Below are 55622 nucleotides of genomic sequence, written 5' to 3'. Positions count from 1 at the left end.
ATGGAGATCTCCTGTCTTGTCCTGATCCGGGCGGTGGCGGGGCAGCCGCCCCTTGATGGTCGGCAAGTATTCCCTGTGCGACGATTCGTGTCCAATACGATTGAGCCATTCACCGATAGGCAAAGAATATGGTCACCTCTCAGGCCTCGGCCGCCCTCTCCCGCGTGGAGCTGCGCCACCTGCGCTACTTCCTCGCCCTGGCCGAGGAGCTGCATTTCGGGCGCGCGGCCCAGCGCCTGGCGATGTCGCAGCCGCCGCTCTCGGTCGCACTGCAGCAGCTGGAATCGGCGGTGGGGGCGCGCCTGCTGGACCGCGACAGCAAGGGCGTACGCCTCACCCCGGCGGGCGAGAGCTTCCGCGCCAGCGCGCAGGCCCTGCTCGGCCGCTTCGAGGACGCCTGTGCCCAGGCCCGCGAGGTGCAGGCGGGCGAGGTCGGCCGGCTGCGCCTGGGCTTCGTGGGATCCACCGTCTTTCACGGGCTGCCGGGCTGGCTGACGGCGTTCCAGACCTCGCACCCGCGCGTGGAGGTCGTGGTGATCGAGCTGAACTCGCAGGACCAGATCCAGGCCTTGCTGCAGGAGGAACTGGACCTCGCCCTGCTCCACACCGACCGCCTGCCGCCGGCCCTCGCCTGCGAGCCGCTCTACGACGAGCCCTTCCTCGCCTGCCTGCCGGCCTCGCACCCCGCGGCCCGCAAGCGGCGCATCGCGCTGTCCAGCCTGAGCGACCAGCCGTTCATCCTCTTCTCCCGGCGGGGCTCGCCGGACTATCACGCGCGCATCGTCGAGATGTGTCGCCAGCAGGGCTTCTACCCGCGCCTGCAGCACGAGGGGCGGCACTGGCTCTCGGTGGTGTCGCTGGTGGCGCGGGGCTTCGGGGTGTCGATCGTGCCGGCGGCCTTCCAGGATGCCGGCATTCAGGGCGCGGTGTTCAGGCCGCTGGCGGAAACGATGGAGCGCAGCCGGGTGTTCGCGGCATGGCGGCAGGACTCGGCGGCCGCCCTGCGGCAAGCCTTCCTGAGCGAATGCCTGGTGACGCCCGAGCGGCGGTGATCCGCTCCGCCCCGGCGACCCGCCCGGCGCTCAGTTGCCGCCGACGGAGAAGTTGCTGCCCTGATAGCTGCCCTGGAACTGCTGGATGGACCGCGTCGTCCATCGCGCCACCTGACGCTGCAGGGCCTGGTAGGCAGCCCCTTCGCCCTGATAGGCGTACTCCGTGCCGATCTTCAGGACGCGCGCCGTGCCGGCCCCGACCACCGTGGAGTCCTCGTAGCCGCTGTGCAGCACTGCCTCCACCCGCGCGCCGGGTTCCAGCCGCAGACGCCACTGGACGCTACGGTAGGAACTGAGCACCAGCACCAGCGGCCGGGACGAGCGGCGCACGATGACATCCACCGGGCCGCTGCCGTCCATCTTGCCCGGCGTCGAGGAGAACACGCGCGGCTCGTACACGCCCACAGCCTCGATCCGCGCCGACCTCATCTGCTGGAACAAGGGCGAATCGGCCGGGATGGATGCGCTCTGCATGAGGGCGAGCATCTGCTGGTCCGCCTCGTTCAGCTTGCGGTTCTCGGATTCCTTCTGCAGGGCGACCATCGCGCTGTCCAGGGTCCGGGGCGCCTCGGCCGCGAGTGCGCCCAGCACCTGCAGGCTGTCGGGGCCCATCGCCACATAGCGGCCCGCGGCGGGGAAGTAGCGCAGCTCCTGCTCTCGCTCGACGCCCTGCACGCGCGCCAGCGTGCGGGCCGCCGCGTCCAGCAGGTAGTAGCCATTGGCCGTGCTGCTGGATCCCAGCTCCAGCTTGACCAGGTAGCGGCCCGGCTCTGCGGAGGGCGAGGCATCGCGCACAAAGGCCGGCGGCATGCTGATCCGCTGCAGGTCCAGGCTGACGGGATCGATCAGCAGGAGGTCCGAGTCCAGGCGCGTCAGCCACCGCTTGCCGCCATCCGCCTCCTGCACGTCGCCAGTGCCGAACCGCTGTCCCACCGTGCCGGGCTTCTCGGCCACCAGGGATGCCGTGGTGCGGCCCGATTCGGAACGGACCTCGAACTGCTCCAGGCTCGTGCTGGACAGCACATTCACGCGGCGCTCGTTGCCCGGCACCGGCAGGAAGCGGTAGCCGCTGGCCTGGAGCCGGGCTGGCACCAGCACCTCCTCCGCCGTTTCCAGATCGAGCAGGTAGCCGTACTTGTCGGCGCTGGGCTCGGTGACCGCGAGGTAGCGGCTGCCCAGCCAGCTGATGGCCTGGGCATGCGGCAGCTCCACCAGGACCTCGCCGCCTTCCGTGGCATGGATGCGCCGGACCCGGTCCGCCACCCGCTCGACGAACAGGCGGCCGTTGGGCGACACACTCTCGACGGACGCCTGGCTGGACTGATGCGTGTGCAGCGTCCGGCCATCCCCTAGGGCCACCAGGGCGACCTGGTCAGTGCTGCGCATCAGCAGCACCGACGATCGACCCTGCCCATCCAGTCCCGCAAAGCCGCGCTCGCCGCGGGGCAGGGTCAGCGGGCTGGCCGCATCCTTGGCCGCCCCCGCGATGGACGGCATCGTCAGCAGCTGGCGCACACGCCGCAGGCCCGCCCAGGCACTGAGCTTGCGATCGAAGACCGCGAAGCAGGTCTCCGACGCGATCCGCGTGCGCACCTGCGCATTGGAGTGGTGCCAGGCCGGCTTGAAGCCCTGACCGCAATCCCGGGCACGCAGCTGCAGGCGCTCTGCCCAGACCTGTTCCGCAGCCGCCCGTTCCGGGCTCTTCTCCGGGAGGCGGGCCATCAGCCGATCATGGGCCTGCAGGGCTTGCGCGCTGAGCGGCATCACGGCGTTGATGCGGTCCTCCCCGCTGCGCAGACGGTCCCCGAGATCGCAGCCACCGAGCAGCAGCGAAAGGGGCAGGAGCGGGATGAGAACAAGGCGGCGCATGGGCGGTTTCCGGGGCGGTGAGGCAGAACGGGCCGATGCGGCCGGTCGGGCGATGGTAGCGGGCGGGCCCCTGCCGTCGCCCACCGGGGCGGCCTCGGCGGGGGCCCGATTTTCACTGCTGCGCGGGCCCTGCCCGCCCCCCCGAAATGGGGTCTGCCAGCGCCCGCCCCGGACACCGCGCCGGGTGGAGCAAGACCTGACCCTCCCTGCCCGGCCGCCCGCGCTGCCATCGCCGGCGGCCCGCCGGTTCAGGCCAGCTGCCAGGGACGCAGCCACTGCAGCAGCTGCGCGTACACCGCGGCATCCTCCAGCAGCGCCAGGTGCCCGACCCCCTGGGCGATCCACTGCCGTTCCGGCGGGAAGGCCAGGGTGCGCTGCGGGTCCCGGTGCCGTCCCAGGGCGCTGTCCAGCGGCACCAGGCCATCGCCCAGCAGGCGGTTCTTGAGTTCGTCGGGTTCCGACCCCAGGCTGCCGGCCACGGCATAGCAGCGCAGCGAGGCCGGCAGTGGCAGGTGCTGCGGGACGGCCGGCGTCGAAGCGAACCGATCGCGGCCTTGCCAGTCCTGCGCCACCAGGCTGCCGTGCCGCAGGTCGGTGATGCCCTCGCTGCGCAAGCGCCCCAGCCGCGCAAAGGGCGCCGCGTACGGCGTCTGGCCCAGCAGGCGCTCGAACCAGTGCCCCAGGCGCTCCAGGGGGGCACCATGATGGGGCGTGCCCAGAAAGAGCAGGTCGCCCACCTGGCCAGGCCATCGGTGGCCGGCTGCGACCCCATGATGCAGGGCGCTGCGCGCCACCAGGCCGCCCATGCTGTGGCCCAGCAGGGTCAACGGCTGCGGCGGCCCGGGCCAGTGCGTCACGAGCGCCTCCAGCAGCGTCGCCAGCGCCTCGCCGTTGCGGGCGATGTGCAGGCCGGTGTTGTAGCGCAGATAGAGCGGCGTGAAGCCGAGGTCCCGCGCGAGCGCCGCGCCGTGGTCGTGCCCGGTGGCGGCGCTGCGCCATTGCCGGTCATTCATGCACAGGCCATGGATTAGCACCAGCGGTGCGCCGCCCGCGGCCGGCAGCGCGGCGGCCAGATCGGGGGCCAGGTCGGCAGCCCGCTCGGCGTTGTACCGCACCAGCTCACGCCCGCCCGCGCGCAAGCTCATGGGCAGAGCCAGCGGATTGTGCGTGCGCTCGAGGTGATCGCCCAGCACCCCGTTGAGCGCCGAGACCAGCGCGTCGCCTTGCGGGAAGGTGCCGCCAGCCTGGAGCGCGGGCTCCAGAAGACCCAGCAGCTCGTCCGCGCCGGCCCCCGCGAGTCGCGTCACACCCCGGATGCTGCGATAGACCAGCCCCGTCAGCCCCCCGGTGCGGTTGTTGGCGTCGGCCCCAGCGGCCAGCGGCCCCTGAAGCACGCGGGCGTGCACCGCCTCGACGAGGTCGGCCAGGCCCAGCGTCGCCTGGGCCGTGAGCTTCACGAGGCCTCGCACCGGCTGCGTCTTGCGTGAGGTCGCGTCCTCGTCCATGCCCGTTCTCCTCGTGACGCGCCGAAGGGCCGTCCCGTCGTGAGGATACGCCCCGGCGGCGCTGCCCCTGCCGGGCCCGGGCGCTCAGCCCACGACCGCCGTCACCTCGATCTCCACTTTCGCCCGGTCCTCCATGAGTGCCGCCACCTGCACGGCGCTCATGGCCACGCCGTACTCGCGGCCCAGCACCTCCCGGTAGACCTGCCCCACCTCGCGGCCACGCGCCAGGTACTCACGCTTGTCGAGCACATACCAGGTCATGCGGCAGATGTGCTCGGGTCCGGCGCCCCCGGCGGCGAGCACGGCCTTGATGTTCTGCAGGGCCTGGCGGACCTGATCGACAAAGTCGTCGCTCTCGAACTGGCACTGCGCGTTCCAGCCGATCTGGCCGGCGACGAAGATCTGGCGGCCGCTGGCGGCCACGCCATTGGCATAGCCCTTGGGCGCGGCCCAGTCGGCGGGCTGGAGAACGGTCTTGTGCGTGGAGGTCATGGGGTGCTTTCCGGCAGGCCGCTCAAGGCGAGCAAGGCGCTGCGAACGTCATCGGGCAGAGGCTGGGCACGGTGGGTCTCCAGGGACGTGCAGACCAGCGACTGGCGGAACCAGGCCCGTCGTCCGTCGGGGCCCTCGTAGTGATGGAAAAGGCGCAGGGAGCTGCGGCCGAGATGCTCGATGGCCACGCGCTGCACGAGCACATCGCCCATGCGGCTGATGCGCTCGAAGCCGCTGTCGAGCTGCACGGTGGGCAGCCCCACGCGGCGCGGACCCAGCAGCTGATCGAAGGGGATGCCCAGGCCCAAGGTGAAGAAGTCCTCGACCACGGCATTGAGCATCTCGTAGTAGCGCGGGTAGAAGACGATGCCGGCCGGATCGCAGTGGCCGAAGCGCACGCGCTCCTCGCGGGCGAAGACGAATCGGGGGGTGGCAGCGTCCATGATGCGGTCCTCACACGCCGAGGTGGCGCTCCCACAGGGCCGGATCGGCCTCGAGCGCGGGGGAGTCGCCCTGCCAGACCATCCGGCCGCGCTCCATGATGTGATGGGCGTCGCCCAGGCGCACGAGCCGCTGGACGTACTTGTCGACCACCAGGATCGTCTGCCCGCGGCTGCGGAGCTGGTCCAGCACGCGCCAGATCTCCTCGCGCACCAGGGGCGCCAGGCCTTCGGTGGCCTCGTCCAGGATCAGGAGCTGCGGGTTGGTCATCAATGCGCGGGCGATGGCCAGCAGCTGCTGCTCGCCGCCGGAGAGCTGCGCGCCGCCGTGGTGCCGCCGCTCGGCCAGCCGCGGGAAGGCCTCGTAGACACGGCCCAGCGTCCAGGGCGCGGTCAGGCCGCGGCGGTTGGCCGCGAAGGCGACGAGGTTCTCCTCGACGCTCAGGTTCGGAAAGATCTGCCGGCCCTCCGGCACCAGCGCCAGCCCCTGGCGGGCAATGCGCTCGGGCGCCCAGCCGGTGACGTCCTCACCGCACAGGCGGATGCGCCCGGCGCTGGGCTTCAGCCAGCCGACGAGGCACTTGATCAGGCTGCTCTTGCCCATGCCATTGCGGCCCAGCAGCGAGCGCACCTCGCCCTGGCGCACCTCCAGGTCCACGCCGAACAGCACCGGGCTGCGCCCGTAGGCCGCCTCGAGGCCGCGCACTTCCAGCACCGGTTCGCTCATGTGGCCGCCTCCTGCGTGACGTGGGGAGGCCCCTCGTCCCCCAGATAGGCCTCGCGCACGCCGGCGTGGCTGCGGATCTGCTCGGGCGTGCCGGTGGCGATCACCCGCCCGCCCACCAGCACCGAGATGCGCGTGGCGAGGCGGAAGACGGCGTCCATGTCGTGCTCCACCAGCAGCAGCGTCATGTTCAGGCGCAGCAGCTGCAGCAGCTCCAGCATGCGCTCGGACTCGTCCGGCCCCATGCCGGCCATGGGTTCGTCCAGCAGCAGCAGGCGCGGCTTGGCGGCCAGCGCCAGGCCGATCTCCAGCTGGCGCTGCTCGGCATGGGACAGGCTGCCGGCGGCGCGGTCCAGCTGTGCGCTCAGGCCGACCTTCTGCGCCAGCGCCTCGGCCTCGGCGATCACCACGATCTGATGCCGGCGGGCCTGCCACCATTGATGGGCCCCGCCCCGGCGGGTCTGGACGGCAAGCACGAGGTTGTCCAGCACGCTGCAGCGCGCAAAGATGCTGGTGATCTGGTGGCTGCGCACCAGCCCGGCCTGCACGCGCGCCGCCATGCCGAAGGGGGCCAGGTCTTGCCCGCGGAAGTGGATGCGGCCGCCGTCCGGTCGCAGGCCGCCCGCGATCTGGTGGATCAGCGTGGTCTTGCCGGCCCCGTTCGGGCCGATGAGCGCGTGCACCTCGCCTTCCATCACTTCGAAGCTGGCCTCGTCCGTGGCGCGCAGGGCGCCGAAGGTCTTGACGAGGGATTCGACCCGCAGCAGCTCAGCCATGGGCACCCTCCCCGCCATCCGATCCCGCACCGCCACGCCCCTGCCGTGCGCGCCAGCGGTCGCGCAGGCTGCCCGCCAGGCCTGCCAGGCCCTGCGGCGCCAGCATCACCACCGCCAGCAGCAGCGCGCCGAGCGCCAGCTGCCAGTGCAGCGTGTAGGCCGACAGCAGCTCCTCCAGCAGCAGGAAGACGGCCGCCCCCAGCGGGCCGCCCCACAGCGCGCCGGCGCCGCCCAGGATCACCATCACCATCAGCTGGCCGGATTGCGACCAATGCAGCATCTGCGGGCTCACCAGCCCGTTGAGATTGGCCAGCAGCGCCCCGGCCAACCCGGCCTGCGCGCCGGCCAGGATGAAGGCGCTGGCCTGCAGGCCGAAGATCGGCGCCCCCAGTGCGCGCATGCGGCCTTCGTTCTCGCGCACGCCCTGCAGCAGCAGGCCGAAGGGTGAATTGAGCAGGCGCTGCAGGCCGCCCATGCACAGCGCCAAGCAGGCGAGCACGCACAGGTAGAAGCTGGTGTCGTCCTTGAGGTCGACGCCCGGCAGCAGCGAGCGCTGCGGCATCGGGAGGCCATCGTCCCCGCCATAGGCCCGCAGCGAGACCATCAGGTAATAGAACATCTGCGCGAAGGCCAGCGTGATCATGATGAAGTACACGCCCCGCGTGCGCAGCGCCACGAAGGCCACCAGGGCGGCCGCGCTGGCACTCACCGCCATCGCCAGGGGCCAGGCCACCAGCGCCTGCTGGCCGAGGCCGCCGCCGTTCGTCAGCGCGCCCACGGCATAGCCGCCCAGGCCCATGAAGGCCGCGTGGCCAAAGCTCACGAGCCCGCCGAAGCCCAGGATGAGGTTGAGGCTGCTGGCCGCGATGGCGAAGATCAGCACCCGCGTCGCGACCACGGTGTAGAACTCCAGGCCAAGCCGCTGGAGCAGCCAGGGCAGACCCGCCAGCAGGGCCAGAAGCAAGACCTGACCCCATGGGCCGAGCCCGGGGTGGTCGAGCCGGATCGGCTTGGCGGCGGAAAGAGTGGAAGCGCTCATGCGGTACGTCGTTCAGGGACTCATCGGGCCTGGGTGCTGGGTCAGCGCCGCGCAGGGAACAGCCCCTGCGGACGCCAGAACAGCACCCCGGCCATCAACACGTAGATCAGGATGGACGCCAGCGCGGGCCCGAGGCTGGAGGCCAGCTCCGGCGAGGCCAGCGCCCGCAGCGCCGCCGGCAGCAGCGTGCGGCTGGCCGTGTCCACGAGCCCCACCAGCAGCGAGCCGACCAGCGCCCCGCGGATGGAGCCGATGCCGCCGATCACGATGACCACGAAGGCCAGGATGAGGATGCTCTCGCCCATGCCGACCTGAACGGCCAGCAGCGGCCCCAGCAGCCCGCCCGCCAGCGCGCACAGCGCCGCGCCGAGGCCGAAGACCAGCGTGAAGAGCCGTCGGATGTCCACGCCCAGGGCCTGCGCCATGGCCCGGTTCGAGGCGCCCGCGCGCACCCACATGCCGACCCGCGTCCGCGTGACGCCCCACCACAGCGCCAGCGCCACGACGAGGCCCACCGCGATGATGAGCAGACGGTAGGCCGGGTACAGCAGGCCCGGCAGCAGCTCGACGGGCCCGGACAGCGCCGCCGGCGTGTTGAGCATCAAGGGCTGCTCGCCCCAGATCATGCGCACGCCCTCGTTGATCATCAGGATCAGCGCGAAGGTGGCCAGCACCTGCGAGAGGTGGTCCCGCTGATAGAGCCGCCGCAGCAGGCTCAGCTCCAGCAGCATGCCCAGCACCGCCGTGCCGGTGACGGCCGCCAGCAGCCCGAGCCCGAAGCTGCCCGTGGCGCCGCCCACCGCCGCCGCCAGATAGGCCCCGACCATGTACAGCGAGCCATGGGCCAGGTTGATCATGTCCATGATCCCGAACACCAGCGTCAGCCCGGCCGCCAGCAGGAAGAGCATCAGCCCGAACTGCAGGCCGTTCAGCAACTGTTCAGCAACAAGAACAAGATCCATGACCGGTCTTAGTACTCACATCGAATGTTCAAGCGGAAAACGCGGCCACCGTTCTCACCGCGCCACCAGGGAGCCCCCACCGCCAGGTGCGGGGTGCCCCTTCCAACGGGGAGCGCGGATCCGGCGCCGCCGGGCCGTCACTCACGCCCCCTGGGGGGCTGAGGTCGGACACAAACGCCTGGGCGTTTGTGCCTGCCGAAGGGCCGGGCCTCTGGCCTGGCGCGGTCTGCAAGGCCGGCGCAGCCGGTCGCGGGGGGTCATTTCATCTTGCACAGCGGCGCATAGGCATCCGCGTGCTGGCTGAAGATCTTGCCCAGCGTCTTGTTGGTCACGCGGCCCTGGGCGTCCTTGCCGATGATGCGCAGGTAGTAGTCCTGGATGGGGTACTGGTTGCTGTTGAACCTGAAGGGCCCGCGCACCGAGGTGAAATGGGCGGCCTTCAGCGCCTTCAGCAGCGCCGGCTTGTCCTCGATCCGGCCCTTCACGTCCGCCACGGCGCCATCGATCAGCAGGGCGGCGTCGTAGCCCTGGCTGGCGTACAGCGAGGGCAGCCGGCCGTACTCCTTCTGGAAGTCGGCCACGAACTGCCGGTTCGCCGCGTTGTCCATGTCGTGCGCCCAGTGCGAGCTGTTGAACATGCCCAGCATCGGCTCGCCCACGGCCTTGATCACATCCTCGTCCGCCGAGAAGCCGGGGCCGAAGAGCGTGATGTCCCGCGAGAGCCCCGCGCCCACGAACTGCTTGATGAAGTTGATGCCCATGCCGCCCGGCAGGAAGATGTACATCGCGTCCGGCTTGGCGGCGCGGGCCTGCGCCAGCTCGGCAGCGTAGTCCAGCTGGCCCAGCTTGGTGTAGATCTCATCGGCCACGGCGCCCTTGTAGAAGCGCTTGAAGCCGCTGACGGCATCCTTGCCGGCCGGGTAGTTCGGCGCGATCACCACGACCTTCTTGAAGCCCTTGTCCGTGACCACCTTGCCAACGGCCTCGTGCAGGTTGTCGTTCTGCCAGGCGACATTGAAGAAGTAGGGGTTGCACTGCTCGCCGGCGTACTGCGAGGGGCCGGCGTTGGCAGAGACGTAGGGGGTCTTGCTGTCGAAGATGCCGGGACCGACGGCCAGCATGATGTTGGAGAACACGACGCCGGTCATCACGTCGACCTTGTCGCGCTTGAGCAGGCGGTCGGTGGCCTGCTTGGCGACGTCGGGGTTCTGCTGGTCATCGGCGACCACCACCTCGGCGGGCAGGCCGCCGAGCTTGCCGCCCTTGTGCTTGAGCGCGAGGTTGAAGCCGTCGCGGATGTCCACGCCCAGGCCGGCACCAGCGCCGGACAGGGTGCTCAGCATCCCGACCTTGATCTTGTCGGCCGCCATCGCCGGGCTCGCGGCCAGGGCCAGCGCGCAGGCGGCGGCGAACAGCGGGGTCAGGTCTTGCTTCTTGAGGGGGTCAGGCAGGCTCATGCGGGTCTCCATCCGGTCCATGGGGGCGTTGTCGTCAGGAAAGGCTGCGTTCGCTCAGGGCTGGCGCAGGCGGAAGCGCTGGAGCTTGCCGGTTTCGGTGCGCGGCAGGCTGGGCAGGAACTCTATCGCACGGGGGTACTTGTAGGGCGCAATCGTGGCTTTGACGTAGTCCTGCAACTGCCGGACCAGATCGGGTCCCGCCTCGTGACCCGGGCGCAGCACGACGAAGGCCTTCACGACCTGCCCGCGCTCCTCGTCCGGCTGGCCGATCACGCCGCATTCCGCCACGGCCGGGTGGGCCAGCAGCGCGGACTCCACCTCGGGGCCGGCGATGTTGTAGCCGCCGGAGATGATCATGTCGTCCGTGCGCGCCTGGTAGACGAAGTAGCCGTCGGCGTCCTGCAGATAGGCGTCGCCGGTCAGGTTCCAGCCCTTGAGGACGTACTGGCGCTGCCGCTCGTCGTCCAGATAGCGGCAGCCGGTGGGGCCCTTCACGGCCAGGCGTCCGATTCTGCCGGCTGGCAAGACCTGGCCCTCGTCGTCCAGCACGCAGGCCTGGTAGCCGGGCACCACGCGGCCCGTCGCCCCGGGGCGGGCGCCGGCCTCGTCGTGGGAGATGAAGATGTGCAGCATCTCGGTCGCGCCGATGCCGTCGATCAGCTCGATGCCGGTCGCTTCCTTCCACAGCGCCCGCGTGGCCGCCGGCAGCGCCTCGCCGGCGCTGACGCACTTGCGCAGCGAGCGGAGGTCGTGCTGCGCGACCTGCGCGGCCATCGCGCGGTAGCTGGTGGGCGCCGTGAAGCACACCGTGGCGCGATGCTGCGCGATGGCGCCGAGCAGCACGTCCGGCGTCGCCTTCTCCAGCAGCACGCTGGAAGCGCCCACGCTCATCGGGAACAGCACCAGGCCGCCCAGACCGAAGGTGAAGGCCAGCGGCGGCGACCCGATGAAGACATCGTCCGCCGTGGCCCGCAGGCAGTGCGGGGGCCAGCAGCGGCAGATGGCCATCACGTCCCGGTGGAAGTGCATCGTGCCCTTGGGCTGGCCGGTGGTGCCGGAGGTGAAGGCGATGAGGCAGACGTCGTCCGAGGCAGTGTCCACATTGCTGAACTGCGCCGGCTTGCCGGCGGCCAGCGCTTCCAGGCCATCGGCGCCCTCCCCGTGGTAATGGACGACGCGCTGCAGCACCGGATGGTCCGTCTGCGCCTGGGCCAGCTCGGCGCCCAGCGCCGCGTCGCACAGGGCGTGGGTCACCTGCGCCTTGGCGATGATCTGCCCCAGCTCCTTGGCACGCAGCAGCGGCATGGTCGCCACCGCGATGGCCCCGGCCTTCTGGATGGCGAACCAGCAGGCCGCCAGCATGGGCGAATTGCCCCCGCGCAGCAGCACGCGGTTGCCGGGCACCACGCCCATGTCCTGCACCAGCACGTGGGCGATGCGGTTCGCCTCGGCCTGCAGCTGCGCATAGGTCCAGTGGTGGCGACTGCCGGTCAGGCAAGTCCTGTCCCCCTGCCCCTGCGCCACCCAGGCGTCCAGCAGCTCGCTCGCGCAGTTCAGGCGCTCGGGGAACTGCAGCGAGGGCAGCTCGAACAGCAGCTCGGGCCACTGCTCGGGCGGCGGCAGCCGGTCACGGGCAAAGGTGTCGACATGGGCACTGCGATGCATGGACGGTCTCCTCGTGTGTTCTGTGTGGTCGTCCGTCAGTCGGGATGGGGCTGGGCTTCAGCCGTTCTTGAGCAGGTCGCGGCCGATGATCAGCTGCTGCACCTCGCTGGCGCCCTCGTAGATGCGCAGGGCGCGGACCTCCCGGTAGAGGGACTCCACGATCTCCCCGCTGCGCACGCCGCGGCCGCCATGCAGCTGCAGCGCGGCGTCGATCACCTGCTGCGCCGTTTCGGTGGCCATGAGCTTGGCCATGGCGGCCTCGCGGGTGATGGGCTGGCCCTGGTCCCGCTGCCAGGCCGCGCGATAGACCAGCAGGGCCGAGCTGTCGACGCCGCAGGCCATGTCCGCGAGCTTGGCCTGTGCCAGCGGCAGGTCCGCCAGATGGCCGCCGAACATGGGCCGCGACTGCGCCTGGCTCAAGCCCTCCTGCAAGGCGCGGCGGGCGAAGCCCAGCGCTGCGGCGGCCACCGATGTGCGGAACACATCCAGCGTGCGCATCGCGATCTTGAAGCCTTCGCCGGGCATGCCGATCAACTGGCTGCGCGGCACGCGGCAATCCGTGAATCGCAGCCGCGCGAGCGGATGCGGGGCGATCACCTCGATGCGCTCGGCGATCTCGAAGCCCGGCAGCCCCGCATCGACGATGAAGGCGGAAATGCCGCGCGCGCCGGGCGCTTCGCCGGTGCGGGCGAAGAGCACGTAGAAGTCGGCAATGCCGCCGTTGGAGATCCAGGTCTTCTCGCCGTTGAGCACATAGTCGTCACCGTCGGGGACGGCGCTGCACTGCATCGCCGCGACGTCGGAGCCGGCCTCGGGCTCGGACAGCGCGAACGCAGCCAGCGCCTCGCCCGCGGCCACCCGCGGCAGGTAGCGCGCCCGCTGCGCGTCCGTCCCCGCCAGCGAGATCGCCCCGCTGCCCAGGCCTTGCATCGCGAACGCGAAGTCGGCAAGCCCGTGGTGCCGCGCCAGCGTCTCGCGCAGCAGGCAGATGGACCGCGTATCGATCACCTCCGCCGCCCCGCCCAGCGCCTGGCCTGCGACCGCATGCCGCAGCCAGCCGCCCTGCCCCAGCGCCTTCACCAGCGCCCGGCATTCGGCGTCCACATCCGCCCCGTGCCCCGCGTGCAGATGCTCGGTGCACCAGGCTTCCAGCCCATGGGCGAGTTCCCGATGGCGCTCCTCGAAAAAGGGCCAGGCCAGATGCCTCAACGCCGCGTGATCCTCATTCATCACTCATCCTTTGCAGTCCACTAATTACCGCGTGGAGACCGAGGATCCGGCTCCGCCGGTCCTCTGGTCTCGCCCCCTTGAGGGGGCCGGCGAAGCCGGTAGGGGGTGGTCCTAATCCCCTTCAAAGACGGGGCGCTGCTTGGCCACGAAGGCGTGATAGGCGCGATGGAAGTCCTGCGTCATCATGCAGATCGCCTGCGCCTGGGCCTCCGACTCAATGGCCTCGTCCACGCCCATGCTCCATTCCTGGTGCAGCATGCGCTTGGTCATCGCGTGGCCGAAGCTCGGGCCGGTGGCGATCTCGGCGGCCCATGCCATCGTCGTCTCGAGCAGCTCGTCCGGCGCGGCGAGGCGGTTGTGGAAGCCCCATTGCAGGCCTTCCTCGCCGCCGAGCGAACGGCCGCTGTACAGCAGATCGGACGCCCGCCCCTGGCCCACGATGCGCGGCAGGATCGCGCAGGCGCCCATGTCGCAGCCGGCCAGGCCGACGCGCGTGAACAGGAAGGCGGTCTTGGAACGGGCCGTGGCCACCCGCAGATCGGAGGCCATCGCCATGATCGCGCCGGCACCGGCACACACGCCGTCGATCGCCGCGAACACCGGCTGCGGGCAGGCGCGCATGGCCTTGACGAGGTCGCCTGTCATGCGCGTGAAGGCCAGCAGGTCCGGCATGCTCATCTGCGTGAGCGGGCCGATGATCTCGTGCACGTCGCCGCCGGAGCAGAAGTTCTCCCCCGCGCCCTGCACCACGATGGCCTTGATCTCCTCGACATAGCTCAGGTTGCGGAACAGGTCCCGCAGCTCGGCATAGGAGTCGAAGGTCAGCGGGTTCTTGCGATCGGGCCGGTTCAGCGTGACCAGGCCGACCGCCCCGCGCTGCTCCCAGCGGAAGTGCTGAGGCGCGAAGCCGGCCAGGCTGATCCTGTTGCCGTTGGCGAGATGGGGGCTGATGGGTTTGCTCATGGACTTCCTTTGCGACGCGGTGTCGCGGGTGACTTGCCAGCCTTGCCCGGCTTCGAGGACCGGGGCGGCGTGCGGCCGGATTCAAGGCCCGCCAGATGCAGCTTGAGATGCGCCAGCAGGCCGTAGACCTCGCTCTTCTGTGCCGCCGTCCAGCCGCCCAGCAGCTCCACCACCCAGGCCTCGTGCGTGGCGGCCATGCGGCGGAAGAGGCGCCGGCCGGCGGGCGTCAGGGTCACGGTGAAGGAGCGTCGGTCGCTGGCGTGGGGCTGGCGTTGTACCAGGGATTCGGCCTCCAGCTGGTCGACCACGCCCGTCACGTTGCCGCCCGTCACCATCAGCCGCTGCGACAGCTCGCGCATGCTCAGGCCCTCGGGATGGCGCTCGAGCTGGGCCAGCAGGTCAAAGCGCGGCAGGGTGGTGTCGAACTGCTGGCGCAGGCGGTTGCGGATCTGGTCCTCGACGCGCGTCGTGCAGGCGAGCAGGCGCAGCCACAGCTTGAGCGCCTGATGATCGTCGTCCACCACGCGGGACTCCAGGTCGGGCCCCAGCGGCAGCGCTTCGTCGGCTTCGGGCGCCAGCGGCTCGGTCGTGGGCAGGGGCTGGCGGCTCATGTCACACACTCGCCGCCGTCGATGGCCAGGGCCTGCCCGTTGATGCCGGCCGCCAGCGGGCTGGCGAGCATCAGCACCTGGAGGGCGACCTCCTCCGGCTGGATCAGACGCCCCTGCGGATTGGCCGCGGCCAGCTCCGCACGGGCCTCGTCGGCGCTGCGGCCGGTCTTGGCGGTGATGGTCTCGATGGCCCGCTGGACGATCTCCGTCTCGGTGTAGCCCGGGCAGACGGCGTTGACCGTGACACCCTTGCGCGCCACCTCTGCCGCCATCGCCCGCGTGAGACCCAGCACGCCGTGCTTGGCCGCGCAGTAGGCCGCCACATAGGCATAGCCCTTCAGCGCCGCGGTGCTGGCCACGTTGATGATGCGTCCCTGGCGCGCGGCCAGCATGCCCGGCAACACCTCGCGGCTGCACAGAAAGGTGCCCGTGAGGTTGACCTGCAGCATCTGCTGGAACTGCGCGAGACTCGTGCGCGTGAGCGGCGCGGTCTCCACCTGGCCGGCGTTGTTGACGAGAATGTCCACCGCCCCCAGCCCCTCGACCGCACGGGCAAAGGCGGCCTGGACGCTGGCCTCGTCTCCCACATCGCACGCCTGGCATTGCAGGCGCTCCAGCCCGTGCGGGGTCAGGTCTTGCGCGGCACGGGCGAGGCGATCGCCATCCCGGCCCATGAGCGTGACGCGGGCGCCTGCGGCCAGGAGCTGCCGCGCCACGGCAAGGCCGATGCCGCTGCCGCCGCCCGTGACGACGGCATGGCGGTCCCGCAGGTCAGCAGACACGGACGGAGCGTGGGCCATCATCAGACCCCCATCGCCCGGTTCGCCTGCTCCAGCGCCGACAAGCCGGCACCCTGCGCGGCCTGGGCACGCTGGCGCTCGTACTCCTTCTCGAGCTGCCCCTTGCCCGAGAGATAGGGCTGGGGCCACTCCAGCCCCGGGCCGGCCACGTAGCCGATCTTCGCGGCCTCGTGCAGGGTCCAGGCCGGGTTGGCGAGATGCGGTCGAGCCACGGCGCAGAGGTCGGCGCGGCCGGCGGCGATGATGCTGTTGACGTGGTCCGCCTCGCTGATGGCGCCCACCGCGATGGTGGCAATGCCCACGCGGTTGCGGATGCTTTCCGAGAAGGGCGTCTGCCACATGCGGCCGTAGACCGGCTTCTCGGCCTTGCTGACCTGGCCCGACGAGACGTCGATCAGGTCGGCGCCCGCCGCCTTGAACGCGGCGGCGACCTGCACGGCGTCCTCCGGCGTGATGCCACCATCGACCCAGTCATGGGCCGAGATCCGCACAGACAGCGGGCGCTCCTGCGGCCACACCTCGCGCAGCGCGGTGAAGACCTCGAGCGGGAAGCGCAGGCGGTTCTCCAGCGAGCCGCCGTAGGCGTCGTCGCGGTGATTGGTCAGCGGCGAGATGAAGCTGGACAGCAGATAGCCGTGCGCGCAGTGCAGCTCGAGCCAGTCGAATCCGGCGGCCGCGGCGCGGCGGGCGGCGGCGATGAAGTCGTCGCGGACGCGGTCCATGTCCTCACGCGTCATGGCGCGGGACCACGCGCTGACGCCGTCCAGGTACTGCTGCGGTGAGGCCGAGATCAGCGGCCACGCGCCCTCCTGCAGCGGCTGGTCGATGCCTTCCCAGGCCCGGCGCGTCGCGCCCTTCGCGCCGGCATGGCCCAGCTGCAGCGCCACCTTGGCACTGCTGCTGGCATGAATGAAGTCGACGATGCGCGCCCAGGCGTGCTGCTGCTGGTCGGTGTAAAGGCCCGGGCAGCCGGGCGTGATGCGGCCGTCGGGGCTCGGGGCCGTCATCTCGGCGAACACGAGGCCGGCGCCGCCCATGGCGCGGGCGCCCAGGTGCACCAGGTGGTGATCGCCCGGCAGGCCGTCGGTGCAGCGGTACTGCGCCATCGGCGAGACGACCACGCGGTTCTTCAGCGTGAGCCCGCGCAAGGTGAAGGGCGTGAACATCGGCGGCACCGGGGTCTGCGGCAGACCCGCGCGCGCGGCCAGCCAGGCCTCGTAGCCGCCGACATAGCGCGCGTCCCGCAGGCGCAGGTTCTCGTGCGAGATGCGCTGCGAGCGGGTGAGCAGGGAGTAGGCGAACTGCTCGGGCGGGAGCTGCGCATGGCGTTCGATGTTCTCGAACCATTCGGTGCTGTTGCGCGCCGCGTTCTGGATGCGCAGGACCTCGATGGAGCGGCTGGCCTGGTAGGCCTCCAGCGCCCGCGACAGATCGCCCTTGGCCTCGCCAATGTCGCGGGCCAGTGCAATCGCATCCTCCAGGGCCAGCTTGGTGCCCGAGCCGATGGAGAAGTGCGCCGTGTGCGCGGCATCGCCCATCAGCACGACCGGCACGCCGTCCTCGCGGCGATGCACCCAGGTCCGGCAGACCACCCGCGGGAAGCGGATCCACTGCGCCGAGCCGCGCAGGTGCGAGGCGTTGGAGATCAGCGGCTTGCCGTCCAGCACCTTCGCAAAGAGCCGCTCGCAGAAGGCGATGCCGGTCTCCTTCTCCATCTGGTCCAGGCCCGCGGCCTGCCAGACGGCGTCGGGCGCCTCGACGATGAAGGTGCTGTGCGTGCCGTCGAACTGATAGGCATGGGCCTGGAACCAGCCCCACTCGGTCTTCTGGAAATCGAAGGTGAAGGCGTCGAACAGCTTCTCGGTGCCGAGCCACACGAAGCGGCACTGGCGCAGGTCGATGTCCGGCTGGTAGGTGGCGGCGTACTTGCTGCGGATGCGGCTGTTGAGGCCGTCGCTGGCGATGATGAGATCAGCGTCAACGCCTGCGTCGTCCGGCTGGTCGTGCTCGTAGACCAGCTCCACACCCAGCTGCTCGCAGCGCGCCTGCAGGATGTTCAGCAGCTTCTTGCGGCCGATGCCGCAGAAGCCGTGGCCGCTGGAGCGCATCGTGCGACCGTTGATGTGGACGTCGATGTCGTCCCAGTGGTTGAAGGCGGTGAGGATCGCCTCGGCCGTCGGGGCATCGGCCTCGCGCAGCGCGGCCAGCGTCTGGTCCGAGAAGACCACGCCCCAGCCGAAGGTGTCACCGGGCTTGTTGCGCTCGAGCACCCGCACCTGGTGGGCGGGGTTCTGCTTCTTCATCAGGAGCGCGAAATAGAGGCCCGCGGGGCCGCCGCCGATGCAGGTGATGCGCATGATCTTCCCTCGCCTTTCCAGCTGGTCTGCGACGCACTTTAGGCATCGATAGTTTAGGTGTCAATTAGTTTTGAGATGTGCCAGACTACGGACATTCCCGCGTTCGGGGCGTTGGCCGGACCCTGTTGCCACGCACCGCGATGCCTGTTGGAATTAACCGACACCACGCCCCTTCAAAGGCCCTTAAGGTGCGCGCCGTTGACGAAGGACGCCCATGAAAAAGCTTTGGGACATCTCCCCCCTGGTGCACCCGGATGCACCCCTCTTTCCCGGTGACGAGCCCTACCGCCTGCAGTGGACGGCGCGGCTGTCGCCCCAGTGCCCGGTGAACCTCAGCGCGCTGACGATGTCGCCGCACGTAGGCGCCCATGCCGACGCGCCACTGCACTACGCGAACGAGGCACCGGACATCGCCGCGGTGGACCTCGACGCCTACCTCGGCCCCTGCCGCGTGATCCATGCCATCGGCTGCGGACCGCTGATCCGCATCGAGCACGTCGAGCACGCCGCCGAGGGCCTGCCGTCGCGCGTGCTGGTTCGCACCTGCGAGCGGGCGGACACCGTCTGGAAGGACGAGTTCACCGCCTACGCCCCCGAGACCGTGGCCTGGCTGGCCGCACGCGGCGTGCGGCTGATCGGCCTGGACACCCCCAGCGTGGATCCCGCCAGCAGCAAGTCCCTGGACAGCCACCAGCAGCTGCTGCGCGCCGACCTGCGCGTGCTGGAGAACCTCGTGCTCGATGAGGTCCCGGCGGGCGACTACGAACTGCTGGCCCTGCCGCTGAAGCTGGCCGGCGCCTGTGCCTCACCCGTGCGCGCGGTGCTGCGCGAACTCTGATGGAGCTCCCTGAATGAAGCAACGACAAGACTGCCAGGCCCTCGACGCGGCCGACGCCCTGCGCCCCCTGCGCGAGCACTTCACGCTGCCCGCCGGCGTGATCTACCTGGACGGCAACTCGCTGGGCGTGCTGCCCGCGGCCACCGAGGCACGCGTGCAGCAGGTGATCCGCCAGGAATGGGGCACCGACCTCATCAAGAGCTGGAACACCGCCGGCTGGATGGAGCTGCCGCGCCGCATCGGCAACAAGATCGCCTGGCTCGTGGGCGCGGGCGAGGACGAGGTCACGGTGGCGGACTCCACCTCGCTCAACCTCTACAAGGTCCTGGCCGCCGCGCTGCGCATCGCGGGCGAGGACCGGCCGGAACGCCGCGTGATCCTCTCGGAGCGCAGCAACTTCCCGACGGACCTCTACATCGCCGAGAGTCTGGCCGCGCAGCAGGGCTACACGCTGAAGCTCTTCGACCACGTCGACGAGCTGCCGGCGCTGATCAACGCCGAGCTGGCCGTACTGATGCTCACCGAGGTGAACTACCGCACCGGCTACAAGCACGACATGGCCGGCGTCACGCAGCTCGCCCATGCGGCCGGCGCCCTGGTGATCTGGGATCTGGCCCACTCCGCCGGGGCCGTGCCGGTGGACCTCAAGGGCGCCGATGCCGACTTCGCGATCGGCTGCGGCTACAAGTACCTCAACGGCGGCCCGGGCGCGCCGGCCTTCGTCTGGGCCCACCCGCGTCACGTGGACCGGTTCTGGCAGCCGCTGTCCGGCTGGCTGGGCCACGCGGCGCCCTTCCAGTTCACGCCGAACTACACGCCCGCGCCGGGCATCGGCCGCTACATCTGCGGCACGCCGGCCATCCTGTCCACGGCGGCGCTGGAGTGCGGCGTCGACGTCTTCCTGGCCAGCGAGCCCATGGGCGGCATGCCCGCGCTGCGCAAGAAGTCCATCGCCCTCACCGAGCTGTTCATCGAGCTGGTCGAGGCCCGCTGCGGCCTCAAGGCCCAGGGCGCGTTCAGCGACCTCGGCGTGCGTCTGGCATCTCCGCGTGACGCCGCCCGCCGCGGCAGCCAGGTCTGCCTGAGTCTGGCGGCCCCGCTGCACGAGGCCGGCTACGCCGTGATCCAGGCCCTGATCGCGCGCGGCGTGATCGGCGACTTCCGTGCCGGCGACCCCAGCCGCCTGGACGAGGTCCCGCACATCCTGCGCTTCGGCTTCACGCCGCTGTACCTCGGCTTCACCGAGGTCTTCGATGCCGTCGAGCACCTGCGCCAGGTCCTGGCCAGCGGCGAATGGAAGCAGTCCCAGTTCAACCAGAAAGCGGCCGTGACATGACCTGCCCCCACCACCCCACACCCGATGCCCACAGCGCCGGCCCCATGACCGGCACCGGCGAATCCATCGTCCGCGAGGAAGGCGCGCAGCTCGACTTCTCGAAGGACATGAGCTATGGCGACTACCTCCAGCTGGACCAGGTGCTCTCGGCGCAGCATCCGCTCTCGCCGGACCACAACGAGATGCTCTTCATCGTCCAGCACCAGACCTCGGAGCTGTGGATGAAGCTGATGCTGCACGAGCTGCAGGCCGCCGTGCGCTGCGTGCACGAGGACGCCCTGCCCGAGGCCTTCAAGATGCTGGCCCGGGTCTCGCGGGTGATGGAGCAGCTCGTCCATGCCTGGGACGTGCTGGCCACCATGACGCCGCCCGAGTACTCGGCGATCCGGCCCTATCTGTCCAACAGCAGCGGCTTCCAGAGCTGGCAATACCGCCAGATCGAATTCATGATGGGCAACAAGAACGCCGCGATGCTGCGCCCGCATGCCCACCGGCCGGATCTGCTGGCGGCCGTCGAGGCCGCCTACCGCGCGCCCTCGCTCTATGACGAGGTGCTGCGCCTAATGGCCCGGCGCGGCATCGACGTCCCCACCAGCCACACCGACCGGGACTGGACGCAGCCCTACGCCGCCAGCGAGGCCGTCAAGGCCGCCTGGCTGCAGGTCTACCGCGACCCGAAGGCACACTGGGACCTCTACCAGATGGGCGAGGAGCTGGTCGACATGGAGGATGCCTTCCGGCTCTGGCGCTTCCGCCACGTGACGACCGTCGAGCGCGTGATCGGCTTCAAGCGCGGCACGGGGGGCACGGGGGGCGTCAGCTATCTGCGCAAGATGCTGGACACGGTGCTCTTCCCCGAGCTGTGGGCGCTGCGCACGGAGCTCTGAATCCGCCCGACGGCCCGCTGATCGCTCCGGGCCCGGGCGCCATTCGCCGGCCGTGCTTGCCACTGATCCGCCCGGCTGGCCATTCGCCGCATGGGCGGGGCCTTCAGGCCGCCTGCGCGGCACAGTGCGCTCACCCCCCCAAGGAAGGAGCGCACCATGAAGAACAAGTCCCTGCCCCTGCTGATCAGCATCACCATGACGGTCGCCGGCCTCGTGAGCGGCCTGAGCACCCGCACGGCCGAAGCCGCGACGCCGGCCGCCGCCCCTGCCGCCATGAGCACGGAGGCCGCGCCGGCAGCCCTGCGCCTCACGGTGCGCGGCGAAGGCAAGCCGCTGCTGATGATCCCCGGCCTCAACAGCGCCGCCAGCGTCTGGGACGAGACCTGCGAGCGCCTGCAGCCCGGCGTGCGCTGCCTGATGGTCCAGCTGCCCGGGTTCGCCGGCCAGCCGGCCAGCGAGGCCTTCTCGGCGCAGTTCCTCGAGACCAGCAAGGCGCAGCTGATGGCCCTCCTGCGGCGGGAGGCGCCGCAAGGGGCCACCGTCGTCGGTCACAGCCTGGGCGGCGCGCTGGCGCTCATGATGGCCAGCGAAGCCGACACGCCGGTCAAGCGTCTGGTCATCGTCGACAGCCTGCCCTTCTTCGCCGGCATCCAGAACCCGGCCGCCACGTCGGACAGCGTCCGCCCCATGGCCGAGGCCATGCGCGCCGGCATGCAGCAGCCGTCGACCCCGGAGCAGCTGCGCGCGCAGCTGGCGCCCATGGCTGCCACGATGGCACACGGCCCGGAGCGCATCGAGACCATCGTGCAGTGGGGCCTGCAGAGCGACCGCAAGACCACCGCGAACGCCATGTACGAGCTCTGGACGCAGGACCTGCGCCCGCAGCTGCCGCGCATCCAGGTGCCGACGACCGTGCTTGGCTCCTGGGCCGCCTACGCCCGCATGGGCAGCACCGAGGCCAGCACCCGGGCCCTCTTCGAGCGGCAGTACCAGGGCCTGGCGCAGCTGGACCTGCGCATGAGCGCCGCCGGCTACCACTTCCTCATGTGGGACGACACCGCCCTGGTGACGAACGCCCTGCAGCAGGCGCTGCGCTGAACGCCCGGCGACACCGCCCAGCACGCCTTGCGGGGCGACGAAGGGCTGTTCGCCCCTGACGAACCCTGACGAACGGACCGGTTCTGGCATATCTCTAGAATGCAGGGCTTTGATGGCGCGCAAGACCTGCGCGCCATCGCCCCGTTTTTCAGCGCCCTCAAGGGCCGGCCCATGACGCCGGCCCCGCCCTTCGGAGACAGCCATGGACACCCGCACTTCCGAGATCAGCCTGCGCCTCGCGCGCGTTCGAGACGAGCTCCGCGCTGCCGGCGCCCACGCCCTGCTGGTGCCCTCGGCCGACCCGCATCTCTCGGAATACCTGCCGGAGCGCTGGCAGGCGCGCCAGTGGCTGTCGGGCTTCACCGGCTCGGTGGCCACGCTGGTGATCGGCCTGGAACGCGCCGCGCTGTTCGCCGACAGCCGCTACTGGACGCAGGCCGAGGTCGAGCTCGCCGGGTCCGGCATCGAGCTGGTCAAGGTCATGAGTGCGGTCTCGCCGGACTTCATGCACTGGATCGCCAACGCCCTGCAGCCCGGCCAGACGCTGGCGGTGGATGGCCAGGTGCTGGGCCTGGGTCTGGCTCAGCAGATCCGCACGGTGCTGGGCGCCAAGGGCGTGCAGCTCGCCACGGGTCGCGACCTGCTCCAGGCCGTGTGGGCCGACCGCCCCGGCCTGCCCACGGCGCCCGTCTACGAGCATGCCGCACCGCAGGCGACCGTGAGCCGAGCCGCCAAGCTGGCGGACGTCCGTGCCGCCATGGCCCGCCACGGCGCCAGCCACCACTTCATCTCCAGCGTCGATGACGTGGCCTGGCTCTTCAACCTGCGCGGCAGCGATGTGGAGTGCAACCCCGTCTTCATCGCCCATGCCCTGCTGGACGCCTCGCAGGCCTCGATCTTCATTGCCGACGGCAAGATCCCGGCGGACATCGCTGCCCGCCTGGCCGCCGACGGCGTGCAGCTGCGTCGCTACGAGGACGCCGCCGGCGCCCTGGGGGCACTGCCGGCCGGCGCCGTCGTGCTGATGGACCCGCGCCGCGTGACGCTGGGCCTGCGCGAGGCCGTGCCCGCCGCCTGCCCGGTGATCGAGGCCATCAACCCCAGCACGCTCTTCAAGAGCCGCAAGACCGAGGCCGAGGCGGCCTTCGTGCGCGAATGCATGGAGCAGGACGGCGCCGCCATGTGCGAGTTCTACGCCTGGTTCGAGCAGGCGCTGGGCCGCGAGCGCATCACCGAGCTCACCATCGACGAGCGCCTCAGCGCCGAGCGGGCCAAGCGCCCGGGCTTCGTGGGCCTGAGCTTCTCCACCATCGCCGGCTTCAACGCCAATGGCGCCCTGCCCCACTACCGCGCCACGCCTGCCGCCCACGCCGTGATCGAGGGCAACGGCCTGCTGCTGATCGACTCCGGCGGCCAGTACCTGGGCGGCACCACCGACATCACCCGCGTCTGGCCCATCGGCGAGGTGAGCGCGGCGCAGAAGCGGGACTACACGCTGGTGCTCAAGGGCACCATCGCCCTCTCGCGCACCGCCTTCCCGCGCGGCACGCTGGGCCCGATGCTCGACGCCATCGCCCGCGCGCCGCTGTGGGCGCAGGGCCTCGACTACGGCCATGGCACCGGCCACGGCGTGGGCTACTTCATGAACGTCCACGAGGGCCCGCAGAACATCTCCAAGGCCATGCCCGATCCGAACATGGCCATGGAGGTCGGGATGATCACCTCCATCGAGCCGGGCCTCTACCGCCCGGGCCAGTGGGGCGTGCGCATCGAGAACCTGGTGCTGAACGTGCCGCTGCGCACGCAGGAGAACGGCGCCTTCGGCGACATGCTGGCCTTCGAGACGCTGACGCTGTGCCCCATCGACACCCGCTGCATCGAGCCCGGCCTGCTCAACGCCGAAGAGACGGAATGGCTCAACCGCTACCACGCCGACGTGCGCCGCCGCCTGAGCCCGCTCGTGCAGGGCCCGGCCCTGGCCTGGCTGATGACCCGCACCGAGCCGATCTGACGGCTGTCGGCCGAGGCCCCCTTCCCGCGGGCACGGCCTGTCCCTCGAGAACGCGACCCACGGGTCGCGTTTTTCATGGCCGATCGACGCGGCCCCGGCTGGAAGCGGGCCGGGCGATGACCTAGATTTGTGGAGCTCCTGCATGAGCCCACGCAGGAAGGGAGCCCGTCATGACCACCCAGTCCCTGCACACCTTCTCCGACAGCGGCCTGCACACGGCGCTGCTCGTCGCCCTGCTGCTCCTGGCCGTGGCCGGCATCGTCGATGCCGTGTTTTTCACGCCGGAAGGCCAGACGCCCGTGATCTGGCGCCTGGAGACGGTCGTGGTGGAGGGCAAGTCGGTGCCGCGTTGAGCGGCGACGCCGCCCCGGTCACATCTGCCGGAAGAGGTGCAGATAGCTTCGGCTGACCGGCAGGATCTCGCTGCGCTTCTTCAGGTGCAGGTCCGCGGTCTCATTGGGCCCGCGGGTCACGTGGCTGATCGCATGCAGATTGACCACGACGGAGCGGTGCACCTGGACAAAGTGCTGGGGATCCAGCTGCTCGATGAGCTCGCGGATCGGCGTGCGGATGAGCGCTTCGCCTTCGTCCCAGACCACCAGCGTGTACTTCTCGTCGGAGCGCATGAAGAGGATCTGGTCGACGGGAATCAGACGCAGCGTGCTGCCCACCGAGGCGCGGATCCACTGCAGATAGCGCCCGGCCGGCGCGCCTGAACGGCCGCCCGCGCCCGGGGTCTGCGTTTCCTGGGCCAGGCGCTGCGCGAGCTGCTCGATCATCGCGCCCAGGCCCTCCGCGCCGCCGGCCGGCAGCTGCCCCGCACGCTGCTGGCGCAGGCGCTCCTGCAGCCGCTCGACGGTGTCCTCGAGCCGCGACGGATCCACCGGCTTGACGACATAGTCCAGCGCCCCCTGCTCGAAGGCCTGGACCGCGTACTGTTCGTAGGCGGTGACGAAGACCAGGTGGGTGCGCCGCCCGATCTGCCGCGCCGCCTCGACCCCGTTGACGCCGGGCATGTGGACGTCCAGGAAGACGATGTCGGGGGCGTGGATCTCGAACAGCTCGACGGCCTCGCGGCCGTTGCGTGCCGTGGCGACGATCTCCAGAGAGGGCCAGAGCTGCGTCAGCGCGCGGCTGAGGCTCTCCCGCAGCAGGGGTTCGTCGTCGGCGATGAGGGCGGTGGCGGCAATCATGGATTGAACTGGATCTGGGCGCGCAGGCCGTGCGGCTCATTCTCGGCCAAATCCAGCGAGGCGCCCGGGCCGTAGAAGACCTGCAGGCGCTCCCGGAGGTTGCGCAAGCCGGTGCCGGTGCCCATGGACTGCGCCAGCCCGACGCCCGTGTCACTCACCCACAGCACGACGCGAGCCCCCTGGCGCTCACCGCCGATCACGATGCCGCCGCCCTCCTCGCTGGGGTCGATACCATGGCGCACGGCGTTCTCCACCAGCGTCAGCAGCGCCATCGGCGGGAAGCGCAGGCTGTGCAGCTCCGCCGGCACGTCGAGGGTGAAGCGCAGGCGGTCCGGCATGCGCAGGTGCATGAGGTCCAGGTAGGCACGGACGAGCCCGAGCTCGTCGCCCAGCGTGGCCAGCTCGTCGTGCAGGCGCGGCATGGCGGCACGCAGGTAGGCGATGAGACTGTGCAGCACCGGCGCGGCCTGCGGCGAGCCGGTCTCGACCAGCGCCCGCACATTGGCCAGCGTGTTGAACAGGAAATGCGGCTCGACCTGGGCCTGCAGCAACCGCAGCCGGACGTCGAGTGCCTGCCGCTCCAGCTCGCTGCGCTCCAGTTCGAAGCCCAGCGCCTGCGAACGCGCCTCGGCGTCCCGCTGGCGATACAGCGCCCCCAGCGCGATCAGCGGTCCGAGCAGCAGCCCGGAGCCCACGATCCACTGGAAGCCGAGGATGCGCCCTTCGCTCTGCAGCAGGCGGTCGACATCCCCCCCGACGGCGGCCAGGTAGACGATGGCCGTCCCCACCGGTACGGCCAGCACCACCACCATCACCTGCAGCAGCCAGCGCTCGATCCAGCGCGGCAGGCGTCGCGGCCACTGCCCGGCGGCCAGGAAGGCCATCAGCGCCAGGATGGCGACGAACAGCGTCCGGCCGAGCAGGACCGGGAATGGCGTGATGAAGATGGAATTGAGAAAACCCGCCGCCACGCCACCCAGGGCCAGGGCGACCCCCACGCGGCGCGGATTCAGCTCGGAGAAGAACGCACGGCGCGCCTCGGCATGGCTGGGCATGGGCAGGGGGGACGTCTTCTCCGATCGCATGGGGCGAGACGATAGCCGCCCGCCCCGCCCTCACCAAGCCGCCAGGGCCAAACAGGCGATGAGTGACGGTATGGCGACTCTGAAATGCGCCTCGCCGCCGCGCCCGCTCGAGCGTCGCAGGCAGGGCCAGGTGTGCGCCTCGCCGCCGGGCGTCCCTCGAGTGCAGCGCGGCATCCGGCACGGCGCGGCCCACGCCCGAGCCTTTGGACCGTGCGGCTCAGGCGACCAGCATGCCGTAGGGGCGCTGCAGTGACTTCGTGGACACGGCGCGCTGGCCCTCCTTCACCGCATGGCGCAAGGCCTCCGCCGGCGAGGGCCAGCCATATCCGCCCGCCATGTTCTCGTCCCGGAAGACCTCCTGCCGAGGCCGCCCCTGCTCCAGCCGCATCACCACGACCGCGGCCACATAGCCGTAGGCGCGTGTACGTTCGATGGCACCGGCATAGATCCGGTAGTTCCCGAAATCGACTTCCTTGAAATGCATGACCCGCTCCGTCACAGCCCGGGTGTCGGGCCGCGATTGCGACTGTCCTCCCTGGCGGGTCCGGACAGGCGGGCTCTTTCGGGGGCCCCCAAAGGTGGGAGGTCGCGCGCTCGTGCCATCCTGGCGATACCGGGAATGTGCAACCTCAGCATCTCCCGATGCGAGGGCGCGCACGCCGCCCCGACCCGAGCGGATCAGCAATGCCGGCATCGGCGATCGAAACAGGTGTCGGACAGGGGGTATCGGACAGGGATTTCGGACACGCTGGCCGGAACGCAAAAAAGCCAGCACGAGGCTGGCTTCTAGGTCCTTGATCGACAAGGCATTCTGGCGGAGAGGGAGGGATTCGAACCCTCGGTACGTTATTCACGTACGCCTGATTTCGAGTCAGGTACATTCAACCACTCTGCCACCTCTCCTGATTCGGTGCTCGCGTGGTTGTTAGCGAGTAAGCCAGCTAGTATAGCGTCAATTTTTCAACCGCCAAGCATTTCGTGCTCGACGGGCGAAAAATATTCCGCCCTGCGCTCTATCAGCCCTTCAGGACCGCCAGGCCGCCCAGGTAGGGACGCAGCGCCTCGGGCACCGTGATGCTGCCGTCGGCGTTCTGGTAGTTCTCCAGGACGGCGACCAGCGTGCGGCCCACGGCCAGGCCGGAGCCGTTCAGCGTGTGGACCAGCTCGTTCTTGCCCTGCGCATTCTTGAAGCGGGCCTGCATGCGGCGGGCCTGGAAGGCCTCGCAGTTCGAGCAGGAGCTGATCTCGCGGTACACGCCCTGCGCCGGCACCCACACCTCCAGGTCGAAGGTCTTGCTGGCACCGAAGCCCATGTCGCCCGTGCACAGGCTCATCACGCGGTACGGCAGGCCCAGCTTCTGCAGGATGGCCTCGGCGTGGCCCACCATCTCGTCCAGCGCCTCGTAGCTCTTCTCGGGATGGACGATCTGCACCATCTCGACCTTGTCGAACTGATGCTGGCGGATCAGGCCGCGGGTGTCACGGCCGGCACTGCCCGCCTCGGAGCGGAAGCAGGGGCTGTGGGCGGTCAGCTTGATGGGCAGCTGGGCGGCGTCCAGCACCTGCTCGCGCACCGTGTTGGTCAGCGAGATCTCCGAGGTCGAGATCAGGTACTGCTCCGCGGCTTCGTCATCACCGCCACGCAGCACCCAGAACATGTCCTCCTTGAACTTGGGCAGCTGGCCGGTGCCCTCGAGCACCTCGCGGTTCACGATGTAGGGCGTGTAGCACTCGGTGTAGCCGTGCTCCGTGGTCTGCACGTCCAGCATGAACTGCGCCAGGGCGCGATGCAGGCGGGCCGCCGGGCCCTTCAGGAACGTGAAGCGCGAGCCGCTCAGCTTGGCGCCGGTCTCGAAGTCCAGGCCCAGGGGAGCGCCCAGGTCGACGTGGTCCTTCAGCTCGAAGTCGAAGGTCTTGGGCGTGCCCCAGCGGCGCACTTCCACGTTGCCGGTCTCGTCGGCACCGGAGGGCACCGACTCATGCGGCAGGTTGGGCACGCTCATCAGCATGGCGTGCAGTTCCTGCTGAATGGCGTCCAGGCGCTCGGCGCCGGCCTTCTGCTCGTCGCCGATGCCGCCCACCTCCGCCATCTCGGCCGAGGCGTCCTCGCCCTTGCCCTTCTTCATGCCGATCTGCTTGGACAGCGCATTGCGGCGCGCCTGCAGCTCCTCGGTGCGGGTCTGCACAGCCTTGCGCTCGGCCTCCAGGGCCTTGAAGCGTTCGACGTCCAGGAAGGTCTGGGGATTCTTGCGGCTCTGCAGACGCGCGATCACGGCGTCCAGGTCCTTGCGCAGCAGGGTCAGGTCAAGCATGGGGGTCCTCGTCTCAGGGAGGGAATTCTAGGCAGCGGACGGGCCGGCTCGGCCGCGTCCGCGGGAAAAGGGGCCGTGGGGCCGTCAGAGAGCGGCCAGCGTCAAGATCGGGACGCGGCGTGCTCGGCCATGGACTTGTCGCCCAGGCCCAGCGGCAGAGGGAAGCGCACGTGCTCCTCCACGCCCGGCAGGCTGCGCACGGTGGTCGCCCCCAGCGCACGCAGGCGGGCGATCACGGCCTGCACCAGCACGTCGGGCGCCGACGCGCCGGCCGTCAGGCCCACGCACTGGCGGCCTTCGAACCAGGTGGCCTGCAAGTCCTCGGCGCCATCGACCATGTAGGCCGGGGTGCCCAGGCGCTCGGCCAGCTCCCGCAGGCGGTTGCTGTTGGAGCTGGTGGGGCTGCCCACGACGATCACCACGTCGACCTGCGGCGCCAGCAGCTTGACGGCATCCTGGCGGTTCTGTGTGGCGTAGCAGATGTCCTGCTTCTTGGGCTCGCGCACCTGCGGGAAGTGCTGCTTCACCGCAGCCAGGATCTCGGCGGCGTCATCCACGCTGAGCGTCGTCTGGGTCACCACCGCCAGACGGCTCGGGTCCTTCACGCGGACGTGGGGCACGTCGGCGGCCTCCTCCACGAGGTAGATGCCGTCGCTCAGCTGGCCCATGGTGCCTTCGACCTCCGGATGCCCCTTGTGGCCGATCATGATGAACTCGTAGCCCTCGCGGTGGAGCTTGGCCACCTCGACGTGCACCTTGGTGACCAGCGGGCAGGTCGCGTCGTAGACCTGGAAACCGCGCTGCGCCGCCTCCTGACGCACGGCCTGGCTCACGCCGTGGGCGCTGAAGATCAGCGTGGCACCGGGCGGCACGTCCGCCAGGTCCTCGATGAAGATGGCGCCCTTGGCCTTGAGGTCATTGACGACGAAGGTGTTGTGCACGATCTCGTGGCGCACGTAGATCGGTGCCCCGAACTTCTGCAGCGCACGCTCGACGATCTCGATGGCACGGTCCACGCCGGCACAGAAGCCACGGGGCTCGGCCAGCAGCACTTCGCCCAGGGTGCGGAGATCCTGTTCACCCATCACAGCACCCCGATGATCTGGACTTCGAAGCTCACCGGCTGGCCGGCCAGCGGATGGTTGAAGTCAAAGAGCAGCCAGTCCTCGCCGACCTCGCGCACGAGACCGGCGTAGCGCCCGGTGCCATCCGGCGTGGGGAACTCGACGACGTCACCGACCGAGTAGGTCTGGTCCGGGTCGCCCAGCTCCTGCAGCAGCGTCAGCTTGACGCGCTGCAGCATCTCCGGATTGCGTTCGCCGAAGGCTTCGCCCGCGGCCAGCTCGAAACGGGTGTGCGCCCCTTCGGCCAGGCCGATCAGGCGCGCCTCGATGGCCGGCGCCAGCTGGCCGGCGCCCAGGGACAGGGTGGCCGGCTTGTCGTCAAAGGTATTGACGATGTCAGCGCCGTCCGGACCGGCAAGGCGGTAGTGCAGGGTTAAAAACGACCCTTGTTGGATGAGGTTCATGCTGTCCCGGCGCCCAGGCCGGTTTCTTTGTCGCTGGGGCGGATTTTAGGCTGGACGACAATGCCGCCCCGCGCTTGCCGACTTTCCGCTCCATTCCTTTGGCCGCACCTTTGGCCTAACGCAAGCCGGATCCCCCATGCTGCATGACCTGCCCGCCTCCGCAAGACCCCGCGAAAAGCTGCTCTCCCGGGGGCCGTCCGCCCTCGGCGACGCCGAGCTGCTGGCCCTGCTCCTCGGAACCGGGCTCAAGGGCAAGCCGGTGCTGATGCTCGCCCAGGAGCTTCTCGACCACTTCGGCGGTCTCGCGGGGCTGATGCAGGCGCGCCACGAGGACATGCGCAGCGCCCGCGGCCTCGGCCCCGCCCGTCGTGCCAAACTGGCGGCCGTGCTGGAAATTGCCCGGCGCACCCTGCAGTCGCGTTTGCAGCGCAGTGCCAGCTTCGATGCCCCCGAAGCCGTCAAGGCCTATTTGCAGCTGCAACTCGCCCACCTCGATCACGAAGCCTTCGCCGTGCTCTTTCTGGATGCCCAGCATCGCCTCATCCGCATGGAAACCCTCTTTCACGGCACCCTCACCCAGACCAGCGTCTACCCCCGCGAGATCGTCAAGCACGCCCTCGCGCTCGGGGCCGCCGCGGTGATCCTGGCCCACAACCACCCCTCGGGCGTCGCCGAGCCCTCCCGGGCGGACGAGCTGCTCACCCAGCGCCTCCTGCAGTCGCTGGCGCTGGTGGAAGTACGGGTGCTGGACCACATCGTCGTGGCCGCGGGCCACAGCGTGTCCATGGCCGAACGAGGGCTCATCTGACATGCGACGCAAACCCGACACCCCCGCCCTGCGCAGCCTGCAGGACCTCGGCCCGATGCACCAGGAGCTGCAGCGGCGCCAGCGCGAGGAGGAAGCCCGCCGCGAACGCGAGGCCGCCCAGCGGCGGCTGATGGAGCGGGAGGCCCGCATCTTCGAGCTGAGCGTCGGCCCGGTGACGCCGCTGCCCGACACCGGGCGGGTGATCCTCGCCGGCGCCCCGCCACTGCCCGAGCCACGGCAGCGTGAGCTCGACGAGCAGGCCGTCCTGCGGCAGGCGCTGTCGGACGATTTCGATGTCGAGTCCCTCCTCGAGACGGACGAGACACTGTCCTTCCGCCGCCCCGAGGTCAGCCTCGAGGTCGTGCGCAAGCTCCGCCGGGGTCATTGGGCCCTGCAGGCGCAGATCGACCTGCACGGCCTGCGGCGCGACCAGGCCCGCGAGGCCATCGGCACCTTCATCCACGACAGCGCGCGGCGCGGCATGCGCTGCGTGCGAGTGGTCCATGGCAAGGGCAACGGCTCTCCCGGGCGCGAACCCGTGCTCAAGACCCGGGTGCGGCGCTGGCTCGTGCAGAAGCAGGAAGTCCTGGCCTTCGTCCAGGCCCGCCCGAGCGATGGCGGCGCAGGTGCGCTGATGGTGCTGCTCAACAGCCCCTGAGCCGCCGGAACGATGCCGCGGATTGAGGCCGCGGATTGAGGCCGCGGATCGAAGCCATCGAGCATCCGCTTCACAGCTGAACGCCAGCTTGCAGTCCCCCCACTTGTGATGGGCTCACGACACTCCCGCCTTGCGGCGCATTCCCGATTGACGCCCGTGCGGCCATCTCGTTAGTCTGATCCTGCGGCACACCCGACGGGCGACTCCCGGCGGTCCGTCAGACAGGCGCCCGGGACGGTGTCACCGTGTAGTTCTCATTCCACAGACAGCCATGAGAGGACCGCACATGAGCGACTTGCATTCACTCGAACTCCCGAAGCGAAGCGCCAAGGGCATCGGCCTGGTCATCGTGACCCATGCCTTCATCATCTGGGGCCTGGCCGCCGGCCTGACCACGCACTTCACCAAGAAGGAAACGCCACCGGTCACGCTCATCGAGATGCCGGACAAGCCTCGCACGGTGGAGCCACCGCCGCCGGTGACGCACCCCGTGGAGTTCGTCCCGGTGATCACGCCGGTGGTGCCCCCGACCGAAGTGCGGATCGACATGCCGGTCTCGCCCATCACCGTCGATCCCGCGACCCACAGCAAACCCGTGGACGGCCCCGGCACGGGCGGTACCGTGGGCATCCCGGGCACCCGGGACGTTGGCGCCACGCCCACGGCCGGCCCGCTGCGCGCCGAGGCCGTCTGTGACGTCATGACCATGCCGGAGGTCCCTGCGGTGACCTGGAGCGGCCGTGCCAGCTTCCGCGTGCAGGCGCACCTGGTGGCCGGCCGCGTGGCGGAGGTGCAGTTCCTCAACGTCACCGGCGGCATGGACGCGCGCAGCCGGCGCGCCCTGCAGAACGCCGTCCAGACCGCGCTGGGGGCCTACCAGTGCCGCGGCAGCCAGGCCTTCGAGCAGGAATTCGTGTTCAACATCCAGTAAGCCGCCGCCGACACCCGGACGAACGGACGCCGAGGTGGGCTCGCCCCCTCGGCGTCTTTTTCATGGGTCTCGTGCTTCGAGCGTCCGCGCCCGGGCTGGCGGGGGCCCTTCAGCCGCCGATATTGCGCATCCAGTCCGCGGTGCCCATGAAGGCCTCGTCCAGGCGGGTCTGCAGGGAGGGGTCGAGTGCCAGCTCCGTCATGGCCTGGCGCATGCAGGCCATCCACTGGTCCCGCTCGCGGATGCCGATGCGAAAGGGCATGTGCCGCGCTCGCAGCCGAGGGTGGCCAAAGCGCTCGACGAAGTGGTCGGGGCCGCCCAGCCAGCCGCACAGGAACCAGAACAGCTTGTCCCGGGATCCGGCCATGTCGGTGGGATGCAGGGCACGCAGCTCGGCATAGGCCGGCTCGAGGTCCATGAGGTCGTAGAAGCGATCCACCAGGGCACGCACGGCATCCTCGCCGCCGACCCATTCATAGGCGCTGCGCGGCGCCGCCTTGTTGTCAGCCTGGTCAGTCATGCCGCCAGCTTAGCAGCGCGGCCACAGGGACGCCGGGCACAGCCACCTCCGCCTGGCGGGCGGTGCGCCTCCTGGGCGCGGACTTCAGCCCAGCAGGCGGTTGGCGAGGGCCTTGATGGACTGGGCGGCATCGCTGCCCGGGAAGTGTTCCAGCAGCAGCTGCCGCTTCAGCACGGCCTGGCGCACAGCAACGTCGGCCTTCACCTCTCCCAGCAGCTCGAGCTTGAAGCCCTGGCCGGGCGCCGAGCTGACGAAGCGCTGCAGGACCTGCTGCAGCTGGCCGCAGATCAGCTTGCCCTCGCCCGGCCGCGAGGCCTGGTTGAGCACCAGGCCGACATGCCGGCGGTCCTGCTGGGTGGCCAGCACCTTGATAGTGGCGTAGGCGTCCGTCAGCGAGGTCGGCTCGGGGGTGGCCACCACCAGCACGTCGGTGGCCAACGACACCGAATAGAGCACCACGTCGGAGATGCCAGCCCCCGTGTCCAGCAGGACCCAGTCGAAGCGGGGCTTCACCAGCTCGATGATGTGCAGGAGCTTCTCGCGAACCTCGGGCGTCAGCCGGGAATACTCGACCATGCCCGAGCCGGCGAGCAGCACGTGGAAGCCGCCAGGGGCCGGCAGGATGGCCTGCTCCAGGGTCGCCTTCTCGGTGAAGACGTCATGCAGCGTGATCTTGGGATGCAGGTTCAGCACCACATCCAGGTTGGCCAGACCCAGGTCGGCGTCCAGCACGAGCACGCGCTGCCCCCGGGCCGCCAGCGCGGCGGCGAGGTTGGCAGTGACGAAGGTCTTGCCGACGCCGCCCTTGCCGCTGGTGACGGCCAGGGTCCGGGCGCCACCGCGGCTGGGCCGGGCGGGAGATGCAGCAGGCGCTGGGGTGGTACTCATTCGCTTTCCTGTTGCGTTAGGGCAAACAACATGCTTTTTTCATCGGCGCTGACCAGGGAGTCGGGCTGCGCTTCCAGGCAGGCGCGGTTGCGCCCCTCCGCCTTGGCCCGGTACAGCTGGCGGTCGGCGCGCTCCATCCACAGCAAGGCCGAGGACCTCACCCATTGCGGCGCAAAGGCCCCGCCAAGGCTGACCGTGATATGGAGCGACAGTGCCGGCGTGGCCTGGATCGACAAGGCCTCCACCTGCTCGCGGATGCGTTCCGCCACCGTGACGCCGAAGGTCGCCGGGCAGTTCGGCAGGATGATGGCGAATTCCTCGCCGCCGACCCGCGCCACGGTGTCCATGGGGCGCACCGTCTGCATGAGGGCCTTGGCCACGGCCTGGATGACGAGGTCGCCGGCGGCGTGGCCATGGGTGTCGTTGACGGCCTTGAAGTGATCGATGTCCAGGATCAGCAGCAGCGCCGGTTCGCCGGAGCGGGCGACGCGATCGACCTCCCGCGACATCGCCATCTCGAAGCTGCGGCGGTTGACCAGGCCGGTGAGCGCATCCTTGCTGGAGAGGTCGCACAAGGCGTCCATCACGGCCTGCAGCCAGTTGGCGCTGTGGGGCTCGGTGTCCGGCAGCATGGCGCCAGCCTGCTGCAGCAATTGCAGCGCGGGCTCCAGGCGCAGGTCCTGGACGTCGATGAGTGTGCGGCTTGAACTGGAAGGCAAGAGCGTCCCCTGAGGATGCGAGGGCAGTCTATCAGCGCCCAAGTGCGCAAACTGGCACGAAATGACCAGTTCTCCCTGCCTAGTTTTTACATTCTTGCCACGGCGGGCTCACAGATACTGGAAAACACCCGAGAATCGACTCGACAGGCCCCTCAGAAGGCCTTGCCGATAAACCAGGAGCAGCGAGCAATATCCATGCGGCCCACCCTGCCAGCGTCCCCCGTTGCCGAGTCCGTGGACCACGAGTTCAGTTTCAGTCGCAGCGATTTCGATCGGGTGCGCCAGCTGATCTACCAGCATGCAGGGATCAGCCTGCACGACGGCAAGCACGCCATGGTTTACAGCCGGCTGTCCCGCCGCCTGCGCGACACCGGGCACACCTCCTTCGCCAACTACCTCCAGTGGCTGGAATCCACCACCGGCGCGCAGAGCGAGCAGGAATGGCAGGAGTTCGTCAACTGTCTGACGACCAACCTGACCTCCTTCTTCCGGGAAGAACACCACTTCCACGCGCTGCTGGACGACCTCAGGCCGCTGGCCGGCAAGCCCGTGCGCATCTGGTGCTGCGCCGCCTCGACGGGCGAGGAGCCCTACTCCATCGCCATGACCTGCTCCGAGGCCCTCGGCAGCAATGCGCAGGTGCAGATCGTCGCCAGCGACATCGACACCAACGTGCTCAACACCGCGCGCCGCGGCGTCTACAACGCCGATTCGCGCGGGCTGTCCCAGGCGCGCCTCAAGAACTTCTTCATGCGCGGCACGGGCGCCAACGAGGGCCGCATCCGCGTCAAGCCGGAGTTGCAGCGCTGGATCGACTTCAAGACACTGAACCTGATGAATGCGCAGTGGCAGCTGGGCGAGCCTTTCCAGATCGTCTTCTGCCGCAACGTGATGATCTATTTCGACGCCCCGACGCAGCGCAAGGTGCTGGAGCGCATCCACAAGGTGATGCGTCCGCAGGGCCTGCTCTTCGTCGGCCACTCCGAGAACTTCACCGAATCCAAGGACCTGTTCCGACTGCGCGGCAAGACCATCTACGAGCGCGTCTGAGCCGGGCACCGGCCCGCCCCTCCATCTTCCTGAGCCCTCTGGCCGAGACACCATCATGAGCACGCCCTCCCCCACCTCAGCCGTCAGCGCCCTGCAGGCCAGCGGCGTTGGCGCCGCGCGTGTGGCCCAGCTGAAAGCCGTGCCCCGCAAGCAGGGCGAGGCGTCCTTCTTCTTCTACGACGCGCACTTCAAGAATGCCGCCGTGAAGGTCCTGCCCGGCGAGTACTTCGTCGACACGGAAGACCTGCTGGTCATGACCACGCTGGGCTCCTGCATCGCGGCCTGCCTGTGGGACCGCCACGCGCAGGTCGGCGGCATGAACCACTTCATGCTGCCCGAGGGTGCCGGGGACTCGGGACGCTACGGCTCCTTCGCCATGGAACTGCTGATCAACGAGATGATGAAGCGCGGCGCGTCCAAGGGCCGCATGGAAGCCAAGATCTTTGGCGGCGGCGCCGTCATCAGCGGGATGAACACCATCAACGTCGGTGAGCGCAACACCAACTTCGTGCTGGACTACCTCAAGCTGGAACGCATTCCCGTGGTTTCGAAGGACGTGATGGACGTCTATCCCCGCAAGGTCTGCTTCCTGCCCCACAGCGGCAAGGCCATGGTCAAGCGCCTCGCCCCCACCAACACCGACGCCCTGCTGCAGCAAGATCGCGCCGCCGCCCAGAAGGCCCAGCCCGTGGTCGCCACCGGCGGTTCCATCGACCTGTTCTGACGCGCAACGAGGGAAAGAGCAATGGCCAAGACCAAAGTCGTGGTGGTCGATGACTCCGCACTGGTGCGCAGCATCCTCACCGAGATCATCAACCGCCAGCCGGACATGGAATGCATCGGCGCGGCCGCCGACCCGCTCGCGGCCCGCGAGATGATCCGCAACCTTGATCCCGACGTCATCACGCTGGACGTCGAGATGCCCAAGATGGACGGACTGGACTTCCTGTCCCGCCTCATGCGCCTGCGGCCGATGCCGGTGGTGATGGTGTCCACGCTGACCGAGCGCGGCGCCGAGGTGACGCTCAAGGCGCTCGAGCTCGGCGCGATCGACTTCGTGGCCAAGCCCAAGATCGGCGTGGCTGACGGCATCCGCCTGCTGGCCCAGGACATCACCGACAAGATCCGCGTGGCTTCCAAGGCCCACATCCGGCGCCACCATGCCCCCGCGCCCGCCGCGGCGCCGGGCGAGGCGCCGGTGGCGCCCAAGCCCGTCACCATCGCCAACATCGGGCGGCTGTCGACGGAGAAGATCATCTTCATCGGCGCCTCCACGGGCGGCACCGAGGCCACCAAGGACGTGCTGGTCAACCTGCCGCCCGACAGCCCGGCCGTCGTCATCACGCAGCACATGCCGCCGGGCTTCACCAAGAGCTACGCCGCGCGGCTGGACGGCCTGTGCAAGATCCGAGTGAAGGAAGCGCAGGACGGCGAGCGCATCCTGCCCGGCCATGGTTACATCGCCCCGGGCGGCATGCACCTGAGCGTGGAACGCTCGGGCGCAAACTACATTGCCCGCGTGCAGGACGGCGAGCCCGTCAACCGGCACAAGCCGTCGGTCGAGGTGCTGTTCAGCTCCGCCGCCCGTGTCGTCGGGCCGAACGCCCTGGGCATCATGCTGACAGGCATGGGAGCCGACGGCGCCCGCGCCATGAAGGTCATGAAGGACGCCGGCTCCTACAACTTCGTGCAGGACGAGGCCACCTGCGTGGTCTTCGGCATGCCGCGCGAGGCCATCAATGCCGGTGCGGCGGACGAGATCCTGCCGCTCAGCCAGATCGCGCCCCGCCTCATCGAGCGGCTGCGCAGCACCGCCGGCTTCTCGACCAACCGGGTGTGACCCCCGCCGCACCCGCCGTGCGCGGGTGCCGGGCGCCAACTTTGTCACGGCGAGGCTCCTTTCGCATCAGCGCGGGATCGGCGTCGTCGCCCTGTCACGGAGGCCGGCCACAGTGCCGGGCATGCCAGCGGCCCTCCCCCTTCTACGTCCGGTTCCCCCGGCCCTGCGCGTCCGCGACCTGATCGACGGCGAGCAATTGCGCACCCTGTTCCAGCCCATCGCCGCCCTCGACTGCAGCAGCATCCACGGCCATGAGGCCCTGGTCCGAGGCCCCGAGGGCTCGCCCCTGGAGTTTCCCGACGCCCTGTTCGAGGCCGGGCGGCGCGAGGGACTGAGCGTCGAGTTGGAGGTGCGCTGCGCCCTGCTGGCCATGCGCGACTGGGCGCAGGCGCGCCTGCCGGGCAAGCTCTTCATCAACATCTCCGCCGGCGCCTTGAGCCTGGCCCTGAGCGACCAGCACTGGCAGCGCGGCCTCGGGCTGTGCGAGCGCTATGGCATCACGCCGTCCGACATCGTCGTGGAGCTCACCGAGCACGAGCGCGTGCACGACATCGACAGCCTGCGCCGCGGCCTCGTGCGCCTGCGCCGGCTGGGCGTGGGCATCGCCCTGGACGACTTCGGCGACGGGCGCTCCAGCCTGCGCCTGTGGTCCGAGATCCAGCCCAATCTGGTGAAGATCGACAAATACTTCACCCAGCACCTGCCCGCGCATGCCGAGAAACTGCAGACCTTCCGCGCCCTGCTGCAACTGGCCGAGACCTTCGGCGCGCAGCTCGTGGCCGAAGGCATCGAGCAGGCCGAGGAGCTGCGCGTGCTGCGGGACCTGGGCGTGTCGTACGGACAGGGATGGCTGCTGGGCCGGCCGAGCGAGGCCGGCGCGCGCGAGCTGCCGGCCGGTGCCCGTGCGGTGCTGGTCAGCGCCGACATCGCCGTGCTGCCCGAGCTGCGCCGCGCGGGCGGCCCGGGCATCACCGCGGACCACCTGGCCCAGCAGCTGCCGGCCGTCAGCCAGGCAACGACGCACGAGCAGCTCTACCGCTTCTTCAACGAGCACGAGAGCCAGCAGGCCGTCGCGGTGCTGGATGCGCAGGAGCAGCCGGTGGCCCTGGTCGATCGCAGCCAGTTCATCAACCGGTGGGCCAAGCCCTTCTTCAACGACCTCTACGGTCGCCACGCCTGCACGCTGTTCGCCAACACCTCGCCGCTGACGGTCGATGCCCAGACCGGGCTGGACGCGCTGACCCGCGTGCTCACCTCCGCCGACCAGCGCTACCTGCGCGAGGGCTTCATCATCACTCGCGAGGGACGCTACCTGGGCCTGGGGACGGGCGAGCACCTGGTGCGCTCGGTGACCGAGGCACGCATCGAGGCGGCACGCCATGCGAATCCGCTGACCTTCCTGCCCGGCAACATCCCCATCAGCCAGCACATCGGGCGCCTGCTGAGCAGCGGCCGCAGCTTCGTCGCCGCCTACGCCGATCTCAACCACTTCAAGCCCTACAACGATCTCTACGGCTACTGGCGCGGAGACGAGATGATTCGCCTGGCGGCCCGTGTGATGAGCAGCCACTGCGACAGCCAGCGCGACTTCCTCGGCCACGTGGGCGGCGACGACTTCGTGATCCTGTTCCAGAGCGATGACTGGGAGACGCGCTGCGAGCAGATCTGCACCCGCTTCAACGAGCTGGCACGCGGCCTGTTCGACCCCGAGGCCCTCGCCGCGGGCGGCATCATGGCCGAGGACCGCCACGGCAACCTGCGCTTCCACCCCTGCACCACGATCAGCCTGGGCGTCGTTTGCATCAGCCCGGGCGCCCTGCATCGCGCCGAGGACGTCGCCAGTGCCGCGGCCAACGCCAAGCGCCATGCCAAGCACTCGAAGCAGAGCGTCTACGTGATGGCCGCCTGATCGGGCAGGAAGCTTCCGCTGCGGCGATCGCCGCACGAGCCTGGTGCGGTGCCGAGGTCACGCCGCCAGGAAGAGCTCCTGCAGATCGCTCAGGAAGTCGAAACCGCGTTCGGTGGCGGCAATGCGGGCGGGGTCGGCCCTCAGCAGGCCCTTCTCCCGCCCTTGCGCCATGGCCCGCGCGATGCTGGACGGCGGCAAGCCGGTGCGCTCCAGGTACTGCTGCAGCGCCACGCCGTCCTTGAGCCGCAGGGCGTTGAGCATGAACTCAAAGGGCAGTTCGGCGCGCTTGACCTCGTGCTCGTTGGACACCGCCCGGCCGGCAAGCGCCTCACGCTGGTAGGCCGCCGGCTCGCGCCATCGCACCTGACGCAGCACGCGGTGCGGGAAGGAGAGCTTGCTGTGGGCGCCGGCGCCGATGCCGAGGTAGTCCCCGAACTGCCAGTAGTTGAGGTTGTGCGTGCAGCGGTGGCCCGCGCGCGCGTAGGCCGACACCTCGTAGCGTTCCAGGCCCATCGCGCCCGTGCGGGCGGTGATGAGGTCCAGCATGTCGCTGGCCAGATCGGCATCGGGCACCGGCGGCGGCTCCACCGCGAAGCGCGTGTTGGGCTCGATCGTCAGGTGATAGACGGACAGGTGCGGCGGGCGGAAGGCCAGCGCCTGGCTCAGGTCCTGATCCAGCTCGCCCAGGGTCTGGTCCGGCAGCGCGTACATCAGGTCGATGTTGAAGGTCTCGAACACCTCCGCCGCCTCGGCCACCGCCGCGCGGGACTGCGCGCCGTCATGCACGCGCCCCAGGCGCTTGAGCTTGGCGTCGTCGAAGCTCTGCACGCCGATGGACAGCCGCGTCACGCCGGCCTCGCGGAAGCCCCGGAAGCGGTCCTTCTCGAAGGTGCCGGGATTGGCCTCCAGCGTGATCTCGCAGCCAGCCTCGAGCGGCAGACGTGCCCGGATGTCGGAGATGAGCTCGGCGATCTGTTCGGGCGCGAAGAGGCTGGGCGTGCCGCCGCCGATGAAGATGCTGACCACGGGGCGCCCCCAGATCAGCGGCAGCGCCGCCTCCAGGTCAGCCCGCAGTGCTGCCAGGTAGGCGCGCGCGGTGTCCACGGGCAGGCTGGCGCCACCCGCGTCGCTGCGCCATTCGTGCGAATTGAAATCGCAGTAGGGGCACTTGCGCAGGCACCAGGGCAGATGCACATAGAGTGACAGCGGGGGAAGCGCCGGCAGGCTCAGCGTGCCGGGGCGCATCAGCTCGACGAGCCGGTCGGGATGGGACATGGTCAGACTCCTGGCGCCGCCCAGCGGCCGGCGTCCATCACATTCAACGCAGCTGCCAGACCTCGCGGAACTGCTGCAGCAGGCTGGCAGAGGCCAGCGCGCGGTGGCTCAGGCGGTTCTTGTCGGCCGCGTCCAGCTGGGCCACGGACCGGCCAAGGGCCGGGATGAACATCAGCGGATCGTAGCCAAAACCGCCCTCGCCGGCCGCCTCGCGGCGGATCTCACCCTCCCAGCGGCCCATGGCCACCAGCGGCTCGGGGTCGTCGGCACGGCGCACGGCCACGAGAGCACAGACGAATCGCGCGGTGAACGGCGCCCCATGAGCGCCCAGCGCCAGCTGCTCGAGCAGCACGCGGTTGTTGTCGGCATCGCTCTTGGGCTGCCCGAAGAGCGTGGCATAGCGGGCCGACAGCACGCCGGGCGCGCCGCCCAGGGCGTCGACGCTCAGGCCGGAGTCGTCCGCCAGCGCAGGCAGGCCGCTGGCCGCCGCGGCATGGCGCGCCTTGGCCAACGCGTTCTCGACGAAGCTGGGATGCGGCTCCTCCGCTTCCGGGATGCCCAGCTCGCCCTGCGTCACGAGCGCCAGCCCCACGGGTTGGAACAGCGCCTGCAGCTCCTTGAGCTTCTTGGCATTGTTGGAGGCCAGCACCAGCTTCATCGTCCGCTCCCCGCCCTGTCCGCTCAGACCAGGCCCAGGGCCTGGCGCTGCGCTGCCAGCAGCTCGCCGATGCCCTTGTCCGCCAGGTCCATCAGCGCATTCATCTCGGCGCGGCTGAACGCGGCGCCTTCCGCCGTGCCCTGCAGCTCGACGAAGCCCCCGCCGCCGGTCATCACGACGTTCATGTCGGTGTCGCAGGCGGAGTCTTCGGTGTATTCCAGGTCCAGCAGCGGCGTGCCTTCCACGATGCCCACGGAAATCGCGGCCACGGCGTCCTTGATCGGGGAGCGCGAGATCTTGCTCTGGGCCAGCAGCCAGCTCACGGCGTCGTGAGCCGCCACATAGGCACCGGTGATGGCGGCCGTGCGGGTGCCGCCGTCCGCCTGGATCACGTCGCAATCGAGGTGGATGGTGCGCTCGCCCAGCGCGGCGAGGTCAAAGACGCAGCGCAGCGAGCGCCCGATCAGGCGCTGGATCTCCTGCGTGCGGCCGCTCTGCTTGCCGCGCGCCGCTTCACGGTCACCGCGGGTGTGCGTGGCGCGGGGCAGCATGCCGTACTCGGCCGTCACCCAGCCCTCGCCGGAGCCCTTCTTGTGCGGCGGCACCCGTTCCTCGACGGAGGCCGTGCACAGCACCTTGGTGTTGCCGAACTCGATCAGCACCGAGCCTTCGGCATAGCGGGTGTACTGGCGGGTGATGCGCACCGGGCGCAAAGCATCCGCGGCGCGCTCGTCGGCGCGTCGGAAAGTCGCAGTCATGGGGAAACCTTTCAGGCTTGTTTCTTGCCGGCGCGGCGGATCGCTTCCTGGATCTCGCGCACGCTGTTCTCGATCTCGGCTTCGCTCAGCTCGGCGCCGGCCTCGCCGCGCGCCTGGATGGTGGAGGCGAAGGAGTCTTCGTCCAGGCCTTCGGTGGAGATGGAGTCCAGGGCTTCCTGTTCGTCGCCCTCCCATTCCACGGCCAGGGCGGTCACGTTGTCACAGCGCGCGCCGCCATTGCGCAGCGCCTGCTCCACCAGTTCCGGCACGGCATCGGAAATGATGCGGGCCGAGAGGTACTGGGCGATGCTGGTGTCCGCCACGGTGCTCCACAGGCCGTCGGAGCACAGCAGGATGCGGTCACCGGCCTCGAGGGGAATGGGGCCGCAGATGTCCACCATCGGCTTGCCCGGGCTGCCCAGGCAGGTGAAGAGCACGTTGCGGTTGAAACGCTCGCTGCCCTGGGCGGCATGGCGGCCAAGGGCCTCCTGCAGCTCGCTGTAGGAGTGGTCACGCGTGCGGGCCATCAGCTCGCCGTTGCGCAGCATGTAAAGACGCGAGTCCCCGCAATGCGCCCAGTAGGCGACGCCCCGCTGCATCACGCAGGCCACGATGGTGGTCCGCGGGGTGTCCGGCAGGCCCTTCTCCTGGCTGTAGCGCAGCAGCTGCTGGTGGGCGATCTGGACGGCGTCGTCCAGGAACTGCGTGGGGTTCTTCAGCACGGGCTGGGCCTCGCGCTGGAACATGCTGGCCACGGTCACCAGGGCCATCTGCGCCGCCACCTCACCCTCGGGATGCCCGCCCATGCCGTCCGCCAGGACGAACAGGCCCGCATCGCGGGTGTAGCAATAGCCCATGCGGTCTTCGTTCTTCTCGCGACCGCCGCGGCGACTCACTTGGTAGACGCCGAATTTCACGCCTTGGCTCCGGTCTTGAGGTTCTCCAGCTGGAGCTTGAGGCGTTCACTGAAGCTCAGCTTCGTGTAGCGACGCTCGGTTTCCCGTGCCAGCTCCTTCTGCAGCGCAAACACGCTTTGCGGGCGGGACAGGGGGTCCAGGGACATGCACCATTCGGTGACTTCGATGAGGTTGTCCGAATACACGTTGCGCAGGCGCGAAAGGCTGAGGCTGAGGCGGTCTTTTTCGAGACGCTGGGGGGCGTCATTGGGCGGATACCCCTGCATGCAGGCGTAGATGCAGGCGCCAATGGCGTAGATGTCGGTCCAGGGACCCAGGGACCCATCCCGCCGGTACATCTCCGGCGCGGCAAAGCCCGGGGTGTACATGGGGCGGATGAAGTTGCCTTCCTTGGAAAGCACTTCGCGGGCCGCGCCGAAGTCCAGCAGCACCGCCTTGTTGTCGTTGGTGATGAAGATGTTCGCCGGCTTGATGTCCAGGTGCAGCATCTTGTGCTGGTGCACGATGCGCAGGCCCTTGAGGATCTCGTCGAACAGCGAGCGGATGGTGGATTCGCGGAAGACCTTGTCCCGCTTGAGGTCGCGGGCCGTCACGATGAAGTCCTGCAGGGTGTCCCCCTGCAGGTAGTTCATGACCATGTAGACGGTTTCGTTCTCGCGAAGGAAATTCAGCACCGAAACCACACTGGGGTGCGAAATCTGCGCGAGAGAGCGCCCTTCCTCGAAGAAGCTGCGCAGCCCCAGGCGGTAGAGCGGCTGCTTCTCGGGCTTGACGCGCGGCGTCAATTCGCCCGGCGAGCGCTCGGCGAGAGAGGCAGGCAGGTACTCCTTGACGGCAACAAGGTGGTGGTCAGGGTCTTCAGCGAGATAGACCACGCCGAAGCCGCCTGCCGCCAGTTTCTTGACAATCTGGTAGCCCCCGACCACGGTTCCCGCAGGCAAAGGCGCCGGTTTCGGCTTTGACATAATCGAGTTTTGCTTGCTCCACCGATAGCTCATGCCAGTTTACAGCATGACGGGTTACGCCAGCGCCTGTGCGCAACCCGTCCCACACCCCGAAACCGGCGTCCAATCCGCTGCCAGCGTGAGCGTGGAGGCCCGTTCCGTCAATGGGCGTTTCCTCGATCTCAGTTTCCGCATGCCAGAAGACCTGCGGGGTCTTGAACCCGCATTGCGTGACATCGTCGGGCAACACATCAAGCGCGGCAAGATCGAGATTCGTATCAACACGCAACGAGATGCTGACAACGGGTGGCCTCATCCGCAGCCCGATCAGCTCAACCGCCTGGCCCGGCTCGAGGGCACCGTGCAGACCTGGTTGCCCAAGGCGCAGGGTCTGACGGTCCATGAGGTCCTGCAGTGGTGCCGGGGTGGCGCCCCTGCCGAGAAGCTCGACGAGGCCACGCTCGATGCAGCCCGCCGCTGTGTCGAGGGGCTGGTGGAGGCTCGGGAGCGTGAGGGCGAGAAGCTGGTCGCCATCCTTCTGGAGCGCGTCGCCACGCTGCGCCAGCTCGCCGACCAGGCGGAGCCGCTCGTGCCCGCCGTGGTGCAGCGCCAGCAGCAGCGATTCCTGGAACGCTGGCAGGAAGCGCTGGCCAGCACCGGGGCGGCCCAGACCCTCCCGGAAGAGGCCCTGCGCGAGCGTGCGCTCAACGAGGCCGCGGCCTATGCCATCCGCATCGACGTGGCGGAAGAGCTGGCGCGGCTGCGGGCGCACCTGGAAGAGATCAGCCGTCTCCTCAAGAAGGGCGGCGAGGTCGGCAAGCGTCTGGACTTCCTGATCCAGGAGCTGCACCGCGAAGCCAACACGCTCGGCTCGAAATCCGCAGCACTCGACCTGACCGCCGTGTCGGTGGAGATGAAGGTCGCCATCGAGCAGATGCGCGAGCAGGTACAGAACCTCGAGTGATCCTTCCGGGCGCATCACCGTGCGCCCTCGAGGCCGTCCCCGCGCGATGCGGCGACGGCCTCCTCGCGCGACCTCGCGCGAACTGAGCGGCCTCCGCAGCAGCCCTCGGCGCCATCGGTGCGCCGGTGCCGAGCCGCCAGACACACCCCCTCGATGGGGCCTCCGCCCCAGGCTGCCGGCCTGCAATCCCCTCCCCCACAGCATCGCCGCCTCCCAACTTGTGGACGCTCACCTAATTCGTTAGTCGATCGTCCTTGTCAGATCATCGATCGCTCGCCGACTCCCCCGTCAACGCCGCACCCCCCGTGACAACGGGCCGTCGCCCCGACCTCTCTGCCTTGAGAGGTGTTGTCGACCCGGACGCCTTCCTAGACTGGCCCTGCCCTCTGAACACCACCGGGCCGGGCACCCGCAGTCACCCATAGGAGAAACGCCTGATGAGCACGAGCACCACCGATATCAGCCACACCCTCAAGGCTTGCCTGAGCGGGCTGGCGCAAGGGAATTCCGAGACCGACCTCGTCAACGAGGACACCAATCTGTTCGACGTCGGCATCGACTCCATGAACATGACGGAGCTGGTCCTGCGCATCGAGGAACGCTTCGGCCTGATGCTGATGCCCGAGGAGCTCTCGGCCGACCTCTTCACCCGCTTCAGCCGCCTCGTCGACTTCATCCAGCGGAAGCTGACCCATGAGTGACATCGGCATCGTCGCCTCGTCCGCCTACGTGCCGATCGCCTCCCGCAGCCTGCCGCAGCTTCTCGCCGCCCGGCGCACGGAGCCGGCCACCCGCCGGGCCCGCTTCATCAACGCCTGCTTCGAGGAGAACCTGCAGATGCACGGCATCTCCATGGCCGCGATGGATACGGCGCGCGCCCGGCTGACCGCCGGGACGATCGAGCGCTGCACCGGGGTGTCCGCCGTCGCGGAGGAAGCTTCGATGGAAGTCTCCGAGATGCTGCTGCGCGTCACCCGGGAGCTCCTGCATCCGGGCAGCGAGGCGCCGGTGCCGCAGGTCGACACCTTCGTCGTCTGCCACACGTGCCTGGAGAACGATGTGACAGTGTCCGCCGCCTGCCGCCTGCAGGCGGAGTTGCGCCAGGGACAGGTGCCCTTCGCGATCGGGCAACTGCAGGGCGCCACTTTCCTGCTGGGCCTGTCGATCGCCGCTGATCTACTGAGTACCGGCACCGAGGGGCAGGTGGTGGTCGCGGCCGCGGAGCGCTGGACGCAGCCGTACACCCGGCTCCTGGGCACCACGGCCGTGCTCGGCGACGGAGCAGGCGCCGTGCTGCTGCAGCGCGGTTGCCGCAGCGGGTGGCTGCTGCGAGCCATCCGCGTGGTGACCCCGCCTCCGGTCGGCGAGGTCTACCGCCATCTGCTGAACGAGGCGCCACTCGGCCCGGACCTCGACGGCCTGTGCGCCCTCGTCTCGGAGACCCTGCGCGACGCGCAGTGTCTGCCCCGGGACATCGACGTGCTGGTGCCCCATGACATGTGCCGGGACCTCACGAGCCGCCTGCGCAGGCGCTGCGGCCTCCGTTCGGCCTGGCGCGGCCCGGCGGACATCCTGGACGGCGGCTATCTGTGTTCGGCCGAAGCGCCCGTCCGCATGCACCGCCTGCTGCAGCACGCGACGGCGAGAGCCGGAGACCGGATGCTGCTGTGGGGCGCGGGATTCGAGGGAGCCCTCGCCTGCGCCGTGCTCGAGTTCGCCGACGAGGAGCCCCCTCATGCAAGCCATTGACACCCTTCCCGCCGTCGGCATCCCCGACGTGGCCTGCTACCTGCCCGAGCGAGTGGTCTCCGTCGAGGAATGGGGGCGGCGGACCGGGCAGCCGCAGCAGCGCATCGATGCCATGCGGGCCAACGGCGTTCGCCAGTTCCACGACGCGATGTCGCAGTCGCCGGTGGACATGGGCATCAAGGCCGTCCGCCAGCTCCTGACGCAGGCCCGCCTCGCCCCGGCCAGCGTGGATCTGCTGATCTACACCCACACGGTCCAGAGCAGCATCGCACCCCCGCCCACGAGCACCGTGGGCTTCATCAAGGCCGCCTGCGGGCTCGACCAGGCGCTGTGCTTCTCCGTGGCGCAGCAGAACTGCGTGTCGCCGATGCTCGCGATCCGGCTCGCCCGGCAGATGATGGCGCGCCATGCCCACCTGCGGCGCGCGGTGATCGTGTCGGTGGATCTCATGGGCGTGGCGGCCGACGGCATCCGCGGCATTCTCGATCTCTCGATTCACAGCGACGGGGCCAGCGCCTTCGTGGTCGAGCGCGACGCGGCCCGCAACCAGGTGAAGGGCAGTCACTTCTTCACGGATGGCCGCTTCTTCCGCGGCACCGACGAGAACCACGAGTTGGTGCCGGACGAGAAGTACCACTGGTCCTGCTTCGCCACCATGCGTGCGGCGCTCCATCAGGCGGGCGTCCGTGCGAGCAGCCTGCGGCGCATCCTGCCCAACCACGTCAACCTGCAGGGCTGGCAGCTGGTGCTGTCCATGCTGCGCCTGCCGGAGGATCGGCTCCAGACCGCCCACTTCGGCCCGATGGGTCATGTCTTTGGCAGCGACCCCTTCATCAACTTCCTGAACGAGCCCAAGCAGGAAGGCAGCACCTACCTGCTGTTCAGCAGCGGCCTGGCGGGGTGCTTCGGTGCGCTCGTCGTGCAGCATTGAGTCGGGAGTCAGCCGATGAAACGCCTTCTCCCCGCCACCGCCCACCCGCGTCACGACTGGCTCGCCGAGGCCCGGGCATCGCTGGACCTGAGCAGCCAGCTGCTGCTGGGCCAGGTCTCCCTGATGCTGATGCCCGTGATGGACCTGCTGACGCTGGCGCCCCTCGGAGCCCCCGCCCTGGCGGCCGCCGGCCTGCTCAACAGCATCACCGCCCTCTTCCTGCTGTTTTGCTTCGGCGTGATGCAGGCGATGGCGCCGCTGGCGGGGGCCGCCCTCGGCTCGCCCAGCGGTCGCGCGCTGGCTCGCCAGATCCTGGGGCATGGGCTGACGCTGTCGACGGCCATGGGGCTGCTGGGCGCGCTCGCGATGCAGGCCTTCCTGCGGGCCCTGCCGGCACTGGGGCAGGACCCGGCCGTCACCCAGTTGGCGAGTGCCTATGGCCCGGCTCTGTCCCTGGCCTTGCTGCCCGCCGCCTGGCTCTGCGCGTGGCGGGTGGGCTACCCCCTGCTCGGGCAGGCGAGGCCGCTCGCCCGCATCCTGCTGGCCTGCGCCCTCCTGCATGGCCTGGCCAACGTCCTGCTCGTGCACGGCTGGCCGCCGCGCGAAGGGCTGGGCATCCAGGGGTTGGGCTGGAGCTACCTCCTCAGCTACGGGCTGGCCGCCGCCTTGCTGGCGTGGCACGACCGCAAGGCCGCAGTCCCGTCAACGCCGATGCCGACGCCGACGCCGACGCCGACGCCGACGCCGCCCGACGATGCCACGGCCGCTCGACGCTGGATCCTGCGCCTGCTGAGCATCGGCCTGCCCATCGGCGCCGTCATGGCCATCGAGTACACGCTGTTCGCCGGGTCGACGCTGCTGATGGGCCGCCACGGCAGCCTGGCGCTGGCGGCCCATGCGGTCTGCCTGCAGTGGGTCACCCTCAGTTTCATCATTCCGCTGGCGATGTCCAACACCGTGCTGACACGGCTGTCGCTCGCCATCGGCAAGGAGGACCCGGACGAGATCCATCGCGTGGTCGTGGTCGCCTGCACGATCGCCGCGGCCTTCCATGCCGTGATGGGCGCCTGCTGCCTGCTGATGCCGGCACCGATGGCGCAATGGATGCTCCCCGCGGCCAGCCCGGATCGGGCCGCCATGCTGGACCTGGCCGTGCCCATGCTGCAGCTCGCCGGCCTGCTGCAGACCTTCAACGGCCTGTCCGTCGTGCTGGCGGCCGTGCTCCGTGCCTGCCGGGACACGCGAGCGCCGCTCCTGCAGGTGTTCGCCGGCTACTGGCTGGCCGGCCTCGGCAGCGCCTGGCTGCTCGCACAGACGCAGGGGCCCCTCGGCATCTGGCAGGGCATGTGCCTCGGTTTCGGCCTGACCTTCGTCGTGCTGCTGCGCCGCGTGCGTCGTCGCCTCCTTCACCTCACCGACCTTCTTCCCCAACCGGAGTCCGCCCATGCGCAATCTCGTTGAACTCATCTGCCACAGCGCCGCGCGCGCCCCTGAGGCGGAGGCCGTCGTGGACGGCGAACGTCGCATCGACTACGGCACGCTGCGCAAGCACGTGCTGAGTGCCGCCGCAGGCCTGCGCAAGCGCGGCGTGCGGCGGGGCGACCGGGTGGCGCTGCTGCTCGACAAGCGCCTGGAGACCGTCGAGGCGATCTTCGCCATCGCCGCGGCGGGCGGCGTGTGCGTGCCCATCAATCCGCTGCTCAAGCCAGACCAGGTCCTGCACATCCTGCGGGACAGCGGTGCCTGCAGCCTCGTGAGCTCCGCCACCCGCGTGGCGCTGCTGGCGGGCGAACATCCTGCACTGGCCGATCTCAAGGACGTGTTTCTCGTCGACCAGGTCCGGCGCCCGCCGGTGACGCTGTCGCAGGCGATCACCAGCCGGTGGTCCGCGCTGAATGAGCACGCGCTCCTGGATCTCGACGACGACGGCACCATCGACAGCGACCTCGCCGCCATCCTCTACACCTCCGGCTCGACCGGTCTTCCCAAGGGCGTCATGCTGACGCACCACAACCTGCTCGAGGGCGCCTGGAGCGTCGCCAGCTACCTCGGCAACCATGCTGGCGACCGCATTCTCTCGGTCCTGCCGCTGAGCTTCGATGCCGGCCTGAGCCAGCTGACGACCGCCTTCCATGCGGGCGCCGCGGTCGTGCTGCTCAACTACCTCGCCCCCGGCGACGTGGTGCAACTGTGCGAGCGCGAGCGCATCACCGGCATCACGGCCGTGCCGCCGCTGTGGATCCAGCTGGCCGGCGCGACCTGGCCCGCGGCGGCCACCCGGCATCTGCGCTACTTCGCCAACACGGGGGGTCGCATGCCCCGCCCGGTCCTCGCGAGCCTGCGCCAGCGATTCCCGCAGGCCAGCCCCTACCTGATGTACGGCCTGACCGAGGCCTTCCGCTCCACCTACCTCGACCCCAAGGAAGCCGCCGACCGGCCCGATTCCATCGGCAAGGCCGTACCCAACGCCCGCATCCTCGTGGTGCGCCCGGACGGCAGCCCCTGCGCGGCGAACGAGGTGGGCGAGCTCGTTCATGTCGGCGCCTTCGTGACCCGGGGCTACTGGCGCGATCCCGAGCGAACGGCACTGCGCTTCCGCCCTTCGCCCGAAGCGCCGCTGTCGCCGGACACGCCGCCGGAGCGCGCCGTCTGGTCCGGCGATCTGGTGACGCGCGATGCCCAGGGCTTTCTCTATTTCGTGGGGCGCAATGACGGCCTGATCAAGACCTCGGGCTACCGCGTCAGCCCCGAGGAAGTCGAGGAGGCCGTGCTGTCCAGCGGACTCGTCGGCGAGGTGGTGGCGCTGGGCCTCCCCGACGAGCGCCTCGGCCAGGTGATCGCGCTGGTCATCGCCCCGGCGCCGGGCCTCGGCGCCGATCCCGCAGCCGTCCTCGCGCACTGCAAGGACCGCCTGCCGCCCTACATGGTGCCCCACAGCATCCATGTCCGCGACGCCATTCCCCGCAATCCGAACGGCAAGTTCGACCGTCCCCTTCTTCTGACGATCTACAGCGACAAGGAGTCCGCATGAGTGTTCTCGACAGCTTCAATGCCCCGGGGGGCCTCCTCCAGGTCGGAGGCCTGCCCCTGGCGCGTCTGGCCCAGCGGGCAGGCCAGACGCCCTTCTTCGTCTATGACCGCAGCAAGCTGACCGAGCGGGTGAGGCTGCTGCGCCAGATGCTCGCCCCGTCGATCCGGATCCACTACTCGATCAAGGCCAACCCGATGCCGGCCCTGATCCACCACATGTCGACCCTGGTCGACGGCTTCGACGTCGCGTCGGCCGGCGAGATGCGGATGGCGCTGGACACCGGCATGGCCGCGAGTCACATCTCCATGGCGGGCCCCGGGAAGTCCGACCAGGACCTGCGGGGCGCCGTGGGCGCGGGCGTCACCGTGACGCTGGAGTCGCAGTTCCAGCTGGAGGCCGTGGAGCGCATCGGACGGGAGCTCGGCGTGACGCCGCGCGTGGCGCTGCGCATCAACCCCGACTTCCAGCCGGTGAACAGCGGCATGCGCATGGGTGGGGGCGCCCGGCAGTTCGGCGTCGATGCCGAGAAGGCGCCGGCCATGCTCCGCGACATCGCGGACCGTGCGCTCCGCTTCGTCGGCTTCCACGTGTTCTGGGGATCGCAATGCCTGGACTCCCGCACCGTCATCGCGGCCCAGCGCCATGTCGCTGAACTGGTCAGCCAGTTGGCCGACCTCGCGCAGGACCTCGAGTTCGTCAACATGGGCGGCGGCTTCGGCATTCCCTACTTCGACAACGAGCACACGCTGGACGTGGGTGCCGTCGGCGCGGCCATGCAGGACTGGGTCGAGCCGCTGCGCCAGCGGCTGCCGGGCACGCGGCTGGTGCTGGAGTTCGGTCGCTACCTGGTGGGCGAGGCCGGACTCTACGTCTGCCGCGTCGTCGACAAGAAGGTGTCGCGCGGCGAGACCTTCCTCGTCACGGACGGCGGCCTGCACCACCACCTCGCAGCCTCGGGCAACTTCGGGCAGGTGCTGCGCCGGAACTTCCCCGTCGCGATCGGCAACCGGATGGGCGGCGAGAACCTCGAACGCTGCCATGTCGTCGGCTGCCTGTGCACGCCGCTGGACCGCCTCGCGGATGACGTCACGCTGCCGGCGGCGCAAATCGGGGACTACGTCATCGTGGGCCAATCCGGCGCCTATGCACGCAGCGCGAGTCCCGCGGACTTCCTGAGCCACCCCCAACCGGTCGAGATTCTGGCCTAGCACGGACAAGGAGCCGACATGCCCTCCGCAACCCTCTGCCCCCCCACCTCCGCGCCCTTCTCCCTGCGGCTGAGCGACGACCAGCGCCAGATGCTGGAGCCGGTCCGCCGGTACGCGCGCGAACGCCTGCACCCCCTGCTGGGCGATGCGGCGAACGAGCGTCACCACCACGAGGCCCGCCGGGCGGCCCAGCAGCTCGGTCTGGCCGCCGCGGTGATGTCCGAGCGCGAAGGCGGCCTCGCCATCACGCCCCTCGATCTGTGCCTGCTCCTGGAGGAGCTCGCCGGCGGGCCCCTGGCCCTGGCGGCCGAGCTCACGCTGTCGCTGCCCGCCCTGGCCATCAGCCGCCATCACGAATGGCTGGCCAAGCTGCTCCCGCTGAACGCGGAGGCGCTGCTGACGGAGCAGACCGCCCTGCCGCTGGCGATCGCCTCCCCCGCCGGCGAGGCCACCTTCGTGCTGCTGCCGCGACAGGCCTCCGGTCTGCTCGCGCTGACGCCCTCGTCCCCGGGGAACTGGCGCCTTCGCTGGCTGGACCCCGAGGCCGTGAAGGGACTGCTCGCGAACGCCCATCAGGACCACCGGGCCGAGGGGCTGCGACTGGTGCGGCTGCCCCCGGCCGAGGACATCCACGGCACCGGCTTCAGCAGCCCGGTCACCCCGGAGGCCTGCCGGACGATGATGGTCTGGCAGGGGTTGTGGCTGGCCGGTCTGCTGGCCGGCGCGGCCCGTGCCGCCACGGCCTTCGCCTTCAGCTACGCGCAGGAGCGCACGGCCTTTCGCCATCCGCTGATCCACCATCAGGCCGTGGCCTTGAAGCTCGCGGACATGGCGACCGCCTGCGACGCCTTGCGCCTGCAGGTGTGGGATGTCGCCGCTCGCCTCGGCAACGGCGACACACTGCCGGACGGCCACTTCCTGTCGATGGTCAAGCAGCTGGTCAGCGCCAGCATGGAGATCCACCGGCACGCCGTCCAGGTGTGCGGCGGGCACGGTTATGTCGAGGGCTTCCCGCCGGCGCGGCGCTTCCAGGACGCCCGCCTGCTCAGTCTGGTGCTGCTCGAGGTCGCCGAGACGCTGTCCGAGGTGGAGTCCGAGGTGGAGTCCCAGGGCAGGCCGGAGGCGCTCAAGCACGGGAGCCGCCTGTGACCGGGCAAGCTCGCTTCTTCCTGCGCAGCCCGCGGACCGATGACCTGCTGCGCATCCAGTCCTGGATGCAGCGCCCCTCGGTGCATGCCTGGTTCGACTTCGGCCAGGGCCGCCAGCAGATCAGCACCACCGCGCTGAACGTGATGGCCCGCAGCGCGCACTACTGCATGCGGGTCTTCGGCGAGCAGGGGCGGGACACGGCGCTGGGCGTGGCCGTCCTGAGTGACGTGCTCCACCCCTTCGGCACCGCGCATTTCTGGGTGGTGCGCGACCGGCAGCAGTCCGCCTATGCGGGCATCACCGCCGAGGCCACGCGTGCGCTGCTCCACCTCGGCTTCCACACCCTGGCCCGGCGATCCATCAATGCCTGGGTCGTGGAATCCAACACCCGCTCACTGAGGCTGCTCACCAGCGTCGGCTTTCAGCGCTTCGGAACGCAGCGGGCCTGCCATTGCATCGACGGGCAGGTCCTGTCGCGCATCCACCTGGAACTGCTTCCCGAGCATTTCCATCAGACACCCCCGGCAACGCAGACCCCCGTTGCCTGAGCCACCGGAGGGCACCGAGATGAACGACATGTGGCGATGCACGATGACAGGCAGCAGCCTGTGCCTCCCTCCATCCCGGACCTGGTTCCACGGTCTTCGCGCCCAGCAGCGAACGGCCAGCAGCCTGTACCTGACGGAGCCCGGCGGTGACTTCAACCTGCCGTTCGGCCGCTGGGGAGACCCGCCGCTACCGCACATCGAGGAGATGCACACCGCGGCACCGGCACTCCTGCACATGGCGGAGCCCGGGCTGACGGCCTCGGACCTCGCGCTCGGCGCGGCCCGCGCGCTGCTGGCCACCTTGCAAGCGGCCGGCGGGCGCCAGGCGCAGCCCGGCATCGGCGTCATCATCTACTGCCATGCGTCCGCCAACGAGGACGTCGCCGACGCCATCGGCGGGCGCCTGCAGTACGAGCTGGGCCTGGCCACGCCGCTGGTCTTCTGCATCTCGCAGAATCTCTGCAGCGCGCTATTGGCCGTGCGGCTGGCCTCCGCTCTGCTCCAGGAGGAGCCGGCACTCGAGCGCGCGCTCATCGTCGGCGCCGAGAAGTGGATCCATCCCTTTGTGCGGAGCTTTGGCCGCGCCGCCCTCTTCGAGGACGGGGCGGCGGCCGTCATGATCGAACCCGCGGGACGCCCGGGATGGCAGCTCGGCGAAGTCCATCTCGTCAACGCACCCAACGCGCCCTCGCCCTTCGACAGCACCGCGCCCGCGGTGATGGTCCTCATGGGCGAGCAGGCGCCGCGAGCGATCCGCGGCCTCATGGACGCCGAGAGCCTCACGCCAGCCGAGATCGGCTTCACCGTGCTGCCCTGCCTGGATCCGGCGCTCAGCCTCCACATCCTGCGTGAAGCCGGGCTCGAGCATGTCCGCACGATCCGGGACTCGGCCCGGCGCGGTCACCTGGCCGCCGCGGAGGCGCTGGCCAATCTGCATCTGCTGGCCGACCGCGAGGCCCCGCACCAGGCGGAGCTGGGCCTGCTGTGGAGCGTGGGACTGCAGGGGGAAGCCGCCTGCTGCCTGCTGCGCCATTCGGGGACGGACGCGGAGGACGGGTCATGAGCCACCCGACGTCCCTCTTCGGCATCGAGGCCGCCAGCCACTACCTGCCACCGCGCAGGCCTGTCGCCGACTGGGTGCGGCAACAGGGCCTCCCCGGCGAGGTCCTGACTCAGCTGCACGAGAACGGCATGATGCACTTCCATCAGGCCGGCGAGGCCTCCGTCGAGACGCTGGCACGGGGTGCGATGCAGGCCCTGCTGGAGGAGCATCCCATCGATCCGCTGTCCGTGGATCTGCTGGTGTTCGTTCACTCCCTGCCGACCAGCACGCCGCCGGCCCCCGCCAGCCTGCCGGGCCGCCTGACCGCCGCCTTCGGCATGAGCCGCGCCCGGTCCTTCGCCCTGAGCGGGCAGAACTGCGCCAGCCTGCTTGCCGCCCTGCGGCTCATGAGGAGCCTGTTCCATGCCGACCCGGCACTCGATCGCGTGCTGCTCGTGAGTGCCGACCGTGCCTGTGGCGAGCACTACCGCAACCTCGGGGCCTTCTCATTCGAGAGCGACGGTGCGAGCGCCCTGCTGGTATCCCGGCACCATCCCTACAACCGGGCGATCGCCTTCGCCGGCCATGTGGACGGCCGGCACCACGCCGGATTCCGCCGGCCGCAGGCGCGTGCCCATGAATACCGGGCGCTGTACGGACTCGTCGCGCATCGGCTCGTGAGCCGCACGGCTCAGGCCAGCGGCCTGCGCCTGGGCGACTTCCGGCACCTGCTTCCCATCAATGTGGACCGCCATGTCTTCGAGCGCGTCGCGCGAAGCCTGCACATGCCTGCGGAATGGGTTTTCACCACCAACGTCGCCCATCATGGGCATGTGATGTGCAGCGACGTCGTCATCAATCTGACCGACTTGCTGAGGCATTCTTCGCTCGATCG

55 protein-coding genes and 1 tRNA gene (2 of these 56 running past the window's edge) are annotated in these 55622 nt (G+C 69.7%); 25 read left to right on the top strand and 31 right to left on the bottom strand.

Going from position 1 to position 55622, the window contains the following annotated elements; all coding sequences use genetic code 11:
* Positions 1-2, bottom strand: partial view of an acyl-CoA dehydrogenase gene (locus QRD43_RS10845; RefSeq protein ID WP_285982472.1) — a 2-nt sliver only. The gene continues 1177 nt to the left of window position 1, outside the view; just 2 of its 1179 coding nucleotides fall inside the window; only part of the start codon is in view: it crosses the left edge, with 2 bases visible at positions 1-2; its stop codon lies off the left edge, out of view.
* A gap of 126 nt (positions 3-128) precedes the next feature.
* Here QRD43_RS10845 and QRD43_RS10840 point away from each other — a divergent pair, with 126 nt between their 5' ends.
* A complete protein-coding gene (locus QRD43_RS10840; RefSeq protein WP_285982471.1) occupies positions 129-1052 on the top strand; it encodes a LysR family transcriptional regulator in 924 nt (307 codons plus the stop codon).
* A gap of 30 nt (positions 1053-1082) precedes the next feature.
* On the opposite strand, the gene QRD43_RS10835 is transcribed toward QRD43_RS10840, so the two are convergent.
* The 15 genes from QRD43_RS10835 to QRD43_RS10765 form a co-directional block, all read right to left on the bottom strand.
* Entirely contained in the window at positions 1083-2921 is a 1839-nt protein-coding gene (locus QRD43_RS10835; RefSeq protein WP_285982470.1) for a hypothetical protein, read from the bottom strand.
* 248 nt (positions 2922-3169) lie between these two features.
* The gene (locus QRD43_RS10830) at positions 3170-4426 is read right to left on the bottom strand and encodes a lipase family alpha/beta hydrolase (RefSeq protein ID WP_285982469.1); all 1257 of its coding nucleotides are present in this window, start codon (positions 4424-4426) and stop codon (positions 3170-3172) included.
* An 84-nt stretch (positions 4427-4510) separates the two neighbouring features.
* On the bottom strand, positions 4511-4918 hold the full coding sequence (locus QRD43_RS10825; RefSeq protein ID WP_285982468.1) for a RidA family protein: 408 nt from the start codon (positions 4916-4918) through the stop codon (positions 4511-4513).
* Positions 4915-5361 (bottom strand): acyl-CoA thioesterase, encoded by a 447-nt coding sequence (locus tag QRD43_RS10820; protein ID WP_285982467.1) that lies wholly within the window; start codon positions 5359-5361, stop codon positions 4915-4917. Before QRD43_RS10820 ends, QRD43_RS10825 begins: the two co-directional genes overlap by 4 nt.
* A gap of 10 nt (positions 5362-5371) precedes the next feature.
* The gene (locus QRD43_RS10815) at positions 5372-6073 is read right to left on the bottom strand and encodes an ABC transporter ATP-binding protein (protein WP_285982525.1); all 702 of its coding nucleotides are present in this window, start codon (positions 6071-6073) and stop codon (positions 5372-5374) included.
* 8 nt (positions 6074-6081) lie between these two features.
* Entirely contained in the window at positions 6082-6876 is a 795-nt protein-coding gene (locus tag QRD43_RS10810; RefSeq protein WP_434063854.1) for an ABC transporter ATP-binding protein, read from the bottom strand.
* Entirely contained in the window at positions 6851-7897 is a 1047-nt protein-coding gene (locus tag QRD43_RS10805) for a branched-chain amino acid ABC transporter permease (RefSeq protein ID WP_285982465.1), read from the bottom strand. The genes QRD43_RS10810 and QRD43_RS10805 overlap by 26 nt, the downstream gene beginning before the upstream one ends.
* Before the next feature lie 41 nt (positions 7898-7938).
* Positions 7939-8859, bottom strand: coding sequence for a branched-chain amino acid ABC transporter permease (locus QRD43_RS10800; protein ID WP_285982464.1), 921 nt, complete (start codon positions 8857-8859; stop codon positions 7939-7941).
* 257 nt (positions 8860-9116) lie between these two features.
* A complete protein-coding gene (locus QRD43_RS10795; protein WP_434063853.1) occupies positions 9117-10316 on the bottom strand; it encodes an ABC transporter substrate-binding protein in 1200 nt (399 codons plus the stop codon).
* 54 nt (positions 10317-10370) lie between these two features.
* Entirely contained in the window at positions 10371-11981 is a 1611-nt protein-coding gene (locus tag QRD43_RS10790; protein ID WP_285982463.1) for an AMP-binding protein, read from the bottom strand.
* 57 nt (positions 11982-12038) lie between these two features.
* Positions 12039-13211: an acyl-CoA dehydrogenase family protein gene (locus QRD43_RS10785; protein ID WP_285982462.1), complete on the bottom strand. Its 1173-nt coding sequence runs from the start codon at positions 13209-13211 to the stop codon at positions 12039-12041.
* A 111-nt stretch (positions 13212-13322) separates the two neighbouring features.
* Entirely contained in the window at positions 13323-14174 is an 852-nt protein-coding gene (locus QRD43_RS10780) for an enoyl-CoA hydratase family protein (protein ID WP_285982461.1), read from the bottom strand.
* The gene (locus tag QRD43_RS10775; RefSeq protein ID WP_285982460.1) at positions 14171-14785 is read right to left on the bottom strand and encodes a MarR family winged helix-turn-helix transcriptional regulator; all 615 of its coding nucleotides are present in this window, start codon (positions 14783-14785) and stop codon (positions 14171-14173) included. Before QRD43_RS10775 ends, QRD43_RS10780 begins: the two co-directional genes overlap by 4 nt.
* Positions 14782-15585: an SDR family NAD(P)-dependent oxidoreductase gene (locus QRD43_RS10770; protein ID WP_285982523.1), complete on the bottom strand. Its 804-nt coding sequence runs from the start codon at positions 15583-15585 to the stop codon at positions 14782-14784. Before QRD43_RS10770 ends, QRD43_RS10775 begins: the two co-directional genes overlap by 4 nt.
* A 2-nt stretch (positions 15586-15587) precedes the next feature.
* Positions 15588-17942, bottom strand: coding sequence for a bifunctional salicylyl-CoA 5-hydroxylase/oxidoreductase (locus QRD43_RS10765; protein WP_285982459.1), 2355 nt, complete (start codon positions 17940-17942; stop codon positions 15588-15590).
* A gap of 214 nt (positions 17943-18156) precedes the next feature.
* Between QRD43_RS10765 and kynB the strand changes: the two genes are divergently transcribed.
* The 6 genes from kynB to QRD43_RS10735 all read left to right on the top strand — a co-directional run bounded on the left by kynB (position 18157) and on the right by QRD43_RS10735 (position 24465).
* Complete coding sequence (gene kynB, locus QRD43_RS10760; RefSeq protein ID WP_285982458.1) at positions 18157-18780, top strand: arylformamidase; 624 nt, start codon at positions 18157-18159, stop codon at positions 18778-18780.
* A 13-nt stretch (positions 18781-18793) separates the two neighbouring features.
* Positions 18794-20116, top strand: a complete 1323-nt coding sequence (gene kynU, locus QRD43_RS10755; protein ID WP_285982457.1) for a kynureninase — start codon at positions 18794-18796, stop codon at positions 20114-20116.
* Positions 20113-21003: a tryptophan 2,3-dioxygenase gene (gene kynA, locus QRD43_RS10750; RefSeq protein WP_285982456.1), complete on the top strand. Its 891-nt coding sequence runs from the start codon at positions 20113-20115 to the stop codon at positions 21001-21003. Before kynU ends, kynA begins: the two co-directional genes overlap by 4 nt.
* Positions 21004-21159: 156 nt before the next feature.
* Complete coding sequence (locus QRD43_RS10745) at positions 21160-22101, top strand: alpha/beta fold hydrolase (protein ID WP_285982455.1); 942 nt, start codon at positions 21160-21162, stop codon at positions 22099-22101.
* 202 nt (positions 22102-22303) lie between these two features.
* Positions 22304-24112 (top strand): aminopeptidase P family protein, encoded by a 1809-nt coding sequence (locus tag QRD43_RS10740; protein WP_285982454.1) that lies wholly within the window; start codon positions 22304-22306, stop codon positions 24110-24112.
* 170 nt (positions 24113-24282) lie between these two features.
* Positions 24283-24465, top strand: a complete 183-nt coding sequence (locus tag QRD43_RS10735) for a hypothetical protein (RefSeq protein WP_285982453.1) — start codon at positions 24283-24285, stop codon at positions 24463-24465.
* A gap of 18 nt (positions 24466-24483) precedes the next feature.
* Here QRD43_RS10735 and QRD43_RS10730 read toward each other — a convergent pair whose 3' ends face one another.
* The 7 genes from QRD43_RS10730 to QRD43_RS10700 form a co-directional block, all read right to left on the bottom strand.
* Positions 24484-25305: a LytR/AlgR family response regulator transcription factor gene (locus QRD43_RS10730; RefSeq protein WP_285982452.1), complete on the bottom strand. Its 822-nt coding sequence runs from the start codon at positions 25303-25305 to the stop codon at positions 24484-24486.
* The gene (locus QRD43_RS10725) at positions 25302-26360 is read right to left on the bottom strand and encodes a sensor histidine kinase (RefSeq protein ID WP_285982451.1); all 1059 of its coding nucleotides are present in this window, start codon (positions 26358-26360) and stop codon (positions 25302-25304) included. The genes QRD43_RS10730 and QRD43_RS10725 overlap by 4 nt, the downstream gene beginning before the upstream one ends.
* A gap of 247 nt (positions 26361-26607) precedes the next feature.
* Positions 26608-26874, bottom strand: coding sequence for a hypothetical protein (locus QRD43_RS10720; protein WP_285982450.1), 267 nt, complete (start codon positions 26872-26874; stop codon positions 26608-26610).
* 328 nt (positions 26875-27202) lie between these two features.
* A tRNA-Ser gene (locus tag QRD43_RS10715) sits at positions 27203-27293 on the bottom strand.
* 113 nt (positions 27294-27406) lie between these two features.
* Positions 27407-28702: a serine--tRNA ligase gene (serS, locus tag QRD43_RS10710; protein ID WP_285982449.1), complete on the bottom strand. Its 1296-nt coding sequence runs from the start codon at positions 28700-28702 to the stop codon at positions 27407-27409.
* Positions 28703-28803: 101 nt separating this feature from the next.
* Complete coding sequence (gene ispH / locus QRD43_RS10705; protein ID WP_285982448.1) at positions 28804-29787, bottom strand: 4-hydroxy-3-methylbut-2-enyl diphosphate reductase; 984 nt, start codon at positions 29785-29787, stop codon at positions 28804-28806.
* Positions 29787-30230, bottom strand: coding sequence for an FKBP-type peptidyl-prolyl cis-trans isomerase (locus QRD43_RS10700; protein ID WP_285982447.1), 444 nt, complete (start codon positions 30228-30230; stop codon positions 29787-29789). The genes ispH and QRD43_RS10700 overlap by 1 nt, the downstream gene beginning before the upstream one ends.
* Positions 30231-30366: 136 nt before the next feature.
* Between QRD43_RS10700 and radC the strand changes: the two genes are divergently transcribed.
* The 3 genes from radC to QRD43_RS10685 all read left to right on the top strand — a co-directional run bounded on the left by radC (position 30367) and on the right by QRD43_RS10685 (position 32627).
* Positions 30367-31038 (top strand): RadC family protein, encoded by a 672-nt coding sequence (gene radC / locus QRD43_RS10695; protein ID WP_285982446.1) that lies wholly within the window; start codon positions 30367-30369, stop codon positions 31036-31038.
* A gap of 1 nt (position 31039) precedes the next feature.
* On the top strand, positions 31040-31696 hold the full coding sequence (locus tag QRD43_RS10690; protein ID WP_285982445.1) for a Smr/MutS family protein: 657 nt from the start codon (positions 31040-31042) through the stop codon (positions 31694-31696).
* Between the two features lie 286 nt (positions 31697-31982).
* Positions 31983-32627 carry a hypothetical protein gene (locus QRD43_RS10685; protein WP_285982444.1) on the top strand — a complete coding sequence of 215 codons (645 nt, stop codon included), beginning with the start codon at positions 31983-31985 and terminating at the stop codon, positions 32625-32627.
* A 109-nt stretch (positions 32628-32736) separates the two neighbouring features.
* Here QRD43_RS10685 and QRD43_RS10680 read toward each other — a convergent pair whose 3' ends face one another.
* The 3 genes from QRD43_RS10680 to QRD43_RS10670 all read right to left on the bottom strand — a co-directional run bounded on the left by QRD43_RS10680 (position 32737) and on the right by QRD43_RS10670 (position 34754).
* Complete coding sequence (locus tag QRD43_RS10680) at positions 32737-33147, bottom strand: group II truncated hemoglobin (protein WP_285982443.1); 411 nt, start codon at positions 33145-33147, stop codon at positions 32737-32739.
* An 84-nt stretch (positions 33148-33231) separates the two neighbouring features.
* Positions 33232-34035, bottom strand: a complete 804-nt coding sequence (locus QRD43_RS10675) for a MinD/ParA family protein (RefSeq protein ID WP_285982442.1) — start codon at positions 34033-34035, stop codon at positions 33232-33234.
* A complete protein-coding gene (locus tag QRD43_RS10670; protein WP_285982441.1) occupies positions 34032-34754 on the bottom strand; it encodes a GGDEF domain-containing protein in 723 nt (240 codons plus the stop codon). The genes QRD43_RS10675 and QRD43_RS10670 overlap by 4 nt, the downstream gene beginning before the upstream one ends.
* A gap of 195 nt (positions 34755-34949) precedes the next feature.
* On the opposite strand from QRD43_RS10670, the gene QRD43_RS10665 reads away from it, so the two are divergent.
* From QRD43_RS10665 to QRD43_RS10650, 4 genes are all read left to right on the top strand, one after another.
* Positions 34950-35804 carry a CheR family methyltransferase gene (locus tag QRD43_RS10665; protein ID WP_285982440.1) on the top strand — a complete coding sequence of 285 codons (855 nt, stop codon included), beginning with the start codon at positions 34950-34952 and terminating at the stop codon, positions 35802-35804.
* Positions 35805-35859: 55 nt separating this feature from the next.
* Positions 35860-36528, top strand: coding sequence for a chemoreceptor glutamine deamidase CheD (gene cheD / locus QRD43_RS10660; RefSeq protein ID WP_285982439.1), 669 nt, complete (start codon positions 35860-35862; stop codon positions 36526-36528).
* Between the two features lie 21 nt (positions 36529-36549).
* Positions 36550-37644 (top strand): protein-glutamate methylesterase/protein-glutamine glutaminase, encoded by a 1095-nt coding sequence (locus QRD43_RS10655; RefSeq protein ID WP_285982438.1) that lies wholly within the window; start codon positions 36550-36552, stop codon positions 37642-37644.
* Positions 37645-37765: 121 nt separating this feature from the next.
* Positions 37766-39553, top strand: coding sequence for a GGDEF domain-containing protein (locus QRD43_RS10650; RefSeq protein WP_285982437.1), 1788 nt, complete (start codon positions 37766-37768; stop codon positions 39551-39553).
* Positions 39554-39610: 57 nt separating this feature from the next.
* Here the strand turns inward: QRD43_RS10650 and hemW are convergent, their stop codons facing one another.
* The 5 genes from hemW to QRD43_RS10625 are packed head-to-tail and all read right to left on the bottom strand — an operon-like array spanning position 39611 to position 44126.
* Positions 39611-40828 carry a radical SAM family heme chaperone HemW gene (hemW, locus tag QRD43_RS10645; RefSeq protein ID WP_285982436.1) on the bottom strand — a complete coding sequence of 406 codons (1218 nt, stop codon included), beginning with the start codon at positions 40826-40828 and terminating at the stop codon, positions 39611-39613.
* A gap of 43 nt (positions 40829-40871) precedes the next feature.
* On the bottom strand, positions 40872-41486 hold the full coding sequence (locus QRD43_RS10640; RefSeq protein WP_285982435.1) for a non-canonical purine NTP pyrophosphatase: 615 nt from the start codon (positions 41484-41486) through the stop codon (positions 40872-40874).
* A 23-nt stretch (positions 41487-41509) separates the two neighbouring features.
* Positions 41510-42244, bottom strand: a complete 735-nt coding sequence (gene rph, locus QRD43_RS10635) for a ribonuclease PH (RefSeq protein WP_285982434.1) — start codon at positions 42242-42244, stop codon at positions 41510-41512.
* 11 nt (positions 42245-42255) lie between these two features.
* Positions 42256-43161, bottom strand: a complete 906-nt coding sequence (locus QRD43_RS10630; RefSeq protein WP_285982433.1) for a PP2C family protein-serine/threonine phosphatase — start codon at positions 43159-43161, stop codon at positions 42256-42258.
* Positions 43158-44126: a serine/threonine protein kinase gene (locus QRD43_RS10625; RefSeq protein WP_183102784.1), complete on the bottom strand. Its 969-nt coding sequence runs from the start codon at positions 44124-44126 to the stop codon at positions 43158-43160. Before QRD43_RS10625 ends, QRD43_RS10630 begins: the two co-directional genes overlap by 4 nt.
* 31 nt (positions 44127-44157) lie before the next feature.
* Here QRD43_RS10625 and QRD43_RS10620 point away from each other — a divergent pair, with 31 nt between their 5' ends.
* The 11 genes from QRD43_RS10620 to QRD43_RS10570 all read left to right on the top strand — a co-directional run.
* On the top strand, positions 44158-45069 hold the full coding sequence (locus QRD43_RS10620) for a YicC/YloC family endoribonuclease (RefSeq protein WP_285982432.1): 912 nt from the start codon (positions 44158-44160) through the stop codon (positions 45067-45069).
* A gap of 437 nt (positions 45070-45506) precedes the next feature.
* Complete coding sequence (locus QRD43_RS10615) at positions 45507-45770, top strand: acyl carrier protein (protein WP_285982431.1); 264 nt, start codon at positions 45507-45509, stop codon at positions 45768-45770.
* Entirely contained in the window at positions 45763-46818 is a 1056-nt protein-coding gene (locus QRD43_RS10610; protein WP_285982430.1) for a 3-oxoacyl-[acyl-carrier-protein] synthase III C-terminal domain-containing protein, read from the top strand. The genes QRD43_RS10615 and QRD43_RS10610 overlap by 8 nt, the downstream gene beginning before the upstream one ends.
* Positions 46805-47749: a ketoacyl-ACP synthase III family protein gene (locus tag QRD43_RS10605; RefSeq protein WP_285982429.1), complete on the top strand. Its 945-nt coding sequence runs from the start codon at positions 46805-46807 to the stop codon at positions 47747-47749. The genes QRD43_RS10610 and QRD43_RS10605 overlap by 14 nt, the downstream gene beginning before the upstream one ends.
* A gap of 15 nt (positions 47750-47764) precedes the next feature.
* Complete coding sequence (locus QRD43_RS10600; RefSeq protein ID WP_285982428.1) at positions 47765-49210, top strand: MATE family efflux transporter; 1446 nt, start codon at positions 47765-47767, stop codon at positions 49208-49210.
* The gene (locus tag QRD43_RS10595) at positions 49194-50780 is read left to right on the top strand and encodes an acyl-CoA ligase (AMP-forming), exosortase A system-associated (protein WP_285982427.1); all 1587 of its coding nucleotides are present in this window, start codon (positions 49194-49196) and stop codon (positions 50778-50780) included. The genes QRD43_RS10600 and QRD43_RS10595 overlap by 17 nt, the downstream gene beginning before the upstream one ends.
* A complete protein-coding gene (locus tag QRD43_RS10590) occupies positions 50777-51988 on the top strand; it encodes a pyridoxal-dependent decarboxylase, exosortase A system-associated (protein WP_285982426.1) in 1212 nt (403 codons plus the stop codon). Before QRD43_RS10595 ends, QRD43_RS10590 begins: the two co-directional genes overlap by 4 nt.
* Positions 51989-52006: 18 nt before the next feature.
* Positions 52007-53137, top strand: a complete 1131-nt coding sequence (locus QRD43_RS10585) for an acyl-CoA dehydrogenase family protein (RefSeq protein WP_285982425.1) — start codon at positions 52007-52009, stop codon at positions 53135-53137.
* Entirely contained in the window at positions 53134-53685 is a 552-nt protein-coding gene (locus QRD43_RS10580) for a GNAT family N-acetyltransferase (protein ID WP_285982424.1), read from the top strand. Before QRD43_RS10585 ends, QRD43_RS10580 begins: the two co-directional genes overlap by 4 nt.
* Positions 53686-53704: 19 nt before the next feature.
* Positions 53705-54748, top strand: coding sequence for a hypothetical protein (locus QRD43_RS10575; protein ID WP_285982423.1), 1044 nt, complete (start codon positions 53705-53707; stop codon positions 54746-54748).
* Positions 54745-55622, top strand: partial view of a 3-oxoacyl-[acyl-carrier-protein] synthase III C-terminal domain-containing protein gene (locus QRD43_RS10570; RefSeq protein WP_285982422.1) — the 5' portion only. The gene runs 106 nt beyond the window's last position; the window shows 878 of its 984 coding nt (coding positions 1-878); the start codon lies at positions 54745-54747; its stop codon lies beyond the right edge, outside the window. Before QRD43_RS10575 ends, QRD43_RS10570 begins: the two co-directional genes overlap by 4 nt.

The organism is Roseateles subflavus (genome assembly GCF_030285365.1).
GTDB classification, from domain to species: Bacteria; Pseudomonadota; Gammaproteobacteria; order Burkholderiales; family Burkholderiaceae_C; genus Roseateles_B; species Roseateles_B subflavus.
This window is presented reverse-complemented; position numbering and strand designations above follow the sequence as displayed.

Coding starts and splice junctions, on each gene's coding strand:
- QRD43_RS10840 (WP_285982471.1), top strand. CDS start 129: ATGGTCACCTCTCAGGCCTCGGCCGCCCTCTCCCGCGTGGAGCTGCGC.
- QRD43_RS10835 (WP_285982470.1), bottom strand. CDS start 2,921: ATGCGCCGCCTTGTTCTCATCCCGCTCCTGCCCCTTTCGCTGCTGCTC.
- QRD43_RS10830 (WP_285982469.1), bottom strand. CDS start 4,426: ATGGACGAGGACGCGACCTCACGCAAGACGCAGCCGGTGCGAGGCCTC.
- QRD43_RS10825 (WP_285982468.1), bottom strand. CDS start 4,918: ATGACCTCCACGCACAAGACCGTTCTCCAGCCCGCCGACTGGGCCGCG.
- QRD43_RS10820 (WP_285982467.1), bottom strand. CDS start 5,361: ATGGACGCTGCCACCCCCCGATTCGTCTTCGCCCGCGAGGAGCGCGTG.
- QRD43_RS10810 (WP_434063854.1), bottom strand. CDS start 6,876: ATGGCGGGGAGGGTGCCCATGGCTGAGCTGCTGCGGGTCGAATCCCTC.
- QRD43_RS10805 (WP_285982465.1), bottom strand. CDS start 7,897: ATGAGCGCTTCCACTCTTTCCGCCGCCAAGCCGATCCGGCTCGACCAC.
- QRD43_RS10800 (WP_285982464.1), bottom strand. CDS start 8,859: ATGGATCTTGTTCTTGTTGCTGAACAGTTGCTGAACGGCCTGCAGTTC.
- QRD43_RS10795 (WP_434063853.1), bottom strand. CDS start 10,316: ATGAGCCTGCCTGACCCCCTCAAGAAGCAAGACCTGACCCCGCTGTTC.
- QRD43_RS10790 (WP_285982463.1), bottom strand. CDS start 11,981: ATGCATCGCAGTGCCCATGTCGACACCTTTGCCCGTGACCGGCTGCCG.
- QRD43_RS10785 (WP_285982462.1), bottom strand. CDS start 13,211: ATGAATGAGGATCACGCGGCGTTGAGGCATCTGGCCTGGCCCTTTTTC.
- QRD43_RS10780 (WP_285982461.1), bottom strand. CDS start 14,174: ATGAGCAAACCCATCAGCCCCCATCTCGCCAACGGCAACAGGATCAGC.
- QRD43_RS10775 (WP_285982460.1), bottom strand. CDS start 14,785: ATGAGCCGCCAGCCCCTGCCCACGACCGAGCCGCTGGCGCCCGAAGCC.
- QRD43_RS10770 (WP_285982523.1), bottom strand. CDS start 15,585: ATGGCCCACGCTCCGTCCGTGTCTGCTGACCTGCGGGACCGCCATGCC.
- QRD43_RS10765 (WP_285982459.1), bottom strand. CDS start 17,942: ATGCGCATCACCTGCATCGGCGGCGGCCCCGCGGGCCTCTATTTCGCG.
- kynB (WP_285982458.1), top strand. CDS start 18,157: ATGAAAAAGCTTTGGGACATCTCCCCCCTGGTGCACCCGGATGCACCC.
- kynU (WP_285982457.1), top strand. CDS start 18,794: ATGAAGCAACGACAAGACTGCCAGGCCCTCGACGCGGCCGACGCCCTG.
- kynA (WP_285982456.1), top strand. CDS start 20,113: ATGACCTGCCCCCACCACCCCACACCCGATGCCCACAGCGCCGGCCCC.
- QRD43_RS10745 (WP_285982455.1), top strand. CDS start 21,160: ATGAAGAACAAGTCCCTGCCCCTGCTGATCAGCATCACCATGACGGTC.
- QRD43_RS10740 (WP_285982454.1), top strand. CDS start 22,304: ATGGACACCCGCACTTCCGAGATCAGCCTGCGCCTCGCGCGCGTTCGA.
- QRD43_RS10735 (WP_285982453.1), top strand. CDS start 24,283: ATGACCACCCAGTCCCTGCACACCTTCTCCGACAGCGGCCTGCACACG.
- QRD43_RS10730 (WP_285982452.1), bottom strand. CDS start 25,305: ATGATTGCCGCCACCGCCCTCATCGCCGACGACGAACCCCTGCTGCGG.
- QRD43_RS10725 (WP_285982451.1), bottom strand. CDS start 26,360: ATGCCCAGCCATGCCGAGGCGCGCCGTGCGTTCTTCTCCGAGCTGAAT.
- QRD43_RS10720 (WP_285982450.1), bottom strand. CDS start 26,874: ATGCATTTCAAGGAAGTCGATTTCGGGAACTACCGGATCTATGCCGGT.
- serS (WP_285982449.1), bottom strand. CDS start 28,702: ATGCTTGACCTGACCCTGCTGCGCAAGGACCTGGACGCCGTGATCGCG.
- ispH (WP_285982448.1), bottom strand. CDS start 29,787: ATGGGTGAACAGGATCTCCGCACCCTGGGCGAAGTGCTGCTGGCCGAG.
- QRD43_RS10700 (WP_285982447.1), bottom strand. CDS start 30,230: ATGAACCTCATCCAACAAGGGTCGTTTTTAACCCTGCACTACCGCCTT.
- radC (WP_285982446.1), top strand. CDS start 30,367: ATGCTGCATGACCTGCCCGCCTCCGCAAGACCCCGCGAAAAGCTGCTC.
- QRD43_RS10690 (WP_285982445.1), top strand. CDS start 31,040: ATGCGACGCAAACCCGACACCCCCGCCCTGCGCAGCCTGCAGGACCTC.
- QRD43_RS10685 (WP_285982444.1), top strand. CDS start 31,983: ATGAGCGACTTGCATTCACTCGAACTCCCGAAGCGAAGCGCCAAGGGC.
- QRD43_RS10680 (WP_285982443.1), bottom strand. CDS start 33,147: ATGACTGACCAGGCTGACAACAAGGCGGCGCCGCGCAGCGCCTATGAA.
- QRD43_RS10675 (WP_285982442.1), bottom strand. CDS start 34,035: ATGAGTACCACCCCAGCGCCTGCTGCATCTCCCGCCCGGCCCAGCCGC.
- QRD43_RS10665 (WP_285982440.1), top strand. CDS start 34,950: ATGCGGCCCACCCTGCCAGCGTCCCCCGTTGCCGAGTCCGTGGACCAC.
- cheD (WP_285982439.1), top strand. CDS start 35,860: ATGAGCACGCCCTCCCCCACCTCAGCCGTCAGCGCCCTGCAGGCCAGC.
- QRD43_RS10655 (WP_285982438.1), top strand. CDS start 36,550: ATGGCCAAGACCAAAGTCGTGGTGGTCGATGACTCCGCACTGGTGCGC.
- QRD43_RS10650 (WP_285982437.1), top strand. CDS start 37,766: ATGCCAGCGGCCCTCCCCCTTCTACGTCCGGTTCCCCCGGCCCTGCGC.
- hemW (WP_285982436.1), bottom strand. CDS start 40,828: ATGTCCCATCCCGACCGGCTCGTCGAGCTGATGCGCCCCGGCACGCTG.
- QRD43_RS10640 (WP_285982435.1), bottom strand. CDS start 41,486: ATGAAGCTGGTGCTGGCCTCCAACAATGCCAAGAAGCTCAAGGAGCTG.
- rph (WP_285982434.1), bottom strand. CDS start 42,244: ATGACTGCGACTTTCCGACGCGCCGACGAGCGCGCCGCGGATGCTTTG.
- QRD43_RS10625 (WP_183102784.1), bottom strand. CDS start 44,126: ATGTCAAAGCCGAAACCGGCGCCTTTGCCTGCGGGAACCGTGGTCGGG.
- QRD43_RS10620 (WP_285982432.1), top strand. CDS start 44,158: ATGCCAGTTTACAGCATGACGGGTTACGCCAGCGCCTGTGCGCAACCC.
- QRD43_RS10615 (WP_285982431.1), top strand. CDS start 45,507: ATGAGCACGAGCACCACCGATATCAGCCACACCCTCAAGGCTTGCCTG.
- QRD43_RS10610 (WP_285982430.1), top strand. CDS start 45,763: ATGAGTGACATCGGCATCGTCGCCTCGTCCGCCTACGTGCCGATCGCC.
- QRD43_RS10605 (WP_285982429.1), top strand. CDS start 46,805: ATGCAAGCCATTGACACCCTTCCCGCCGTCGGCATCCCCGACGTGGCC.
- QRD43_RS10600 (WP_285982428.1), top strand. CDS start 47,765: ATGAAACGCCTTCTCCCCGCCACCGCCCACCCGCGTCACGACTGGCTC.
- QRD43_RS10595 (WP_285982427.1), top strand. CDS start 49,194: ATGCGCAATCTCGTTGAACTCATCTGCCACAGCGCCGCGCGCGCCCCT.
- QRD43_RS10590 (WP_285982426.1), top strand. CDS start 50,777: ATGAGTGTTCTCGACAGCTTCAATGCCCCGGGGGGCCTCCTCCAGGTC.
- QRD43_RS10585 (WP_285982425.1), top strand. CDS start 52,007: ATGCCCTCCGCAACCCTCTGCCCCCCCACCTCCGCGCCCTTCTCCCTG.
- QRD43_RS10575 (WP_285982423.1), top strand. CDS start 53,705: ATGAACGACATGTGGCGATGCACGATGACAGGCAGCAGCCTGTGCCTC.